Source organism: Pseudoalteromonas sp. MMG012 (genome assembly GCF_018100875.1).
GTDB lineage: Bacteria > Pseudomonadota > Gammaproteobacteria > Enterobacterales > Alteromonadaceae > Pseudoalteromonas > Pseudoalteromonas aurantia.
Window position 1 is genome coordinate 57,672 of record NZ_JAGJEF010000010.1, and the last position, 54,480, is coordinate 112,151.

52 protein-coding genes and 1 other RNA gene (1 of these 53 cut by a window edge) are annotated in these 54,480 nt (G+C 41.1%); 30 read left to right on the plus strand and 23 right to left on the minus strand.

The window, feature by feature from the left end; translation table 11 throughout:
- Positions 1 to 75: the 5' end (the start) of a YraN family protein gene (locus J8L97_RS05510; RefSeq protein ID WP_192506334.1), read on the minus strand. 291 nt of this gene lie to the left of the window's left edge; only the first 75 of its 366 coding nucleotides appear in the window; its start codon is at positions 73 to 75; its stop codon lies beyond the left edge, outside the window.
- 21 nt (positions 76 to 96) lie between these two features.
- Entirely contained in the window at positions 97 to 1,986 is a 1,890-nt protein-coding gene (locus tag J8L97_RS05515; protein WP_211048172.1) for a penicillin-binding protein activator, read from the minus strand.
- A 62-nt stretch (positions 1,987 to 2,048) separates the two neighbouring features.
- Here J8L97_RS05515 and rsmI point away from each other — a divergent pair, with 62 nt between their 5' ends.
- Both rsmI and rnpB read left to right on the plus strand, forming a co-directional pair.
- Positions 2,049 to 2,909, plus strand: coding sequence for a 16S rRNA (cytidine(1402)-2'-O)-methyltransferase (rsmI, locus tag J8L97_RS05520; RefSeq protein ID WP_192506336.1), 861 nt, complete (start codon positions 2,049 to 2,051; stop codon positions 2,907 to 2,909).
- 39 nt (positions 2,910 to 2,948) lie between these two features.
- Positions 2,949 to 3,301, plus strand: an RNA gene (gene rnpB / locus J8L97_RS05525) — RNase P RNA component class A.
- A 144-nt stretch (positions 3,302 to 3,445) separates the two neighbouring features.
- On the opposite strand, the gene J8L97_RS05530 is transcribed toward rnpB, so the two are convergent.
- The 7 genes from J8L97_RS05530 to J8L97_RS05560 form a co-directional block, all read right to left on the minus strand.
- The gene (locus J8L97_RS05530; RefSeq protein ID WP_211048173.1) at positions 3,446 to 5,272 is read right to left on the minus strand and encodes a DUF885 family protein; all 1,827 of its coding nucleotides are present in this window, start codon (positions 5,270 to 5,272) and stop codon (positions 3,446 to 3,448) included.
- An 81-nt stretch (positions 5,273 to 5,353) separates the two neighbouring features.
- A complete protein-coding gene (gene hemW, locus J8L97_RS05535) occupies positions 5,354 to 6,490 on the minus strand; it encodes a radical SAM family heme chaperone HemW (protein WP_211048174.1) in 1,137 nt (378 codons plus the stop codon).
- On the minus strand, positions 6,487 to 7,080 hold the full coding sequence (locus J8L97_RS05540) for an XTP/dITP diphosphatase (RefSeq protein WP_211048175.1): 594 nt from the start codon (positions 7,078 to 7,080) through the stop codon (positions 6,487 to 6,489). Before J8L97_RS05540 ends, hemW begins: the two co-directional genes overlap by 4 nt.
- Positions 7,081 to 7,086: 6 nt before the next feature.
- Positions 7,087 to 7,524 carry a DUF4426 domain-containing protein gene (locus J8L97_RS05545; protein WP_211048176.1) on the minus strand — a complete coding sequence of 146 codons (438 nt, stop codon included), beginning with the start codon at positions 7,522 to 7,524 and terminating at the stop codon, positions 7,087 to 7,089.
- 39 nt (positions 7,525 to 7,563) lie between these two features.
- Complete coding sequence (locus J8L97_RS05550; protein ID WP_192506340.1) at positions 7,564 to 8,097, minus strand: YggT family protein; 534 nt, start codon at positions 8,095 to 8,097, stop codon at positions 7,564 to 7,566.
- Positions 8,098 to 8,106: 9 nt separating this feature from the next.
- Positions 8,107 to 8,928, minus strand: a complete 822-nt coding sequence (gene proC, locus J8L97_RS05555) for a pyrroline-5-carboxylate reductase (RefSeq protein WP_211048177.1) — start codon at positions 8,926 to 8,928, stop codon at positions 8,107 to 8,109.
- 13 nt (positions 8,929 to 8,941) lie between these two features.
- The gene (locus J8L97_RS05560; protein ID WP_192506342.1) at positions 8,942 to 9,625 is read right to left on the minus strand and encodes a YggS family pyridoxal phosphate-dependent enzyme; all 684 of its coding nucleotides are present in this window, start codon (positions 9,623 to 9,625) and stop codon (positions 8,942 to 8,944) included.
- A 30-nt stretch (positions 9,626 to 9,655) separates the two neighbouring features.
- Here J8L97_RS05560 and J8L97_RS05565 point away from each other — a divergent pair, with 30 nt between their 5' ends.
- From J8L97_RS05565 to J8L97_RS23930, 4 genes are all read left to right on the plus strand, one after another.
- Positions 9,656 to 10,702, plus strand: a complete 1,047-nt coding sequence (locus J8L97_RS05565) for a type IV pilus twitching motility protein PilT (RefSeq protein WP_010362491.1) — start codon at positions 9,656 to 9,658, stop codon at positions 10,700 to 10,702.
- Positions 10,703 to 10,716: 14 nt separating this feature from the next.
- A complete protein-coding gene (locus tag J8L97_RS05570) occupies positions 10,717 to 11,835 on the plus strand; it encodes a PilT/PilU family type 4a pilus ATPase (protein WP_211048178.1) in 1,119 nt (372 codons plus the stop codon).
- Entirely contained in the window at positions 11,813 to 12,274 is a 462-nt protein-coding gene (locus tag J8L97_RS23925) for a hypothetical protein (protein ID WP_312037126.1), read from the plus strand. The genes J8L97_RS05570 and J8L97_RS23925 overlap by 23 nt, the downstream gene beginning before the upstream one ends.
- 63 nt (positions 12,275 to 12,337) lie before the next feature.
- Positions 12,338 to 12,697, plus strand: a complete 360-nt coding sequence (locus J8L97_RS23930) for a hypothetical protein (protein ID WP_312037127.1) — start codon at positions 12,338 to 12,340, stop codon at positions 12,695 to 12,697.
- Positions 12,698 to 12,726: 29 nt separating this feature from the next.
- On the opposite strand, the gene ruvX is transcribed toward J8L97_RS23930, so the two are convergent.
- The 6 genes from ruvX to J8L97_RS05605 form a co-directional block, all read right to left on the minus strand.
- Entirely contained in the window at positions 12,727 to 13,173 is a 447-nt protein-coding gene (ruvX, locus tag J8L97_RS05580) for a Holliday junction resolvase RuvX (protein ID WP_210995857.1), read from the minus strand.
- Between the two features lie 5 nt (positions 13,174 to 13,178).
- Positions 13,179 to 13,736, minus strand: a complete 558-nt coding sequence (locus J8L97_RS05585; RefSeq protein WP_192506346.1) for a YqgE/AlgH family protein — start codon at positions 13,734 to 13,736, stop codon at positions 13,179 to 13,181.
- Between the two features lie 20 nt (positions 13,737 to 13,756).
- Complete coding sequence (gshB, locus tag J8L97_RS05590; protein ID WP_211048179.1) at positions 13,757 to 14,713, minus strand: glutathione synthase; 957 nt, start codon at positions 14,711 to 14,713, stop codon at positions 13,757 to 13,759.
- 59 nt (positions 14,714 to 14,772) lie between these two features.
- Positions 14,773 to 15,507 (minus strand): 16S rRNA (uracil(1498)-N(3))-methyltransferase, encoded by a 735-nt coding sequence (gene rsmE / locus J8L97_RS05595; protein WP_192506348.1) that lies wholly within the window; start codon positions 15,505 to 15,507, stop codon positions 14,773 to 14,775.
- Between the two features lie 91 nt (positions 15,508 to 15,598).
- Positions 15,599 to 16,030, minus strand: a complete 432-nt coding sequence (locus J8L97_RS05600) for a hypothetical protein (protein ID WP_192506349.1) — start codon at positions 16,028 to 16,030, stop codon at positions 15,599 to 15,601.
- Between the two features lie 34 nt (positions 16,031 to 16,064).
- The gene (locus tag J8L97_RS05605) at positions 16,065 to 16,958 is read right to left on the minus strand and encodes a hypothetical protein (RefSeq protein ID WP_192506350.1); all 894 of its coding nucleotides are present in this window, start codon (positions 16,956 to 16,958) and stop codon (positions 16,065 to 16,067) included.
- Between the two features lie 80 nt (positions 16,959 to 17,038).
- Here J8L97_RS05605 and glnE point away from each other — a divergent pair, with 80 nt between their 5' ends.
- Together glnE and J8L97_RS05615 are read left to right on the plus strand one after the other, a co-directional pair.
- Positions 17,039 to 19,837 (plus strand): bifunctional [glutamate--ammonia ligase]-adenylyl-L-tyrosine phosphorylase/[glutamate--ammonia-ligase] adenylyltransferase, encoded by a 2,799-nt coding sequence (gene glnE / locus J8L97_RS05610; RefSeq protein WP_211048180.1) that lies wholly within the window; start codon positions 17,039 to 17,041, stop codon positions 19,835 to 19,837.
- 789 nt (positions 19,838 to 20,626) lie between these two features.
- On the plus strand, positions 20,627 to 21,079 hold the full coding sequence (locus J8L97_RS05615; RefSeq protein WP_211048181.1) for a hypothetical protein: 453 nt from the start codon (positions 20,627 to 20,629) through the stop codon (positions 21,077 to 21,079).
- A 53-nt stretch (positions 21,080 to 21,132) separates the two neighbouring features.
- Here the strand turns inward: J8L97_RS05615 and J8L97_RS05620 are convergent, their stop codons facing one another.
- From J8L97_RS05620 to tolC, 3 genes are all read right to left on the minus strand, one after another.
- On the minus strand, positions 21,133 to 21,738 hold the full coding sequence (locus J8L97_RS05620) for a TcpQ domain-containing protein (RefSeq protein WP_192506353.1): 606 nt from the start codon (positions 21,736 to 21,738) through the stop codon (positions 21,133 to 21,135).
- A 19-nt stretch (positions 21,739 to 21,757) separates the two neighbouring features.
- The gene (gene lpxL / locus J8L97_RS05625; protein ID WP_211048182.1) at positions 21,758 to 22,681 is read right to left on the minus strand and encodes an LpxL/LpxP family Kdo(2)-lipid IV(A) lauroyl/palmitoleoyl acyltransferase; all 924 of its coding nucleotides are present in this window, start codon (positions 22,679 to 22,681) and stop codon (positions 21,758 to 21,760) included.
- Between the two features lie 117 nt (positions 22,682 to 22,798).
- Positions 22,799 to 24,142 carry an outer membrane channel protein TolC gene (gene tolC / locus J8L97_RS05630; RefSeq protein WP_210995861.1) on the minus strand — a complete coding sequence of 448 codons (1,344 nt, stop codon included), beginning with the start codon at positions 24,140 to 24,142 and terminating at the stop codon, positions 22,799 to 22,801.
- Positions 24,143 to 24,353: 211 nt separating this feature from the next.
- Here tolC and J8L97_RS05635 point away from each other — a divergent pair, with 211 nt between their 5' ends.
- The 9 genes from J8L97_RS05635 to J8L97_RS05675 all read left to right on the plus strand — a co-directional run bounded on the left by J8L97_RS05635 (position 24,354) and on the right by J8L97_RS05675 (position 35,136).
- Entirely contained in the window at positions 24,354 to 24,980 is a 627-nt protein-coding gene (locus J8L97_RS05635) for an NUDIX domain-containing protein (protein ID WP_211048183.1), read from the plus strand.
- A 9-nt stretch (positions 24,981 to 24,989) separates the two neighbouring features.
- Entirely contained in the window at positions 24,990 to 25,445 is a 456-nt protein-coding gene (locus tag J8L97_RS05640; protein ID WP_192506357.1) for a DUF1249 domain-containing protein, read from the plus strand.
- Positions 25,432 to 26,205 carry a metallophosphoesterase gene (locus J8L97_RS05645; protein ID WP_211048184.1) on the plus strand — a complete coding sequence of 258 codons (774 nt, stop codon included), beginning with the start codon at positions 25,432 to 25,434 and terminating at the stop codon, positions 26,203 to 26,205. Before J8L97_RS05640 ends, J8L97_RS05645 begins: the two co-directional genes overlap by 14 nt.
- Complete coding sequence (locus J8L97_RS05650; RefSeq protein ID WP_211048185.1) at positions 26,190 to 26,756, plus strand: YqiA/YcfP family alpha/beta fold hydrolase; 567 nt, start codon at positions 26,190 to 26,192, stop codon at positions 26,754 to 26,756. Before J8L97_RS05645 ends, J8L97_RS05650 begins: the two co-directional genes overlap by 16 nt.
- Positions 26,757 to 26,788: 32 nt before the next feature.
- Complete coding sequence (parE, locus tag J8L97_RS05655) at positions 26,789 to 28,684, plus strand: DNA topoisomerase IV subunit B (protein WP_211048186.1); 1,896 nt, start codon at positions 26,789 to 26,791, stop codon at positions 28,682 to 28,684.
- A 9-nt stretch (positions 28,685 to 28,693) separates the two neighbouring features.
- Positions 28,694 to 29,800 (plus strand): sorbosone dehydrogenase family protein, encoded by a 1,107-nt coding sequence (locus tag J8L97_RS05660; protein ID WP_211048187.1) that lies wholly within the window; start codon positions 28,694 to 28,696, stop codon positions 29,798 to 29,800.
- A gap of 8 nt (positions 29,801 to 29,808) precedes the next feature.
- Positions 29,809 to 32,115, plus strand: coding sequence for a DNA topoisomerase IV subunit A (parC, locus tag J8L97_RS05665; protein WP_211048188.1), 2,307 nt, complete (start codon positions 29,809 to 29,811; stop codon positions 32,113 to 32,115).
- Positions 32,116 to 32,419: 304 nt separating this feature from the next.
- Positions 32,420 to 34,327: an FAD-dependent oxidoreductase gene (locus J8L97_RS05670; RefSeq protein WP_210995866.1), complete on the plus strand. Its 1,908-nt coding sequence runs from the start codon at positions 32,420 to 32,422 to the stop codon at positions 34,325 to 34,327.
- 248 nt (positions 34,328 to 34,575) lie between these two features.
- Positions 34,576 to 35,136, plus strand: coding sequence for a phosphoribosyltransferase (locus J8L97_RS05675; RefSeq protein ID WP_192506364.1), 561 nt, complete (start codon positions 34,576 to 34,578; stop codon positions 35,134 to 35,136).
- Between the two features lie 44 nt (positions 35,137 to 35,180).
- Here J8L97_RS05675 and J8L97_RS05680 read toward each other — a convergent pair whose 3' ends face one another.
- Positions 35,181 to 35,837: a Crp/Fnr family transcriptional regulator gene (locus J8L97_RS05680; protein WP_192506365.1), complete on the minus strand. Its 657-nt coding sequence runs from the start codon at positions 35,835 to 35,837 to the stop codon at positions 35,181 to 35,183.
- Between the two features lie 247 nt (positions 35,838 to 36,084).
- Here J8L97_RS05680 and J8L97_RS05685 point away from each other — a divergent pair, with 247 nt between their 5' ends.
- Positions 36,085 to 36,300: a YgjV family protein gene (locus tag J8L97_RS05685; RefSeq protein ID WP_192506366.1), complete on the plus strand. Its 216-nt coding sequence runs from the start codon at positions 36,085 to 36,087 to the stop codon at positions 36,298 to 36,300.
- Between the two features lie 290 nt (positions 36,301 to 36,590).
- On the opposite strand, the gene J8L97_RS05690 is transcribed toward J8L97_RS05685, so the two are convergent.
- A complete protein-coding gene (locus J8L97_RS05690) occupies positions 36,591 to 38,237 on the minus strand; it encodes an amidohydrolase (RefSeq protein WP_211048189.1) in 1,647 nt (548 codons plus the stop codon).
- 168 nt (positions 38,238 to 38,405) lie between these two features.
- Between J8L97_RS05690 and J8L97_RS05695 the strand changes: the two genes are divergently transcribed.
- The 3 genes from J8L97_RS05695 to J8L97_RS05705 all read left to right on the plus strand — a co-directional run bounded on the left by J8L97_RS05695 (position 38,406) and on the right by J8L97_RS05705 (position 40,742).
- The gene (locus J8L97_RS05695) at positions 38,406 to 38,720 is read left to right on the plus strand and encodes a hypothetical protein (RefSeq protein WP_211048190.1); all 315 of its coding nucleotides are present in this window, start codon (positions 38,406 to 38,408) and stop codon (positions 38,718 to 38,720) included.
- Positions 38,721 to 38,752: 32 nt separating this feature from the next.
- Complete coding sequence (locus tag J8L97_RS05700; protein WP_211048191.1) at positions 38,753 to 40,177, plus strand: hypothetical protein; 1,425 nt, start codon at positions 38,753 to 38,755, stop codon at positions 40,175 to 40,177.
- A gap of 64 nt (positions 40,178 to 40,241) precedes the next feature.
- Positions 40,242 to 40,742 (plus strand): DUF1543 domain-containing protein, encoded by a 501-nt coding sequence (locus tag J8L97_RS05705; RefSeq protein WP_211048192.1) that lies wholly within the window; start codon positions 40,242 to 40,244, stop codon positions 40,740 to 40,742.
- 1 nt (position 40,743) lies between these two features.
- Here J8L97_RS05705 and J8L97_RS05710 read toward each other — a convergent pair whose 3' ends face one another.
- Positions 40,744 to 40,923: a hypothetical protein gene (locus J8L97_RS05710; protein WP_409455149.1), complete on the minus strand. Its 180-nt coding sequence runs from the start codon at positions 40,921 to 40,923 to the stop codon at positions 40,744 to 40,746.
- A gap of 367 nt (positions 40,924 to 41,290) precedes the next feature.
- Here J8L97_RS05710 and proB point away from each other — a divergent pair, with 367 nt between their 5' ends.
- From proB to J8L97_RS05745, 7 genes are all read left to right on the plus strand, one after another.
- On the plus strand, positions 41,291 to 42,400 hold the full coding sequence (proB, locus tag J8L97_RS05715) for a glutamate 5-kinase (RefSeq protein ID WP_211048194.1): 1,110 nt from the start codon (positions 41,291 to 41,293) through the stop codon (positions 42,398 to 42,400).
- Positions 42,401 to 42,463: 63 nt separating this feature from the next.
- Complete coding sequence (locus J8L97_RS05720) at positions 42,464 to 43,441, plus strand: GGDEF domain-containing protein (protein ID WP_211048195.1); 978 nt, start codon at positions 42,464 to 42,466, stop codon at positions 43,439 to 43,441.
- A gap of 42 nt (positions 43,442 to 43,483) precedes the next feature.
- A complete protein-coding gene (locus J8L97_RS05725) occupies positions 43,484 to 43,849 on the plus strand; it encodes a glutathione S-transferase N-terminal domain-containing protein (protein ID WP_192506372.1) in 366 nt (121 codons plus the stop codon).
- A gap of 97 nt (positions 43,850 to 43,946) precedes the next feature.
- Complete coding sequence (gltX, locus tag J8L97_RS05730; protein ID WP_211048196.1) at positions 43,947 to 45,431, plus strand: glutamate--tRNA ligase; 1,485 nt, start codon at positions 43,947 to 43,949, stop codon at positions 45,429 to 45,431.
- A gap of 142 nt (positions 45,432 to 45,573) precedes the next feature.
- A complete protein-coding gene (locus J8L97_RS05735) occupies positions 45,574 to 46,266 on the plus strand; it encodes a DUF3581 family protein (protein WP_211048197.1) in 693 nt (230 codons plus the stop codon).
- A gap of 85 nt (positions 46,267 to 46,351) precedes the next feature.
- Entirely contained in the window at positions 46,352 to 47,584 is a 1,233-nt protein-coding gene (locus tag J8L97_RS05740) for a DEAD/DEAH box helicase (protein ID WP_192506375.1), read from the plus strand.
- Between the two features lie 101 nt (positions 47,585 to 47,685).
- A complete protein-coding gene (locus J8L97_RS05745; RefSeq protein ID WP_211048198.1) occupies positions 47,686 to 48,651 on the plus strand; it encodes a sensor domain-containing diguanylate cyclase in 966 nt (321 codons plus the stop codon).
- Positions 48,652 to 48,679: 28 nt separating this feature from the next.
- On the opposite strand, the gene J8L97_RS05750 is transcribed toward J8L97_RS05745, so the two are convergent.
- Positions 48,680 to 49,636 carry a methylenetetrahydrofolate reductase gene (locus J8L97_RS05750; protein WP_192506377.1) on the minus strand — a complete coding sequence of 319 codons (957 nt, stop codon included), beginning with the start codon at positions 49,634 to 49,636 and terminating at the stop codon, positions 48,680 to 48,682.
- A 258-nt stretch (positions 49,637 to 49,894) separates the two neighbouring features.
- Here J8L97_RS05750 and J8L97_RS05755 point away from each other — a divergent pair, with 258 nt between their 5' ends.
- On the plus strand, positions 49,895 to 52,765 hold the full coding sequence (locus J8L97_RS05755; RefSeq protein ID WP_211048199.1) for a pitrilysin family protein: 2,871 nt from the start codon (positions 49,895 to 49,897) through the stop codon (positions 52,763 to 52,765).
- Between the two features lie 261 nt (positions 52,766 to 53,026).
- On the opposite strand, the gene J8L97_RS05760 is transcribed toward J8L97_RS05755, so the two are convergent.
- On the minus strand, positions 53,027 to 53,407 hold the full coding sequence (locus J8L97_RS05760; RefSeq protein WP_211048200.1) for a diacylglycerol kinase: 381 nt from the start codon (positions 53,405 to 53,407) through the stop codon (positions 53,027 to 53,029).
- Positions 53,408 to 53,636: 229 nt separating this feature from the next.
- On the opposite strand from J8L97_RS05760, the gene cysE reads away from it, so the two are divergent.
- Complete coding sequence (gene cysE / locus J8L97_RS05765) at positions 53,637 to 54,458, plus strand: serine O-acetyltransferase (RefSeq protein WP_192506380.1); 822 nt, start codon at positions 53,637 to 53,639, stop codon at positions 54,456 to 54,458.
- Positions 54,459 to 54,480 lie beyond the last annotated feature (22 nt).

The window sequence follows — 54,480 nt, forward strand, 5'->3', positions numbered from 1 at the left end:
CTGTAAGTATGATTCGGCGAGACGTTCGTAATATGAACCTTTATCTCGTGAGTTGCTAAATAGTCCTTTTAGCATATGTCTTCCTTAACGGTATAATTATTTCTTCAAGATCCTATTTTCAGCTGCGGCACTTTGCATAAATAAAGGCAACGGTGCTTGCTCGTTTAAATTGATTGTGCGGATCTGTTGTTTGTAATACTGAGCCCATTTCAACCTTCTGTGAATAGTATTATCGGATTTAATACTCAATTGCCCAGTTAGACCAATAAACTCTTTACCTGGTATTTTTGCCAGTTGCTTTATTTCACCTATAAGTGCAACGGCATCAAATGCCATTGCAAATAAACGTTGTTCTATATCAGCTTGTTCCGGCCACAGTTGCATATATTGATTTCTCAGCGCGCGGTTATCTGTTGTATTGGGCAACATCCACGGCTGTTCCGTAAAGTATAAGCCTTCTAGATCGCTTTTATCGGTGGTATCGATACGTCGGCTATAGCTACGAGAGCTTGCATATAAAGGGATCTTAGGAGCGAATGTACTGACATTGACGTCTAAATAGGGTTTCAACAGACGTGTCTCTGAAGCGTTCCCAAGTATATAAATCACATCAATGTCTCTACGAGAACGTGTTTCACTTTCTATATCCGTTTTACGATATAAACTTTCAATTGTTTTTATGCGTTGTTTAGAGTTCTCTACTTCTAATAAGTTGGCGATAACTTTGGCCATGTTCTTACTGTCGGTATATAAGCCAACTTCAGGCGCTGCTTCACTGTACAACCGCCATTGCTCGCTAAAGTGTTCCACGAGTCTTTTTCCAGAGCTAGAGTCAGGCGCGAGTAACATGGGTTTTTGGTATTTCTTGGCCAAAAAGTGAACTAAAGCCTGCTCTACTTCATGCTCAGGATTTAGTGCAAAGTAGTAATGATTTGGGTTTTGTTGGCTCTGTGAACTTTTTGTATTGAGGTGAATTGTGGGCAATACATGCAGTGTGCTGCTATCACTGAGTTTTTCAATATTGTTTTTTAATAGTGGACCAATAACAAAGTCAGCCTGGTTTTGCGCTAACTGTGCTTCTATTTCTATATTCGTTTGCATTTCATCAATAAAAAAAATTTCGCTATCAGGCCAATTATCACTGGCGGCTAAAAAGCCATTTTTTAATGCGGCACCTAATCGCTCGCTTGGCCCTGACTGAGGTAAAAGTATTGCCAGCTTTTTAGTTTCATACGGTGACAATAATACCGCTTGTGTAACCTCTTTGGGCAGAATATAGCTAGCAGGGTGGTTGATAAAGCGGCGTTGCCAATTGTTCATCGCTTGGTGAAGTTCAACACCAGTACCGAGGTAAATCTGTTGGTACTTGGCTAACTTTGTCCAGCCTTGTTGCACAACAGAGCCAGTATCAAAGCGTTCTAACGCGTAGGAAGAAAGCTGTTGCAATGCCCGCCAAGTTTCGTCGTTTAAGCTCGCAAAGGTTAAGTTGTTTTGATATGCAATATCCGAAGCTTTGAAGTAATGAACCAATGCTTTTTTGGGCAATTGCTGAGAGGCATATATGCTGCCCATTAAATACTGATGCCAGCCTTGATGCTCGGGAAGTTTGAGTTGCTCTGAAAGGGTTCTTAAAATTGATAGTGCGTCAGTGTAATTCGCCATTTCTTTACGAGCGAGTGCGATGTACAGCTTATTTTGTACATGGTCGACACTGTTTTTACTTTCCAGCGCTAAACAGGCTTGTTCTAGTGTCTGCCAATCTTGTTCGATGATAGCGGCTTCTCGCGCACTATAGAGTAACTGAATTTTATGAATGCCTTGTTTGGAAATCGCTTTATTGAAAAGGCCAGATGCATTTAGTACATCAGGTATACGTTGTTGTTGATTATCTTCCGTAACTGTCACGTTTGTTGCTTTTTCGGTTGTGCTACAGGCGGATAAGCCTGACAATATACCAATTACAAGACTAATTACTTTCAGTCGCACTATGGACCCTTGATGAAGTTCTCTATTAAGGCCTATCTTACTGATTGAAACTGGAGAGCTCAATGATTAAAGCACACAACACAGATAAAATAGGCACCCTCTACGTGGTTGCAACGCCAATTGGTAACTTAGGCGACATCAGCGAACGCGCCTTAGCAACATTATCTGACGTTGACTTAATCGCGGCTGAAGATACACGCCATACAGGTAAATTACTTAGTCACTTTAATATTAAAGCAAAAACATTTGCGCTACATGATCACAATGAAAAACAAAAAGCACAGCAGGTGCTTGATTGGCTAAATGAAGGCTTGGATATTGCGTTAGTATCAGATGCAGGCACGCCTCTGATTAGTGACCCTGGTTATTCGGTTGTAAACTTATGTCGAGCACAAGGTGCGAATGTCACACCCGTGCCGGGAGCATGTGCGGCGATAACGGCAGTCAGTTGTTCAGGGCTACCGACAGACAGGTTTCAGTTCGTGGGATTCACACCTGCGAAAAGCCAAGCACGCCAGCAGTTTTTTATCGATGCTTACGAGAGCCACATTACCAGCATCATGTACGAAAGTACGCACCGGATCATGGCCAGTTTAGATGACTTGAAAGCGGCATTGGGTTCGCAGCAACAGGTGGTTTTTGCCAAAGAGCTGACGAAAACCTATGAAACATTTTTCAGTGGCACGGTCACAGACTTGATTGAGTTTTTAACCGAAGAGCCGGAAAAGCAACGGGGTGAATTAGTCCTGATGTTACCTGGTAAGCCAAAGCAGCAAGAAGAAATTCCAGCCGATGCAAAGCGGATGCTATCGCTACTAGAACCTGAAATGCCATTGAAAAAAGCATGTGGTGTGGTGGCTGAGTACTTTGGTTTAAAAAAGAATGCACTATATAAAGCGGCAATTGCAGAAAAAGAGCAGTAAAAGCGTGAGCTTTGCCTCGGTTTACCGTATAATCCGCCGCGAGTCAGCCGGATAATCGCTGCCTGTGACGAAAATGATCAGGGGGAGGAAAGTCCGGGCTCCACAGGGCAGGGTGCCAGCTAACGGCTGGGAGGCGAAAGCCTACGACAAGTGCAGCAGAGAGAAGACCGCCAACTTTCGAGTTGGTAAGGGTGAAAGGGTGCGGTAAGAGCGCACCGGGCCACTGGTAACAGTTGGTTGCAAGGTAAACTCCACCCGGAGCAAGACCAAATAGGGTTCCTTATGGCGTGGCCCACGTTGGAACCGGGTAGGTTGCTTGAGCCTAGGAGCGATCCTAGGCCTAGACGAATGATTATCTATTACAGAACCCGGCTTATAGGCTGACTCACTCATTAAGAAAAAAGCTCACACATTAGTGTGAGCTTTTTTTATGTCATTTTTAAGCGGACTAAATAATTTGTACTTTAAAAAATAAAAAGGCTCATTCTAATAATAAGCCTTTATTTAAACTATTTGTTCAATATGGATGAGTGTGCTTACGCTTTTTTACTCGCAACCCATTCATCAACGAACTTTTCTAATACGTTCAGTGGTAATGGACCACTCTTAAGAACAACATCATGAAATTGGCGGATATCAAACTTATCACCTAGTTCTTTCTTAGCCGCTTCACGAAGCTCTACTATCTTTAACATACCAATTTTATATGCCGTTGCTTGCGAAGGCATAACAACATGACGCTCTACCATTTTAACCGCATCAGATTTTGCATTCGGTGTATTGTTTACATAATAATCAATACCTTCTTGGCGAGTCCACTTCATCGCATGAATACCAGTATCAACAACAAGACGACATGCACGCCATAATTCCATTGCTAGACGACCAAAATCAGAATAAGGGTCTTCATATAATCCCATTTCTTTTGGTACTAACTCTGAATATAGTCCCCAACCTTCAGTGTACGCTGTATAGCGACCGAACTTACGGAACTTAGGGACACCCTCAAGTTCTTGTGCGATGGCAATTTGCATGTGGTGGCCAGGAATACCTTCATGGTAAGCCAATGCTTCCATTTGGTAAGTGGGCATTGCTTCCATGTCATACAGGTTTGCGTAATAAACACCTGGACGAGAGCCATCTGGCGCAGGTTGCTGATAGAAGGCTTTACCCGCTGCTTTTTCTCTAAATGCTTCAACACGTTTAACAGTCATGTCTGCTTTTGGTTTGATAATAAACAGTTCATCAAGACGAGACTTCATGTTATCTATCATCGCAGTTGCATCTTTAAGGTACTTCTCTTTACCTTCCTCGGTGTTCGGTAAGTAAAACTGCTTGTCAGTTTTCATGAACTCCATAAATGCTGCTAAGTCGCCTTTAAAGCCTACTTTTTCTTTTATTTCACGCATTTCGTCATGAATACGTGCAACCTCCGAAAGCCCTATAGTGTGGATTTCTTTGGCTGTTAAATCAGTGGTCGTAGTACGAGCTAGTGCGTTGTTAAAGAATTGCTCACCATTTGGAAATTTCCATGCACCATCACGGCTATCTGCTTTTTTCTCTAGCTTGGCTAAGTAGTTAATTAGTTTGCTGTAAGCAGGCTTAACCGCCACCTTTAATGCTTGAGTTGCGTCATCGATAAGTGCAGACTTTTCACTCTCCGTAATTTCTAGCTTGGCAACTTTACGTTTAAAGTCAGCTAGCAGAGTTGAATCATCACCTTTTTCAAAAGGTGCACCAACAATGATGTTTTTACTTGATTCAATGACGTGTGGGAACACAAACTTTGGCGCAATAATGCCTTTATTCATTCGAGTCTCTAAACCATCAATCAATTGGTCAAAAACCACTGGAACACCATTTAATCGAGCAATGTAATCTTTTGCTTCTTTTACATTACCAATTTGGTGCTGATTGATTAAAAATGCCGGTATCATCGAATGTGTACCAAACATCTGGTTTACTGGGTAGTTATGATGACGCCATTTAAAATCGGCAATGTCGTTTTCTAAACTTTGTTGCATTAAGTCGTAACTAACCTGAGTCGCTTCATCGAGTTTGTTACGGTCAATACTGTTAAGTGTGACTAGATTCTTTTTCGTGATCGCAAGTTCTTTAAGCGTATTTTCTTCAGTATCATCATCCCACTTATCGTAGTCTTGTTTGATCCCCATATATGTTTGGTATATGGGGCTGCGCATTACACTGCTTGTGAATACTTCTTCGAAAAACGCGTTGGCTTTGGTGATTTCACTCTGTTCAACTTGAACTTGTGGTGCAGGAGCAGGTTTATCAGCTGTTTGCTGACAACCACCTAATAAAGCTACGCTAATTGCAGCAGCAATAAAGGTCAGTTTACGCATCATTATACCCTTTTTTATTTATGTGCCATATGGCGGTAATTTGTCATTTAGTATTGGTTCATTGGCGGGTAAGTCGCCAACCTAGACAAATAATTCTAGCAGGTCATTTAAATATCTGTGGCCCTTATTTGTAACCAACCATGACAAACCGTTATCTGAAAGCAGTCCTTGGGCCAATGCTTGCTCTATCGGAGCATGTACATCAGCGAATGAAAGCCCAGTAAAATCAATAAATGCTTGTTTATCACAAGGGGCTTGCAATCGAAAGCAATTCATAAAAAATTCAAATGCTCGATCGGATTTATCGACTTGCCAACTCTTATATACGTAGGGTTTAGATAAGTCCATATACCCGCGAGGGTGTTTTACTTTTTCAGTTCGTAAAATATGATTTTTTTCAGGCTGTGTAATTTTGCCATGAGCACCACAACCAATACCAAGATAATCGCCGAACTGCCAATAATTGAGGTTATGGCGACACTGAAACTGGGGTTTAGCATATCCCGATATTTCGTAGTGCTGATACCCTGCCTCAGCTAACATAGCTTGGCCTTGCTCTTGTATATCCCAAAGAATTTCATCTTCAGGAAGGGTTGGGGGTTTTGAGGCAAATTGGGTGTTGGGCTCAATGGTTAATTGATACCAAGATATATGAGGTGGCTCAAGCTCTATTACACGCTTTAAATCGCTGAGTGCGTCATCAATGTTTTGCCCTGGTAGGCCATGCATCAAGTCCATATTAAATGCTCGGAGGCCGGCAGATTGAGCTTCATAAGCTGCGTTAATGGCTTCTTGTTCCCCATGGATCCTACCAAGCGCTTTTAGTTTATCTGTTTGTAAGCTTTGTACGCCAATAGAGATACGATTAATGCCTGCGTCGGCATACCGCTTAAAACGGTCTGTTTCTACCGTTCCAGGGTTCGCCTCTAAAGTAATTTCAATACCATCCTCAAACCCAATTAAGCGCTCCACTTCAGAAAGTAGTCGGACATAGGCGTCTGCTGACAATAAACTCGGTGTGCCGCCACCAATAAATATACTGTGGAGCTTTCTACCTTGCACGAGTGACAAATCCGCTTTTAGGTCGTCAATAAGGTGTTGGACATACTCTTTTTCGGGAATGGTGCCTTTTTTACTATGGCTGTTGAAGTCGCAATAAGGACACTTTTGCACGCACCAAGGTACGTGCACATATAAACTTAACGGAGGTAACTTCACATAATCGCCTTAAACTGCGCAAGTAGCATCTGCAATGCTTGACCACGATGGCTAATTGCATTTTTTTGCTCCTTCGTTAATTGCGCTGATGTACATCCTTCACTTGGTACATAAAATACGGGATCGTATCCAAACCCTTCACGGCCTTGTTGTGTTAGGGTAATTTCCCCTTCCCAACAGGCTTGGCAGATGATTGGCGTTGGGTCGTGTTCGTGGCGCATGTAAACCAGTACACACCAAAAACGTGCGGTTCTTTGCTCTATATTGGTTAATTCTAACAGTAATTTATCGATATTGTCTTGATCGCTTGCATCGGGTCCTGCAAAGCGTGCTGAGTAAACGCCAGGCGCGCCTTTTAGCGCATCGACTTCAATGCCTGAGTCATCGGCTATTGCCGGTAGACCAGTTATTTTTGCAGCATGACGCGCTTTAATTATGGCATTCTCTACGAAAGTGGTCCCTGTTTCGGCAATTTCACCGACGTTAAATTGACTTTGGGGTAACACGTCAATATGGAGTGAGGCGAGCATTGCAGCGAGTTCTTTTACTTTGCCTTGATTACCCGTTGCGAGAACAACTTGTTGACTCATATTTAATTAATCCACATAAAATTTTTGTTGGAAGCTTAATACTTGATGGTTATTCCCTTGCGAAATATTGACTTTAAAGCGATAAACCTCTTCATTTCGAAAATCGACTTGGGCAAGGTAGTATATAGCATCGCCGTCTACTACCTCCTTAAATTCCAAGGTTTGTTTACTGCCAAGCAAGTTGCGAGTTTCGCCTGTTAAATTTGCTTTTAACGCGGGGTTGCCCTGTTTCTTTGCTAATACTGAAATATTAATTATGCCTTTGTAATTACTGCGTTCAAGGCCATAGGCTTTGGCAATATTGGGCTGAATAAACGTTGATGGAAATGCGATGTAATGCACTTGCCATGGGCCTAAGTTTTTAAATTGCCCCCCTTGTGTTGAATTTGCATAACAAGATAAGCTAAAAGCTAAGGTAACGAGTAATAGAAATAATTTTTTCACTGGTCTTCCTGAAGGGCACTAATCAGTGCCCAAATTAAATTAGCGCAACAAATCGGTTACTAAAATTTGTAAAAACTGCATACCAATAATAAGAACTAGAATCGATAAGTCTAAGCCACCTAGCGGGGGAATGACTTTACGGATAGGGCGCAACATAGGTTCTGTAAGTTGTTCAAAAACAGCGGCAGTTGGATTATAACCTTGTGAAACCCAACTCAAAACAGCACGAATTATCAGGATCCAAAATACTAAGCTGAAAGCTTCTTTAAACACTGTCATAACGCCCGATATGGCCGCGCCTATGCCATTCCAACCGCCATAAAATAGCACCATTAATAGGGATACTTTGGCAAAGCCAATTAAAAAAGCTAAGACTAAAGATGCTAAATCTAACCCGCCAGCGCCAGGAATTATCTTACGCAGGGGATTAACCGCAAACGAGGTTGCTTTTACAACGGTTTGACTTAATGGATTATAAAAATCAGCCTTCGCTAGTTGTAGCCAAAACCTTAACAAAACCACCATGAGAAAAAGATCAAAAATGATCCCGATTAAAAATTGCATTGCGTTCATAGTAAACCCTTATAATTCTTGTTCCATTTGTTGAGCACGTGTGATGCATGAGTCCATAGCATCAGCAACAGTTGTATGTAAGTTACATGATTTTAAGTGTTCAACTGCAGCATGAGTGGTTCCCCCTTTTGATGTGACATTCGCACGCAACTGGGAAATACTTATCTCTGGCTGAGACACCGCCATTTGTGCAGCCCCAAGAGCTGTTTGTTGCACAAGAGTACGCGCTTGCTCAGCACTGAACCCCAATGCTCGCGCTTTTTCTTCTATCGCTTCCATAAACAGGAAAAAATAAGCGGGAGAAGATCCCGTCACCGCAATAATATCATTTATTTGTGATTCTGTTTCTACCCAGGTTGCAATACCGGTACTTGAAAATACTTGCTCTATAAATGTGTGCTCATCACTGGTGAGTCCTTGGGCGAATAACCCAGATACGCCTAAGCCGAGTAAACTTGGTGTATTTGGCATACAGCGAACCATTTTAACCGGCTGGCCGAGCATTTCTTGCAATCTAGCAACGGTGATACCAGCAGCAACGGATACAAATAGTTTAGTGCTTAAATCGATGTCTGCAGTTTGCAGCGTTTCGCAAAGCTGCGCCATCATCTGAGGTTTGACTGACAATACAATGACGTCAGCATCTTGTAGTGCTGCTATATTGTCTGTTGTTGTTTTTACCTTAAAATCTGCAGCGACTTTGGCTAGCTTCTCTTCATTACGGTTGGTCGCGATAATACTTTGCGGTGCAAAGCCGCTCTGAATCATGCCGCCAATTATCGCGTAGCTCATGTTACCAGTACCGATAAATACAATTGTTTTGTTGGACATTGCCTTGCTTACCTTATTGTCTTTTTCCAAATATGTCAGTGCCAATGCGTACCATGGTGGTGCCAGCAGTGATTGCCGATTCCAAGTCGCCACTCATACCCATTGATAAAGTATCTACTTGAGGATATTGGTCCTTTAGTCTATCAAAGCAAGCACGCATTTGCTGAAAATATTCTAATTGTTTGGCTTTATCTGGGGTATTTTTGGTAATCGTCATTAATCCGCGTAAGTTTAACTGCCTGCTGTTATCGATAAGCGCTGCTAAGGGCTCTATTTCGTTGATAGTACAGCCGGATTTATTGTCATCATGACTGATATTCACTTGGATCAGAATGTTAAGCGGCATTAGGTTATTGGGTCGTTGCTCATTGAGTCGCTTTGCAAGTTTCTCTCGGTCAACACTTTGCACCCAACTAAAATTCTCTGCCACTAAGCGAGATTTATTTGATTGAATCGGACCGATAAAGTGCCACTCAATGTCACGATGATGCTTCAATGCATGAACTTTTTCTACGGCTTCTTGCACGTATGATTCGCCAAACTGACGATGACCTGCAAAATACGCATTTTCGATCATTTCTAAGGGTTTGGTCTTAGATACTGCTAATATTGTCACAGGGTGATCAAGTTGACAGTTTTGCTGGGCTATTTCGACCCGAGAATAGGCGGACGTTAGTCGTTCTGCTATTGTAACCATATTAATTATCAGCTCGTTGTGGAGTCATACATGGATATTACGGAATTATTGGCCTTTAGTGTTCAACATAAAGCCTCGGATTTACATTTATCATCAGGCGTTTCGCCAATGATAAGAGTTGATGGCGATGTTCGCCGAGTCAACATTCCTACCTTAGAGGCCAAAGATGTTAACTCGTTAGTTTATGATATTATGAATGATAATCAACGCAAAGACTATGAGCAAAATCTTGAAGTTGACTTTTCTTTTGAGGTTCCTAATTTAGCACGTTTTCGTGTGAATGCGTTTAACACCAGTCGTGGTCCTGCAGCGGTATTTCGTACCATCCCAGCAAAAGTGCTAACACTTGATGAGTTAGGCGCGCCTGATATTTTTAGAGATATAGCTGAAAATCCAAGGGGGTTAGTATTGGTTACAGGACCTACAGGGTCAGGTAAATCTACGACGTTGGCCGCCATGGTTGATTACATAAATGCGAATAAACACCATCATATTTTAACGATTGAAGATCCAATCGAATTTGTTCACCAAAATCAATTGAGTTTGATCAATCAACGAGAAGTTCATAGAGATACGCACAGTTTCAATGCGGCACTGCGCAGCGCTTTACGCGAGGATCCGGATGTGATCTTAGTGGGTGAGTTGAGAGATTTAGAAACGATTCGTTTAGCCATGACTGCAGCTGAAACTGGCCACTTGGTTTTTGGTACACTCCACACCACTTCAGCGCCAAAAACCATTGACCGTATCGTCGATGTATTTCCTGGTGAAGAAAAGGATATGGTGCGATCTATGCTGTCTGAATCATTACAAGCGGTGATATCACAAACTTTGGTTAAAAAAGTGGGAGGAGGGCGTGTAGCCGCTCATGAGATCATGTTAGGTATTCCTGCAATTCGTAACTTGATCCGTGAGGACAAAATTGCGCAGATGTATTCGGCGATTCAAACCGGCGCAGTTCATGGTATGCAAACAATGGATCAATGCTTAACGAATTTGATTAATCGGGGCCTGATCACGCAACAAGATGCGCAGCAAAAAGCACAAGATAAAAAACAATTTGGAACAGGATATTAAGAGGTTAATCCATAATGTTAAGTAACTATTTGCAAATGATGGTAGAGCAACAAGCCTCTGATTTATTTGTTTCCAGCGGTTTGGCTGTGAGTGCTAAAGTAGACGGAGAACTCAGGGCATTTGATGATCAATTACTAGATGCAGAAACATCACTTTCGCTAGTAGAATCAGCAATGAGCGAGAAACAAAAAGTACAATTTCATACTGAAAAAGAATGCAACTTTGCAATTGCAACTGAACAGGGGCGCTTTCGTGTTTCTGCATTTTGGCAACGAGATTGTGCGGGCATGGTATTACGGCGTATTGTCACACAAATTCCAGATGTAAATGACTTAGGCTTACCTTCAACACTGACCGATGTGATCATGGCAAAGCGAGGATTATTACTGTTTGTTGGTGGAACTGGCACAGGTAAATCAACGTCATTAGCGGCATTAATTGGGTATCGAAATCGTAATCAGCGTGGACATATTCTAACCATTGAAGATCCAATTGAGTTTGTTCATGAACACGCTAAAAGCATTATAACGCAAAGAGAAGTTGGTCTAGATACTGAAAGCTTTGAGGCGGCGCTAAAAAGCTCTTTGCGCCAAGCTCCAGACGTTATTTTGATAGGGGAAATTCGCTCACAGGAAACCATGGAGTATGCGTTAAGCTTTGCTGAAACAGGGCATTTATGTGTCGCTACCTTGCATGCGAATAATGCAAACCAAGCAATAGATCGAATCATGCACTTGGTTCCAAAAGAGAAACACGACAAATTAAAGTATGATTTAGCCCTGAATTTACGTGCGATTGTGGCGCAGCAACTGGTACCTTCGTCAAAAGGAGATGGGCGAGAAGCAGCTATTGAAGTGTTACTTAATTCGCCTTTGGTGGCTGAATTGATCAAAAAGGGGGATATTGGGGGTATTAAAGAAGCAATGAGTAAATCGCGTGACATTGGTATGCAAACCTTTGATCAGGCTTTGTTTGAGCTGTACAAGCAGCAACGCGTTAATTACGCTGATGCGCTTCATCATGCGGATTCACCGAATGATTTACGTTTGATGATTAAGTTACAAAATAATGAACAGCAAGGCGCAGGATTTTTGCAAGGTGTGACAGTAGATGGCTTGGATACAAAAAGCTAGCTATACGTTTATACTCGTCCTATTGTCACTATTTCCTAATGCATATGGTAATAGTGATAAGCATGTGCAAATGTATATTCGAGACGATGTATATAATGACTACGTGCGTTTTTTAGATGGTCGTTCCCCTTTAGAAATTACCGACTTTCGAGGGGGGTATATTCGCCGAGATGTGGTTGACATGATTTTGGTTCAACAGGCACTACTACTCGGTGGTTTCAATAAATCATTTATATACCAGACCGGCAATGTAAATTTCAGAAATACTTCTTTGCTACGTCAAGGTAAATTATTACTGAGTTTTGATAGTTATTGGTTGGCGGATGCACAGGCCGAAAAAAAAGATGTGTTTATAAGCGATGCGGTCATTGAAGAAGGGGAGTATTTTGCAGGGATTTATTATGCGCCCAATAATGCATCAGTAGAGAAAATAGAATAAATTAACGATCTAAAAGACCTGTCGGCTGTCAGTACACCACGTTGGCGCACGGATTGGCAAACATTGAGCTTATTACCACTTCAGCGCTTAGCTGTCGAGCATGAGTGGGTAGCACAGGCGCATATGGTCAGCAGAAAATGGGTAGACTTCATGCTGATGCCGTTGATGCCGAGTAAGGGCAATGAATATAAGTTAGAGGATATCCATTTAATTGCACATAAAAAATGGATTGTCCTGTTACTAGGAAGCCGTCACTTTGTGGTCTCTCGCCATCATGTTGACGGAGAGCGGGCATTTAAGGCATTACAAATAGGACTTGCACTTTTAAGGCAGCAAGGAGCAATAAAAAAAGCCTACTTACAGGCAGGCTTTACTCTTGATCTGACGAAATTTAAAATTTTAAACGCCTCAGAAGTTCAATGAGTGAGGCGCGTTTACGGTTACCGCTTTATTTACTGCCATACACTTTCAAAGTAACTCTCTAAAATAATAACAGCAGACATACCATCGACATTACCTTTACCAAGGTTTTTATAACCACCTTGTTCAAATAATCGGGCTTTGGCATCTGCGGTGGTTAATCGCTCATCTTGAGTTTCGACGGCAATTTTGAAATGATTGTTTAAGCGATTCCCAAATTTTTTCGCTGCAAACGTCACATGTTGGTTGGTACCGTCCATATTGAGAGGTAGACCTACGACTAATAAATCAGGTCTCCATTGTTCTATATGTTTGGCAATGTCATCCCAATTAGGGATCCCATCACGCGCTTTTACAGCGCCAATACTGCTAGCAGTCCCCGTTACTTCTTGTCCAATAGCAATGCCAATACTGGTCGTGCCAAAGTCAAAACCCATAATTGTACGCTGACCTTGCGGTGTTGATTCTTTTTTTGTCATGTTTATTAAGCATGCCCGGCTTGCGAACTGAGTTGCGCAATATCAATACCAAGCATTTGAACTGCTTTTTCCCATCTTTTTTCTGGTGGTGTGTTAAAAATAATGCCCGATTCGGCTTCAATCACTAACCAAGAGTTTTCGAGTAATTCAAGCTCCAGCTGCCCCCTTTCCCAACCTGCATAGCCTAAAGTAATTAAAAAAGAATCAGGACAGTTATGTGATGTGAGAGAGGCAAGTACATCTTTCGATGTGGTGATCATGATATCTGAACTAAGCTCTTGGCTAGACGCGTATCCAGGGGTGGGTGTATGCAACACAAAACCTCTGTCAGTATGGACGGGCCCGCCAGCAAACACTTGTTGATCTGCTGCTGAATTAGATTTGTCATTATCAATTTCAATTTTATCAAGCAACTCGCCAACGGTAACATCAATAGGGTGATTGACGACTAAGCCCATCGCCCCCTCTTCATTGTGTTCACAAATATAAGTGACGGTTTGTTTGAAAAAAGGGTCTTGTAAGTTTGGCATTGCGATTAAAAAATGATTTTCTAATGATTGCATAAGCTGACCCTCTAAATATTTTAATGAGTATGGTTTAGTTTTCGTTCAATCGCATCAAAAAGCTTGTCCATAATTGATATATCGTATGCAGCTTCAATTTCTTTAACACAGGTAGGTGCTGTGACGTTAATTTCTGTCAACTTGTCGCCGATAATATCTAACCCTACAAAAATAAGCCCTTTTTCTTTAAGGATTGGTGCAACAGCCTCGGCAATTTTTTTATCATCATCGCTAATAGGGCGAGCTTCTCCACGGCCTCCTGCGGCTAAATTACCACGAGTCTCACCGCCTTGTGGGATACGAGCTAGGCAATATGGCATGACTTCGCCATCAACCACGAGGACGCGTTTATCACCTTGTTTGATGGCTGGAATATATTGTTGAGCCATGGCAAAGCGGCTACCATGCTCCGTTAATGTTTCACAAATAACGCCAATGTTCGGATCGTCATGCTTAACTCTAAAAATAGACGCCCCACCCATACCGTCAAGTGGTTTTAGAATGATATCTTGATGTTTGTCTAAAAACGTTCTAATTTGCGCGTGTGATCGCGTCACAAGCGTATCCGGCGTGTGCTCGCTAAACCAAGCTGTGAATAGCTTTTCATTAGCATCGCGCAGACTTTGTGGTTTATTGACAATTAATGTACCCGTTTCTTCAGCACGTTCGAGCATGTAAGTAGCGTATATATATTCAGTATCAAATGGCGGATCTTTACGCATAAGAATAACGTCTAAATCACTGAGTGAAATATCTTGTTTCTCTTCTAGTTGGTACCAGTTTTTTGCGTCATCAAATACAGTGGCTTTAGCTGCGGTAGCCATAGCATTACCTTGATATAAATAAAGATCATCCATTTCCATATAAAAGAGCTCGTAACCACGAGATTGCGCCGCCATCATCATGGCAAAACCAGTGTCTTTTTTAATGTTGAAACCACTAATTGGATCCGAGATGATCCCTAATTTTTTTGCCATGTTGATACCTATATTAGCTTAGAATTATTTTATTCTGATATGGGGGTCGTTAGTCAGAATTAAAGAGCTAAATCACCAAATTGTAATTGCAGTGCACTGAGCACAGTAAGTGCCGCAGTTTCAGTGCGTAGTACTCTTGGTCCTAAACGTACATCAATAAACCCTTGTTCAGACGTAGTTGTCATTTCTTGATCAGTGAACCCGCCTTCTGGACCGACAATAAAGCGGATCCCAGAGCGGGGTTCTGGCAATGTTTTTATACTGTGTTGTGCTCTTGGGTGTAAGGTTAATTTAAGAGCATCGCATGGTTGAGATAACCAGTCATTGATATCAACAGGTGGATGGATGGTGGTAATGGTGTTTCGACCTGATTGTTCCGCAGCGGCAATGGCTATTTTTTGCCATTGAAGGTGTTTTTTTTGTAATCGTTCACCAGACAACTTGACCCCACAACGGGAAGTAAACAAAGGGGTAATTTCTGTTATACCCAGTTCCACCGCTTTTTGAATGGTAAAATCCATTTTATCACCGCGGGAGATCCCTTGGCCCAAGTGAATTTTTACTGGCGACTCACAGTCACGATCATTGAACTCAATTGGCGTCACAATCACTTTCTTTTTACTAATTTCTGTTATTTCAGATAAATATTCACCACCAAGGTTATTAAACAAAGACACATGCTCACCAACTTGCATACGCAGCACTCTCGCGATATGACCTGCTGCGTCATCATCAAGTGAAATAGGGGTGTTTAATTCAAAATTAGAGGGTTGAAAGATGTGTGGAACGCGCATAGTAGTCCTGTAATAACGGGGGAATAGAGCAATACTAAGCGTTAGTGACGCGATCGTCTAGTTATTCTCTGTTAGGAATAAGCGGCATTGGTTAAGTAATGTCTTCACTCTCGCTAAATTGACAAGATAAGTGATTATTGTGGCTATTTGATGATATTAACTGGTATTGATATCCATCAGTAAGCTGTTCAACTAAATATCGTTTAGGATGCAACGAATCTAGGATAAAAAGTTGTGCTTCATTGGCAAGCTTATAATCTAAAGATGAAATGAGCACACCTTGGATTTTATGGTGGTCATGTAAATAGGTCGCCAGTTCAGAGACGCTAATTTCGTTGGCAAAGTCGCAATAGCAATAATCGCTTATCAAGTTATCAAACATCATCTTAACTAAGTGGCGAGTATTATCGCCTGCAACAATGAGGTTCTCAGCTTGGTCGTTTGCTTTGAGATGCTCTGCAAGCTCTCGGCTAAATTCTGAATTACTATCTACCAACAAAAAATTGTCGAGGTTAATGGGCATAAATCCACCTTGTGAAGTCTTATCCAATTGCAGACTACACAGAAAACATATTTATAAGTAAATAGCCTATTGCGGCGAAAACAGCAAACTCTAAACAAGCAACACCGATATTATCTTGGTGGTCAACTTCAAGTCCAATGTCAACTTTTGGCAACGAAAGTTGGAGCAAAATCGTGCTTGCTACATAAAGTAGCACCCACATTGCACCACAGTGTAAAACGACGGAAAAGAGGTTTTCAACCACAGTAGCGCCATGGTAAGGCGCACTGTGTAGACCTGCATATATGGCTAATGCGAGCCCAATAGTTTTGCCAGCGTAGCGTATTCCAATGGAAGTATTTGCTAAATTAAAGTTTTGTTGTAAAGATGCCCCTTGGTTAACTTTCGCAAATCGACTTTCGCGTAACTTACTGTCTAAAGCAAAAATACCTTGCAGTAAAATAAAACCAAGTGTGACCACCAGTAAATCACTGATGCCACGCGGGTGCACCCAGTGATATAACGCCAAAACCAAAATACAATTAGCGATCAGCATGCCTGAGTCTACTAAAGCGGCACAAATATTCTGCTTTAAAATGGCTTGTTCTTCGTTGAACTTATATAAAATCCATTTCCGGTGGATATATTGACCCGCAGAAATGTACGCCAAAATAAGTATCAACAATACCGCAGCCCGCAGAGGTTGCTTTTGCGCAGCGGCCATACTGATATCATCAAATAGATAGGCAATACTAATGCAGATAACTGCAATTTGGCAGGCGTAATTAATACCTAACGCAAAATTGTCTCTTTTTGCCACTTCTTCATGCAGTATTTGCTTTGCTTTATATTGAATGATTAAACGCAGTGCAGTAACCACCAAGCAAATAATTAAAAAACTACTAATAATCGCAAAAAAATTGATATTGGCGAGAGACAAATAACTCATGGGCAGTGTACTTTTGGCTACGAATATTATTACTATAACGACTCCCAACTTATTGAGCCACCAAGCAATGGAGTTTTTTCATGTCGGATATTGAATTGCCACCTATTTTACAGTCATTAGCTTTAGCGCGTTGGCATGGTTTATATCCAGAGCATACAGTGGTAAAGCCTTTGGCCAATTTGTTGGCATTGAGCGATTTTGCATTTCGAGTGCTGCAAAAGCAGCCTGAATTAGCTTGGTGGTTATTAGATACCGCGCAAATGAATACACGCGAAGTCCTTGAGCCTTTACCTGCGGATTTACTCAGCGTCACTGAGTCGGAGTGTTTTCAACTGCTAAGACAATATCGACAGAGGTATTGGTTAAAAGTTATGTGGCTAGATTTGGTCAAAGAGAACGATATATCAGACAGCATTGCGTACATTTCAAATTTATCTGAATGCTTGATTGATGCCGCGAATCGTTGGGCATTTGCACATACTGTAAAACAGTGTGGTACTCCACTGGATGAGGCGGGGCAGGCACTTCCTATGTTAGTTCTCGGTATGGGAAAGCTCGGGGGGGCGGAGCTTAATTTTTCTTCTGATATTGATTTGATTTTCACTTATCCAAAAAATGTCTCTACAACTGGTGGGCGAAAACCTTTTGAAGCTCAAGTGTTTTATACCAAGGTGGCGCAAAAGCTGATTGCGGCATTAAACCAAGTTACTGTTGATGGGCAAGTTTTTCGAGTGGATATGCGATTGCGTCCTTTTGGGGAAAGTGGACCTTTGGTAATGAGTTTTGCTGCCATGGAAGACTATTACCAAGATCAAGGGCGTGAGTGGGAGCGATATGCAATGCTTAAAGCGCGACTGCTTGGCCATCACAGCAAATATAATGAAGAGTTTAAGCAACTATTAAGACCGTTTGTGTATCGTCGTTATATCGACTTTTCTGTGATCGAGTCATTAAGGAAAATGAAGTATATGATTGCACAAGAGGTGAGACGTAAAGGGCTTATCAATAATATTAAATTGGGTGCTGGGGGGATTCGTGAGGTGGAGTTTATTATTCAAGCCTTGCAAATGGTCAGAGGTGGGCGTGATGTTACATTGCAAACCCCATCACTACTTATTGCGCTTGAAGAATTAAAAAAGCTGGATGTGCTACCTCCTGATACCGCGCAATTATTGATTGATAGTTATTTGTTTTTAAGAAGAGTTGAGCAATATTTACAAGCATTTGATGATCAGCAAACGCAAACATTACCTGAGAATAACGTTGATATTGCACGCTTAAATACCTTATTAAAAACGGCAGACTTTGATGCAAGCTTGGCTGCTATTAGTCATAGAATGACTTCCGTGAGAGAAGAGTTTGCGCAAGTTATTGGTGAGGAACCACAAGAACAAAATCCCTGTGAGGAAGTGTATGGTTTTGCTTGGCTGGAAAGCGATTTTTCAGGCTTTTCGCAACAACTAATAGACACCCAAGCGCAAAAGTGGAAGTTGAGACTGGATGATTTTAAAGTGAGTTTGCTTAAGCGTCAAATGGGCGCGCGAGGCCGCGATATACTCGATAAATTGATGCCTCACTTGCTGGAGCAATTAATCACACAACACGTTTCTTTTGAGGTATTTAGTGATGTACTGAAGGTGGTGATCACTGTCGTCTCGCGAACAACTTATTTAGAGCTGCTTTACGAAAACCAAGGGGCTTTAAAGCAATTAGTAAAGTTGTGTGCCCACAGCCGCTGGATTGCTGAGCATATTGCAAAATATCCTATCTTATTGGATGAGTTACTTGACCCTGCGGCGCTTTATAAGCCGTTACCATTATCAGCTTATAAAGATGAGATTAGGCATCAGTTTTTACGTATCGAGCCTGAAGATTTAGAGTTACAAATGGAGGCGCTACGTCAATTTAAGCAGACCCAGCAACTACGAATTGCTGCGGCAGATGCGACTGGCGTGATTAGTGTAACGAAAGTGAGTGATCATCTTACTGCGCTGGCTGAGTCGATAATAACACAAGCCGTTGAGTTGGCATGGCAGCAAATGAAAGTACGCTATGGTATACCCTGTGGTGCATCGGAGGGAGAAAAAGGATTCGCAGTAATCGCCTACGGTAAAGCGGGCGGGTACGAGCTGGGATATGATTCAGATTTAGATTTAGTATTTGTACATAACCGAGATGGAGACAGTCATACGGATGGTATAAAGTCCATTTCAGCACGGCAATTTTACTTAAAATTGGCACAGCGATTAATGCATTTATTTAATACTAAAACAGCATCAGGTATTTTGTATGAGTTAGACACACGTCTTCGCCCAGAAGGGAATTCAGGGTTACTGGCTATCAACTTAGAGAGTTATTTTAATTACCAACAAACGCAGGCGTGGACGTGGGAGCATCAGGCGCTTGTACGCGCAAGAATGGTACTCGCAGAGGCAAGCATGCTACAGCGCTTTAATGAAATAAGAAATAGTATTTTGAGGCAACGTCGTGATAAGGAAAAATTACAACAAGATGTGTCGCAAATGCGAGAGAAAATGCGTCGGCATTTGTCTCAAGATTCAGAGTCTCAATTTGACTTAAAGCAAGGTCATGGAGGTATGACTGATATTGAGTTTGTTGCGCAATACTTAGTGCTAAATTATGCTCATCAGTCACCTGAACTAACACGTTACACTGATAATATTCGTATTTTTGAATGTGCAGAACGAGGCGGTATTCTCTGCCAAGAGGAAAAGCAGCTATTAATAGATGCGTATTGTTTATATCGAGACAGTTATCATCAGCAAAGTTTAGACCAGCAAGGACGATGTATTGAAATGAATAATACCTTCAAGCTGCTTGCAAATGGTGTGCGCGGCATATTTGAAAAGTGGTTATAAAATAAGATGCAAGGTATTGTCATTGATCGTTGAAACTGTACTAAAAGCTTATCCGGGTTCTTATATCGTCATAGCATAGGAGTTTTTACAGCACCTATGTTACCTTTCTTGCAGTGATTGGAAGTTCAAACACACTTGGCTGAAAGCGCAGTTGGGTATTCACTATGGATACCTCTTAAGCTGAGTTGCCCAATGATAAAAAACAACAGTCCCTAGATGTCCTGTCGCATTGTACCTTTACCACAGTATACCGCCCATACTAAATCCAGCCTGTTACTCTTCACATATTGGTGAATGATACTCTTGAATATCTATTGTTTTTATAACAATAAAAAGTCAAACGTGTTTGGCTGAGAATTGAGATATTTCGTATAAATCAGCTTGTAGAAGGTGATTTTTTTTGTTGATTTTATAATAAATTATTTAAAAAACAGCAGTTTACCCTTTTTTGTTATGAATAATTTATAAGTATTCATAAGTTGTTTGATTCTCCCTCTATCCCTTAAAGTTTACTTAAGCCCAGACGGATATGGTCATGGACGAATTAACGAATTTTAAAGGAATATAAATAAAGCATGTGGCGAAACAGTAACGGTGTCAGTAAACATACTGATACTTTACAACATACAGTGACCGTGGTGAGTTCATGTAAATAATGATGAGTTGAAAAAGGTACATATCACTCAAACTTTTGTTTATAGAGAACGGGCATAGGTGCAAACCACTTCATTTTATGTGGTAAATGGTTCAAATTAATTTCATAAAAATAAAATAATTAAGGGAAATACAATGATAAAAAAAGCAGCGTTAGTATTAGGGGTTGCGTTGGGTATTATGAGTACAGCGGCAGAGGCCCGAGGGTACTGGGAATATAAAACTGTTTGTGATTACGAAACAGTGTACAAAGATGTAGACTTTACATCTTGTAGTTACGGGGGCTGGGAGAGTCAGAAGTACTTTAGAAGTTCTAGCATTCTCAATGGTCATGTTTCTTGTAGTAGTGGTATAAATAGCTCTCAGTGGGTCGATAAAGAGACATGTAATTGGGAATATCAAGGTGTTTATCCAAACCAAAAGTATGTGAGAGTATGTAAAATGACCCCAACATTTACATCAGTATGGCTTAATTTAGAATCTCAATCACATCAGACTCGTCAAGATGCAGTGCGTCAAAAAGTACCGGGTTCTTGTCGTGAAGAGCGCGTGTGGATCCCACTTTGTTCCAACTGTCAGATCCCTTAAATGCTGGTTGAAATGGTACTCAGCCCATAAGTTAGTTTATGGGCATTTTAAGATTAATTGGTGAGTTTACGGCAGTTCTCTCTCACAAATTGAGAGGGTTTTTTAGTGATCACTGCAGCTCGTTGACGGTGGCAAAAAAAAGTATACACTTCGTATTCAAAGTCATCATTAATGGCTCGTCCAACCTGATAGAGTGTTGATACAAAGTTTGTATCGACTCTAAAATTCTGCTTTACTACATAGTCACGTTCGAGATACCAAAATAATTCAATGTCTTCTTTTTTTGCATAGGCAGCAAGTGCACCTTTGAGTGTGTTTCCCATCTCAAATCGACGTGGTGCAACTTCGCCAGTCCAACGTTGGTTTGAAGGCTTTACGACTAAACCACGCTGAGCCAGTGCGTCATCAAGTGGAAAAGTAGGCTTACCAATTTCGATCACAAACTGCTCTCGTTCAGTATCTCGCTCATTAACCCGATTCTTAAAGCTCTCATAAAATTGTGATAACCCTTGAGCAGCGGCATTGGTGGATTGCCTCATGTCCATTTTTGGTAGTGCACCGTATAAAAAATAATATGCAGCCCAAATCAAGATAATGGCAAGCGATAGGTGCTTTACCCAAAAAAGAACGGATGAAAGTGTTTTATTTTTTTTTGCCATGATTTCAAATGCTCAACATTTAGTAATATGATGGTGCGTCTTTGTCAGCGCGCGTTTTAAAACGTCGGTGTAACCACATGTATTGTTCTGGGGCATGCATAATAGCTTCTTCCATTCGAGTGTTAACCCTGATGATATCGTTATTAGCGTTATCACTTGGAAAGTGCTCAAGCGCTGGGAGAATGGTTAAATGATATTTTCCTTTTGCATCCCTAGTGCCACTTAAGCTGAGCGTTTCACAATGTTTACTGCTAGCAAAAAGCAAGGTTCCTGTGGTGTTTGCTGCATCAGCAACCTTAAAAAAAGGGGCAAATTCGCAGCGGTTGCGTCCATAGTCTTGATCAGGTAAGTAATAACAGAGCTTTTTGTTTTTCAAAGCTTGTAGCAGGCCCTTTACATCTCGCTTGCCAATTAAAAACTCATTTGACCGTAATCGCCCTTTGGTCATAAAGAACTCCATGAGCGCGTTATTATGAGGGCGATAAAATCCAACACCTCGTTGTTTTACACCTAAGATGCGCCCAAGCATTTCAAGGTGAAGCATATGAGGCACAAGTAATAACACCCCTTTTCCGCTGTGCTGTACTGCTTCAATGTGTTCTATACCAGATATAGAGCCAATGACGCGATTTATACGCCACTGTGGCCACCACCAAGCCATACCTGTTTCCAAAGTAGCCAATCCGGTATTTTCCATGTTGGTACGGACCATGGCTGCTTGCTGAGCAGCAGACAAATTAGGAAAGCATAACTTTACATTCACTTCAGCGATATGACGACGCTTTTTAAGAAATCGATGTACTAGTCGGCCTAACCCTTTACCAAGTAAAAATTGCGTTGATTGTGGCAACCAAGAAATGACATACATAAAACATACGCCTAACCATGTTAACCAATATCTAGGCGCAAAGAATGCCAATTTTAAAGCGGGGTTTTTGACCACAAGTATGTTCTCTTGCTGATATGATGAGGGTAGTTTATCTATATGTGCCGGAAAATACAAAAGCCGGCTAGGCCGGCTTAATAAATATACGATTTATGTATTAGAAACTATTGCAAATTAACCTTGCTTCAAACCTTTGTTAATTGCTTCTAAATCTGTACGAGAAAGCGTTCCGGCAGCTTGCTTTAGTTTCAGTGATGAAAGTACATATTGATAACGTAAATTAGCCAGATTCTTTTTCGCGTTATATAAATTCTGCGTGCTCACTAAAACATCAACAATAGTACGAGTTCCCACTTCAAAGCCAGCTTCTGTTGCCTGTAATGCACTTTCGGCTGAAACGACGGCTTGCTCTAGCGCGCGATATGTTGCCACGTTAGACATCACTTGGTTGTATGATGTGATCACAGAACGGGTAACTTCTCTCATGCTGGCTTCTAGATCTTCACTTGCGCCAACATACAGCGCTCGAGCTTGATCAGTTGCAGCTTGAGTACGACCACCAGAGTAAATAGGTACATTAAATGTTACACCAACCGTGGTTTGATCTTCACGAGGTTTATGTAATGCGCCATTGCTGTCAGCCAGAGAGTCACCGTAACTCGCATTGAGTGAGAGTGTCGGGTAGTGTCCTGCTTGAGCTTGTTTAATTTGATCTTCAGCTATTTCCAAACTTGCTTTAGATATCGCAAGAGATAGGTTTTTATCTTTTGCTATATTAACAAAGTCAGTTGCTTTTCTACTCGGAGATACAGTTGAAAATGTGTCGGTATTGAGGGAATCAAGTTTACTGTGGTATTTACCCGTAATGGTACGCAGTGATTCTCGGGCAGTTTCAACATCATTTTTTGCGACAATTTCATTTGCGACAGCTCTGTCAAACTGTGCTTGTGCCTCGTGCACGTCGGTAATTGCTGTTAAACCAACTTCATAGCGTTGCTTTGTTTGCTCTAATTGACGCTCAATAGCCCGCTTTTCGGCTTGTACAAACTCCAAATTATCGAGTGCACTTAAAACATCAAAATAACCTTGTGCTATGCGGACAACTAAATCTTGTTGAGCCAGTTCGTATTGGGTACTCGCTTGCATAGCTTGTTTTTCAGCGATGCTTAGAGATTCCCAGATGGACATATCAAAAATTGTTTGTTGTAGTGATAGAGTTCTGCTAAAAGTATCAGTAAAGCCACTACCTAGAGTATATCCGCTCAGATCATTTTGCTGACCGTACCCATCAGAGTCGACTTGCTGATATCCAGCTTCAAAACCTAGTTGTGGTAACAAAGCACCTAATGCACTGTCTTGTGCAAACTTTTGTGCATCAGCTTGTGCTTTAGCTTTAAGTACGATTGGATCATTTGCAGTCGCAATGTCGTATACTTGCAATAAATCTTCTGCGTACGTTAGGTTGCTGGTTAATGCACAAGATAAACCAACAAAAAGAGATAGTAAGCTTTTTTTCATTTTCGCTCAGTCCTTAGACAATTTTTTATACTGGAAGCATGTTACCCTGTTTTTTTTAGAAACGATAAACTTAATACGTAAATCAAAGCCAACAAGTGTAACAGAATATATAAGGCTCAAATTGGTTTACTAAGCCTCGCACGATAGTTTTAGCATATTGGGCCTTATGGTTAATTTTTAAACCCCAAATTTGAATTAAACAGGAAATAAAATGAACACTATTAATGAATTTGATAACCAGCATGTAGAAGTGGAGTCAATCCATAGTGTTTATGAAGGTTTTTTTAAAATTCAGGCGTATTATTTTAAACATGCCTTATTTGTTGGTGGAGTTTCAAAGACTGTTCGGCGCGAGATTTTAGAGCGAGGACATGCGGTTGCGGTTCTGCCTTATGATCCAAAAACTGACACTGTGCTTTTAATTGAGCAAATACGTATTGGCGCAATGGCCACGAAGTCTTCACCTTGGTTATTGGAATGCATTGCCGGTATGGCTGAGGGGTCAACAGATTACAAACATGTTGCGCGTAAGGAAGCCCAAGAGGAAGCGGGGTTAACTTTAGACAAGTTGCACTTTATGACTTCTTATTTATCAAGCCCAGGGGGCACGACAGAACGGATTTATTTATATCTAGCTGAAACGGATTTATCACAAGCTGGTGGTATCTATGGATTAGAAAGTGAAGGGGAAGACATTAAAACTCATGTACTTCCTTATGACGATGCACTTGCCAGATTAAATACTGGCGAAATTGATAACGCTGCAACAGTGATTAGTCTACAATGGTTAGCATTAAATAGGGCGAAAGTCTTAAGTGAAGTAGCTGTAAAAAGTTGAGGTTTGACTTTGAGTGAAGTAGCAACTAGGCAAGGATATATTCAATCCTTACCTAAATACATTACATTATGTGAGCGTAATTACTTGCGTGTTTTGAAAGTACTACCACCGGAGGAGCCCGGTGCTCAACGTACGATTGAACTTGCAAATGCGCACTATGACATAGTTGTGGACGGGTGCGCCAAATACACCACAGACATTACTATTCGACAAACGGTTAGTATCAGTGACTTCTTGCCTGAGTTTCAGTTATCAGTGCGTTTGTATCATGATGCGAAGGTTGCTGAAGTTATTCATCATGATTTTCATCAACGTATTAAACCATCATATGGTTACCCTAACCCGAGCATGCATCAAAAAGATGAGAAGTATCAACTGAATGCTTTTTTGGCTGATTGGTTGATGGCTTGTTTGGAAAGTGGCAGAGTGCCATTAAACTGGGATGTAAACAATGGCATGGTTTAGGCACCCGTATCACTTTGATAAATCGAGTATAAAGTTGGCACATATCACAGATAGTCATTTGTTCTGTGATGAAATGGGGACGTATTTTACGGTTAATACTGCCGATAATTTTAAGCGTACGTTGTCGTATATGGCCACATGCCACCTTGATGCCGTGATTTTTGGTGGTGATTTGACCCAAGATCATAGTGTTGAATCTTACCAATTGTTTGCAGAGCTAGTGCGAGTCTCTGAATTAGATTGCCCCGTATTCTGGCTGCCAGGCAATCATGATGAATTAACTGAGTTAGAGCAAATTAGCCTTGGTCAAATTCATTCAAATAAACACCTCAGGTTAAATGGTGCGGATATTTTTTTAATTAACTCAAAAGGTGAGACACCGGCTGGATGGTGTGAACAGCAGCATCTATTTGAGTTGCATCAGATGTTATTGTGCAGTTCAGAACAAGTTTTAGCATTTAGTCATCATCACCCCGTGCCTATTAATGGCTATTTAGATAAGCATATTTTGGAAAATGGTCCAGCGTTACTTAATTGTCTCGTCAATAGTAATAAAGCGGTAAGACTTGTGCATGGACATGTTCATAATGATTACCAAAGCACCTATCGAACAATGCATGTTATGGCAACCCCAGCGACTTCAATACAGTTTACCAAAGGCACATCTCAGTGGCAGCAGCAAGACCGTGGTCCTGCGTTACGTATTATTAATTTTGGTATCAATGGGTTTGATTCTGAGGTGATATGGCTCGACGAGTAATCTACATTCATGGCTTTAATAGTTCAGAATTATCATTTAAAGCCCTGCAATTCGGTGAGTGGTTTGCGTCGCAAGGGTATTCGTGTGAGTATTTAACACCTAGGTTGAGCTTTGACCCACGTATAGCCATATCACAGCTAGTTGCATTAATTGAACCAGATACGGTACTAATAGGCAGTTCTTTAGGCGGATATTATGCGATATATTTATCACAATTGTATGGTTTAAAAGCAGTTGTGATTAATCCAGCGGTTAAACCTTTTGATTTATTAGCGGATTATTTAGGAGCACAGTATAATCCCTACCAAAAGGTACATTATGAATTAACGTTAGACCATGTAGAGGCTTTAAAGCAACTACATTACGCAACGTTAGTGCACCCTCAGTTGGTGATGTTGTTGCAGCAAATGGGAGATGAAGTATTACCTTATCAGCAAGCTGTGCGGTATTTTATGGCATGTGAACAACGTATCGAGTTTGCTGGAGATCATAGCTTTATGGCTTTTCAGCGCTATTTTTACACCATAGTCAATTTTTTAGAAATCACATAAAACTGAACGAATTTAATAAAAAGAATCCATTTATGAGCGAGCAAAACTATAACGCAGAAGCGATTGAGGTTTTAAATGGTTTAGAGCCAGTTAAACGCCGACCTGGGATGTATACGGATACTACTCGACCAAACCATTTGGGACAGGAGGTTATCGATAACAGTGTTGATGAAGCTCTTGCGGGTCATGCGACAAAAATAGATGTTATTTTACATGAAGATAACTCTTTAGAAGTGTGTGACGATGGTCGTGGTATGCCGGTTGATATTCATTCAGAAGAAGGTTTACCTGGGGTTGAGTTAATTTTAACCAAATTGCATGCTGGTGGTAAATTTTCAAATAAAAACTACCAGTTTTCAGGCGGTCTGCATGGCGTGGGTATTTCCGTTGTGAATGCTTTATCGACGCGTGTACAAATTACCGTAAAAAGAGAAGGTCAAGTACATGAAATGGCATTCGAAAGTGGTGACAAAGTACAAGATTTAGAAGTGACAGGTACTGTCGGGAAACGTAATACGGGTACCTCGGTGCACTTTTGGCCCGACGCCAGTTATTTCGATTCAGCAAATTTCTCGTTATCCAAGCTTAATCATATCCTCAAAGCAAAAGCGGTATTGTGTCCAGGTTTAAAAATTCGTTTTATTAATAAACAAACCAAAGAGACACAAGAGTGGCACTATGAAGCAGGCCTAGAAGATTACTTAAAAGACAGTGCCGCAGGCTTTGAAGTTTTACCGAAAAGCCCTTTTATAGGGAATTTTAGTGGTTCAACAGAAGGGGTCGAATGGGCATTGCATTGGTTACCTGAGGGGGGGGAGTCGATCACAGAGAGTTATGTGAACTTGATCCCTACAGCTCAAGGTGGCACACATGTCAATGGTTTGCGTCAAGGGTTACTTGAAGCAATGCGCGAGTTTTGTGAGTTTCGAAACTTGTTGCCAAGAGGGGTTAAATTAACACCTGATGATATTTGGGATAGGTGTAGCTATGTGTTGTCTGCAAAAATGCAAGATCCACAATTTGCGGGGCAAACAAAAGAAAAACTGTCGTCACGTTCTTGCGCCACATTTATTTCGGGTATTGTGAAAGACGCGTTTAGCTTATGGCTAAATGAGCATACTGATACGGCCGAATTACTTGCTGAATTGTGTATTAGCAACGCGCAAAAACGTATGCGTGCCGCGAAAAAGGTGGTTCGTAAAAAAGTTACGTCAGGGCCTGCCCTACCAGGCAAGTTGACAGATTGTTCAGGGACAGAAACAGAGCGTTCAGAATTATTTTTAGTGGAAGGTGACTCTGCTGGTGGCTCAGCAAAGCAAGCCAGAGATCGTGAATTTCAAGCGATAATGCCACTTCGAGGTAAAATTTTAAATACATGGGAAGTGGAGTCAGGCCAAATATTGGCATCTCAAGAAGTACACGATATTTCGGTTGCCTTGGGCATAGACCCGGACTCAGATGATTTATCTGGTCTGCGATATGGCAAAATATGTATTCTCGCGGATGCTGACTCTGATGGATTGCACATCGCGACTTTGTTATGTGCATTGTTTGTACGTCATTTTCAAAACCTAGTTAATAAAGGGCATGTATACGTTGCTATGCCGCCATTATTTCGAATTGATGTCGGTAAAGATGTATTTTATGCATTAGATGAAGATGAGAAAAAAGGCGTATTAGCGCGGATTGAGGCAGAGAAAAAACGTGGCAAAGTGAATGTTCAGCGATTTAAAGGATTAGGTGAAATGAACCCGCTTCAACTACGAGAAACCACCATGGATCCTAATACCCGTCGTTTGGTGCAATTGACACTGGATGAACCAGAGCACACGATGGAAATGATGGATATGTTGTTGGCTAAAAAGCGCTCAGGGGATCGTAAAGTTTGGTTAGAAAATCATGGCGATAAAGCCGAGTTTGACGCTTAAGGTGGTTATATGAAACACATATTGATACTGCTAAGCTGTCTTTTAGCACCTTTAAGTTCTGCACAAATATTAGATAATTTGTCACTGCCGAGTGGTTATGAAATTAGTTACTTCGCACAAGGTGTTGATAACGCTAGGCAAATGGCTGTGTCAGCTAATGGTATCGTGTATGTCGGCTCGAGAAAAGCAGGCAAAGTGCATGCATTAATTGATGATAACAAAGATGGCATAGCAGATCGTAAAATTGTTTTAGCTGAAAAGCTAAATATGCCATCTGGATTGGCAATGAAAAATGGCAATTTATTTGTTGCTGAGGTTAGTCGAGTTATTCGCTTCTCTGATATTGATCTGCAATTAAAGCGCCAAGCGAAGTCGTTTGATTATGATGTGGTGTTTGACGATTTGCCAGACAAACGGCACCATGGCTGGAAGTTTATTCGTTTTGCCAATAACGGTGAATTGCTTATTCCGGTTGGTGTGGCGTGTAATATTTGTGAGGAAAACCCCAAATTTGGTCGAATTTTTTCTCTGAATTTAACCACCAAGAAACTGACCACGGTTGCCCAAGGTGTTCGAAATTCAGTGGGCTTTGATACAAATCCAAAAACGGGCAATTTGTGGTTTAGCGACAATGGCCGAGACATGATGGGAGATGATATACCCCCCGATGAAATCAATCGAGTGAGTAAGCCACAAGAGCATTTTGGTTTTCCATTCGTTCATGGTGGCAGTGTACTTGATCCTGAGTATGCAAAAAACAAAACTTTAATGGATTTTCAGCACTTTAGCGCGCCAAAACTTGCATTGCAAGCACATGTAGCGCCGTTAGGGTTGCACTTTTATCGCGGTACACACTTTCCTGAAGAGCGGCATAACACTTTACTTGTTGCAGAACATGGTTCGTGGAATCGTAGCAAAAAAGTTGGCTATCGTGTGATGATGGCGACAATTAAAGGCGGTGAAGTCACCGCTTATGAGCCGCTGGTAAGTGGTTTTTTATCTAAAGAGCAAACCTTAGGTCGTCCGGTTGCATTTGCTGAATTGGCAGATGGTACTTTGTTGGTATCGGATGATTATGCGAATGCGATTTACCGTATTCGCTATAACAATAAATAGGGTGTTACATGACTGATCCTCAAGCCTTGTCGTTACAAGGCATTGAACAACAGACTATGGGGCGTTTTACTGAAGACGCTTACCTTAACTACTCCATGTACGTGATCATGGACCGCGCATTGCCACATATTGGCGATGGATTGAAACCTGTACAGCGACGTATAATTTATGCAATGAGCGAGCTTGGCCTTTCGGCGTCGGCGAAATATAAAAAGTCTGCGCGTACGGTTGGTGACGTATTGGGTAAGTATCATCCTCACGGGGATAGTGCATGTTATGAAGCCATGGTTTTAATGGCGCAACCTTTTTCTTATCGTTACCCGCTCGTAGATGGGCAAGGTAACTGGGGGGCTGCTGACGATCCTAAGTCATTTGCGGCAATGCGTTACACCGAAGCTAAACTCTCTAAATTTGCAGAAGTTTTATTAAAAGAGCTTGGGCAGGGGACTGTTGATTGGACACCAAACTTTGACGGTACAATGGATGAGCCTAAGGTACTACCAGCACGGTTACCGCATATTTTGTTAAATGGGGTGACGGGTATCGCGGTTGGTATGGCAACAGATATTCCACCGCATAATGTAAAAGAACTCGCAGCTGCAAGTTGTTTATTGTTAGATAAACCTAAAACGACGTTAGATGAATTATTAGATGTGGTACACGCGCCCGATTACCCAACAGATGCAGAAATTATTACACCGAAAGCCGATATCAAAAAGATTTATACAACGGGCCGTGGCTCGATAAAAATGCGTGCAGTGTACACTGAAGAGCAAGGTGAAATCGTCATTACTGCATTACCTCACCAATGTTCGGGTGGTAAAGTTTTAGAGCAAATAGCAGCGCAAATGACGGCGAAAAAACTGCCTATGGTGGCTGATTTACGTGATGAATCTGATCATGAAAATCCAACACGCATCGTCATTGTACCCCGTTCAAACAGGATCAAATTTGAACCCTTAATGGCACACTTGTTTGCGACTACGGATCTTGAGAAAAGTTATCGTGTTAACTTGAATATGATTGGGCTTGATGGTCGCCCACAGGTCAAGGACTTACGTCAGATTTTATCTGAGTGGTTGATTTTCCGTCGTGATACGGTAAGGCGTCGTTTACAGCACCGATTAGATAAGGTTTTAGCTCGACTACATATTTTAGAAGGCTTAATGACCGCATTTTTGAATATCGATGAAGTAATTGAAATCATTCGTACCGAGGAAAAACCAAAAGTAGAACTGATGTCGCGATTTGCGTTATCGGATCGTCAAGCTGAGGCTATACTCGATCTTAAATTACGTCATTTGGCCAAGCTAGAAGAAGTAAAGATTCGTGGTGAGCAAGATGAGTTATCTATAGAGCGAGAAAAACTTGAATTGACGCTAGGCTCTGAACGCCGTATGTCAACTTTAATGAAAAAGGAAATCCAAGAGGCTGCTGAATTGTATGGAGATGAGCGTCGTTCTCCAGTCATCGAACGTGGGGAATCTAAAGCGCTCAGTGAAAAGGATTTAATTCCATCAGAAGCCGTGACAGTGGTTTTATCTGAAAAAGGGTGGGCACGAGTTGCCAAAGGTCATGATATTGATGCGCAAGGGCTAAGTTACCGTTCTGGTGATGCGTATAAAGGCGCTGCGAAAGGAAAAAGCAATCAACCAGCCGTTTTTTTAGATACATCAGGTCGCGCATTTGCGACAGATGCTCACAGTTTACCCTCTGCGCGTAGCCAAGGTGAGCCGATGACAGGTCGTTTTAATCTGGCATCAGGATGTAATTTTGAACATGTTCTCATGGGCGAAGAAAATACCTTGCTCTTGATGGCAACGGATGGTGGTTATGGCTTTATTACTGAATTTAGTGATTTGATCAGTAAAAATAAAAACGGCAAAGCCCTTGTGAGTGTGCCAAAAGGTGCTGAGTTAATTGCCCCAATTGAAGTGCATGATGTTGCTTCCGATATGTGTATGGCCATTTCAAATGAAGGTCGAATGTTGTTGTTCCCACTACGTGACTTACCTAAGCTGGCCAAAGGTAAAGGAAATAAGATCATTTCAATACCAAGTGCAAAAGTACAGGCCCGAGAAGAGTTTGTGAAGGTTTTAGCATGTGTACCTGAAGGTTGTGCAGTCACTTTACATGCAGGAAAGCGCAAATTGACATTGAAGCCGAGTGATTTAGAGCATTATTACGGTGAACGTGGAAGACGTGGAAATAAGTTACCTCGAGGGTTGCAGCGAGTGGATGAATTTGAAATAGAAATCCCTAGCTTAGAAAATAAGGGAGGTTTAGAGGAAGAAAATGATGGGACAGCCTCATAGTACTTAATTTATTTGACTATAAAAACGGCCCATAGTGATGGGCCGTTTTTAGTTAAATAACCTAAACTTTGGGCAATGGATACGCAAAAATAATTGCTTGTGAGTTCAGCGCGGCAATATCCAGAAGAAACCGCACTGAAACATTTTACTCAGGGCAAGTAGACTGTAATTCTCTGTAATACGCATTGTCGGCATTGTGAACTATCTTGTAAGACGACTTGATTCGTTTTTATAGCTAGGATGCACGATGTTACAACCGCAGCATTGGTGCATCTCGCCACATTGTTTTTAAAGGAGCAAACCAATGGCAGAACATCAATCTAGAGCACAATTTCATCAAAACAACCCCCAAGCTAAAGCGCACGCTGCGTTAGATGACGCTACTAACCTGCAATTAAAATTAACGCCTGGCCCTGTAAAACTCTCGGCACATAAGTATCAAGGCAAAACTGCTGTGATAATAGGCGCTGGGGTATCGGGGCTAACGACGGCATATGAGTTATTAGCGCAAAAAACAGGGATGAATGTGGTGGTGCTCGAAGCACAAAATCGCACCGGTGGACGCTGTTTAAGTTTACGTACTGGCGATACGTTGACAGAAGATGTAAATAGCGACTTGTTTAATTCCACCCCAGGTCAAACACAAATGGTCCATTTTGAACAACCAAAAGGCGACAGCCGCCCGTATTTAAATGCAGGTCCAGGCCGTATTCCATCAGGCCATAAACGTCTACTTTCGTATTTGAAAGAGTTTGGCGTCGATGTTGAAGTGTATGTAATGAATAGTGAATCAAATTTAGTACAGATGAAAGATAGTTTTGCAGGTTTGCCATTGGTATATAGGCGCTTAGATCATAATACACGCGGCTGGTTGGCCCAGATGGTTTATGAAAATGCTCATAGTTTAATTAAAGCGACAGAATGTGGTGTTGCCGCCGAAAAAGTGGATGAACGTGCTGGGCAGCTACAAGATCTGATGATTTCGTTTGGGGAGTTGGTGCCATCTGGTGAGTATAAAGGCAAGTATCAAGTAACGGCAGGAGAGAATGGCATGGAAAATGGGCGTTCTCGAGCCGGTTATACAGTATTGCCGGGCGTCGAGGCCGGTCGAACCGCAGAGCCGTTAAGTTTTGACTCGCTGCTTGAATCAAATTTTTGGGCAGAAACTAAATTTTATCAACCTGCTGACTTTTTATGGCAAAACACGCTATTTCAGCCTGTTGGAGGTATGGATCAAGTGCAACATGCTTTTGCACGAGAAGTGAGCCGTTTAGGGGGCAATATTCAGTTAAATAGTCCTGTAAAATGTATTCAATGGGATGAGAGCCGGCAACAGTTTGATATATCAGTAAGTAAAATGGGCACTGAAGCGGTTGAGCACATTTATGCTGATTATTGTTTTAGCAACATGGCCATGCCATTTTTGAGCAAGATTCTGGATGACGACTTACAAAGTTTAGATACTGAGACTGGATTAGATAAAAGTTTCAAACAGGCATTGCATGCGGTTTATCAATCACAATTTAATGTGCCAACCCAAGGGTACACTGCGAAGTTTTTGGCCTGCACAACCAAAGTAGGGTGGCAAGCAGATAGGTCGCTATGGCAAGGTTCGAGTGTTGAAGTTCGTCACGATAATATTAGTAATGAAGATATATTGACGGTACCCGACTCTGAAGTCGGTGTGGTCCCTATTTTTGGCGGGATTTCATGGACAAATGATGAAATAACACAAATTTGGTATCCATCAACTGCCTATCATGATCAAAAAGGGGTGTTGACTGGTGCTTACAACTTTTCAAAGGTTGCATTTGATTGGGGTTGTTTGTCGGTTCAAGAGCGCTTGGACAAAGCAAAGGCTGGTGCGACACTATTCGGAGATGCCTTTGGGCATGGCTTGGAGCACGGTGTAGCCATTGCGTGGCAAAATATGCCATATATTAAAGGGGGCTGGGCACAATGGCATGTGGTGGGTGAACAGGCTGTTACACACTTCAATGCATTGACGCAAGGGAGTGGAATTAATTCAGCTGCAGGTAAAAGTGCACCAAACTTCTTCGTTATTGGTGATCAGCTGTCATCACTGCCTGGTTGGCAAGAGGGGGCAATTGCGGCTGCATTGAATGCCGTGAGTCGTATGGAACGCCCTGATTTGGCTATTCCTCATCTATCATATTTACCAGATACACGTTTAATGGTTGAAGGCATCTAACGAATATCTTTTGATTAATCAAGACTTCGGTGTTCAATGAAGTCTTGATATTTCCCCCATTATTTTTCTATATTCTTGATATAGTTCAACCGATTATCAGAAGCTAAAGCATTTTTTATTTATCTGCGCTAAAATTACCGGTTATAACTTATGCCAGTTTTCTCAGCGAAGTGATGTGTTAACTTCAATGTTGTAAAACTAGCTTATCTAAATTGGCGATTAATTCGCATAGTTCCACGGGGTTTGGTATGTCAGATAAGTGCTATATTACCGCACAACAATTGTTAGAAGATTCTTTTCGTGTTGCAGCACAAGTGTATGAAGATGGGTTTCGCCCAGATTTCATCATTGGTATTTGGCGTGGCGGCGCTCCAATTGGTATTGCTGTGCAAGAGTATTATGATTATAAAGGCATTGAAACAGATCATATCGCTGTGCGTACATCGTCATATTATGGAATAGGTAAGCAGTCAAAAGAAATCAAAGTGCATGGCTTACACTATATAATAGAAAATGCGGATGCCGGAGATTCATTGCTGATTGTTGACGATGTATTTGATTCAGGTCGCAGTATATTTGCGTTAAAAGAGAAGCTCAGCGAGCTGATGCGCTTAAACTTACCAAGAGATATCCGAGTTGCGTGCCCGTACTATAAGCCGAAAAATACCAAAGTGCCCATGAAGCCAGACTATTACATTCATGAGTCAGATGAATGGCTGGTGTTCCCGCATGAATTATCTGGATTAACCCCAGATGAGATTATTGCGGGTAAATCTGATTTAGCTAAAATTCAGGACCTTTTTAAATAAAGTATGACAAATGTGTACAAAACATGCCGTTTTGTACACTGAACTTAAATTTGGGAGAAGCTGTCAACGAACTCTTCAAGTAAAGTGATATCTACAGGCTTTAAGCCATCACTGGTACGTACTATTAATCCTTTTTCAACCAGTTCAGACACCACGCGTCGATAAGCTCGCTCCGTTGTCGCAAAACGTTCGGCTTCAGCATTGACCGTTGGGTAAGCTCGCAGCATGGTTGGATGGTTGTTTTCGGCACGCAATAAACAGTCATTAGCAATGTTATAGCTGAGTGGGAGCAGCAATTTATCTAGGTTGATTTTTTGGTTTTCGGTGAATTTTGCGGCAATAGACTGTGCTGTGTATAAGCTCAACTGGGGTTGATCTAACAATAGCTGGCGCCAATGCTTTAACTCAATCAGGTTGTACTTCACCTCGCTAAGGCAAGTGACTGTATAAATACAAGGGTGTTGATTGAGTGCTTCAATTTCACCAATGAGGGTGTTATTACAATCTAATTGTCCGAGTAGGAGACGACGACCGTTACCCACATCATAGCTGAATGATACAGTACCACTGCGTACTAAGATTAACTTGCTTAGTGGCTCATCTTGATGAATTAATACGTCTTTTTTACTATGTAAAAATCCGTTACCCGCGAACTTTAATAATTGTTCTACAAGATCGGTGGAAAAATGATATTGAAACATCTAGATGGCTCTTCGGACAATTGTCCTATTTATTGGTGATAAATAACGATAGCATGAAGTCCTTGATTTCTCGCTAACTCACACCAGCGGTTTGCTAAAATGCAAATGCCCCCGTTCCCGTGTTAGAGCTTACTTAGTCCTAATTCTATAAGGGGTTTGTGAGTTAGTTTTTTTATTCTAGGCTTAATCACACCAGCAATAATTTTGTACAGCTGACTATGCTAACTCAACTAATGGGAGAGAACAAATGACTTGGGAATATTTAGGCTATATTGCCTCAGTTTTTTTGGTAATTTCACTGATGATGAGCAATGTCGTTAAATTACGGTGGTTTAATTTAACAGGGTGTATATGTTTTGCTATCTATGGAGTCATGATAGAAGCTTGGCCTGTGGCGTTTACTAACGCACTATTAGCGCTTGTAAACAGTTACCATTTAATAAAACTGCACCGTACTGATTAGGGGTTGTTGATCTTTGCTGTTCTATTTTTGTTCGCTTTGAGCGTGCTTTTATCGAGGCGCTTAATGTGTGGCTTAGTGATCTAAGCGAATATTAAGCAACAAAGAGAAAAGGGCGCTCAAAAGAACCAGTAGGCAGCGCTTGATTGGCTTTTCTACTATGTTATCGGCTGACTCACATGGAGTAACCATGCTACGCAACCTCTGCCTTGTATAAAATCCAATCAAACTGCTGCAAAAATGAACCTGATAGATCAACAACCCCTAGTACCGTGCAGTTAATAATATAGCAACTAACCTTGGTATTTTAACTTCCCAGCGATCCAAGTTTGTTCAACTTGAATATCATCTATTTCATGCTGGTCAATATTCATAAAGTCTTTATCAATTAAAATGAAATCTGCCCATTTTCCTTGTTCTAAACTACCGGTTTTATATTCTCTAAATTCACTATAAGCCGCATCAAGTGTAAAAGCGCGCAAGGCCTGTGCTCTGGTTACTGCCTCATTGACTCGCCAGCCACCTTTAGGTTTTTGCGCCCGAGACATTCTTGTTATAGCCGCATATAAGCCATGGAAGGGGTTGGCTAGCTCAACGGGGAAGTCTGATCCAAATGCTACTTTACTGCCTTGTTTGATAAATGTTTGCCACGCATACGCCCCTTGCAGCTGTGCATCGCTTAAACGCAATTGCGCCATATTCATATCCGATGTGGCATGAACGGGCTGCATAGATGGAATAATGGCCAACGATTTAAAGCGTGGTATATCTTGCGGGTGAACAACTTGGGCGTGCTCAATGCGGTTTCTAAGCAGCTTTCCCCCAACTGATTTGAAGGTGTTTTCATACGCATCTAGTACAATACGGTTTGCTCTATCACCAATTGCATGGGTGTGAGCACTGAACCCATGTTTGAAGCTCTGTATAAGTAAAGCTTCTAATTTTGGTTGAGTTTCGAGCATTAAACCTTGATAGTTTTTACGGTCATGGTAATCCTTGATAAGTGCTGCACCTCGACTACCCAAAGCGCCATCCGCATATATTTTAACACTACGAATAGACAAAAAGTCTTGCGTGTCTTTTATAACGCCGTGTTTTAACATGCTTTCTAACTTGTCATCATTTGCGCCAAGCATTGCATAAATACGCAGAGGCAGTTTTTTTTGTTTCGCATAGTCTTGGTATAACAACCATGTATTGTAGTCGATACCGGCGTCATGAGTTGAAGTGATCCCTAAGCTGAGCAAATGTTTACCAGCCACTTCTAAGGCGCGCTTTCTTTGCGTAGGCAAAGTCGCGGGAATGTGCTGATTAACCAAGTTCTCTGCTTTATCGATAAATACCCCCGTTGGTAACCCGTCGGCACCTCTGATTATCTCGCCACCTTTTGGTGCTTGGGTATGAGCTTCTATTTTAGCCAGTTTCATCGCTTGTGAATTGGCCCAAGTTGCATGCCCGTCAACTCGGGTTAACACCACAGGTCTGTTTGATATATATTTATCTAGCTGCGCAGCGGTAGGAAACTTGCCACTAGGCCATAAAGTTTGATCCCAGCCGCGACCAATGAGCCAACCTTCTGGGTTTCTATTGGCATAGCTTACGAGCTTTTCTCCGACTTCTTTAATCGAGCGACTTCCCCTAATATCTAATCGAAGTAAGTTGTTACCAAGCCCTATAATATGACCATGGGCATCGATTAATCCAGGCAGAAGGGTTTTGCCGTGGCCATCAATTCGGGTCGCTTGAGGGAATTGTTTTAACGTAAGATCATTGCCTGTTTTAACGACTTTCCCATCTTTAAATACCAGTACGCTAAATTGTGCGAGGGCACCCGCATTGGTTGGCGTATAGCCTTGTATGTTGTGAATAAGGGTTGTTTGCGCAAATGCAAAGGATGAAGCGCCAAGTATGCTTATGCTGAGAAATAAACTTTTTATCATTCACTTGCCTATGAGTGATTTATTATTTTATCCACCTTAACGTAATTTTTCTTATGGCTCAATTGATTGCATTCTTGCAAGTTTTTAAACGTCGCTGATCACTTGCATAAATCGACCAATATGTAGTAGATATAGGAACCGGTAATACAATAAATAAGGACAGTTAAAATGGAAAAATATAAAAAGTATGCCCGTACAAGTTTAGCGTTGGCAATTATGTCAATTATAACGCCCAGTGTTTCAGCAAATCATCTGTTGCAAAATGAGCAAGGTTATGAAGAGATTGTTCCTGAATTACGTGCTTTTTCAGAATTAGCACAACAAGTTAGGTATTTCTATCCGAGTAACGCTGTCGCAAATTCTGACTGGGATAGTTTTTTACGTGATAGCTTCAAAGTCTTGCGTGACACGCCAAGCGAGCAGCGAGTAGATAAAGGGATAGAGTTGATCCAAGCAATTGCACCTTATGTTCAGCGAATGTGATATACCTTCCGAGCGTTGAGAATGATGAGAGTGTGAATGTTTGGATTCAAAGTGGGGCGAGTACTAATCATATTTATTTTAGAGATTTAACAACCGGTACTTTTCAAGAGCTTACTCAATTCCCTTATTTCACACAGCAAACATACTTTGCTTCAACCTACCAAGGTCGAGATATTTATATCCCTTTATATTTACCCATTGATAGCGCGTTATTAGGGACGGCATATCAAGCAGGAAATCCTTATAACTTAGTAACGAATATGACGGGTACTGAAACATGTATGGCTGCAGTGAGCTCTATGTGGGCAGAAATTCAACATTTTTGGCCGTACTTTGGGCATGTTGATGTAAATTGGTCACAAACTCATTTACCTCTGTTTAATGCATGTATTGGTGCTAGAAATGAGTTTGAGTATAAAGTGAATGAGCAGTTTTCTTTATTAGGCGACAATCATGTATGGATAAATTATCCCGAAGAAATAGTGCCTTTTAAACACTATAAGTTACCATTTACCTTGTCTTACATTGATGAAAAGGCGTTGGTGGTTAATCGGACTGATTTCCTATCCTTACAAGTTGAGCTAGGTGATGAACTGATCAGTATAGACGGTCAAACAATTGACTATTGGTTAGATTATTACAAAGGCCGTACATTAAAAGCGGGACTGACAGAAAAAGAGCAATCGCTGAATCTACTCACTCGGTACACAGATTCACGTTTAGTGAATATGGTGTTTAGAAAATCATCTGGTGAAGAGTACGGTGTAACCAGTGCGACCGTTCACTATAAAGTGACGGGTCCATATAAAGGACAAGGTGTCGTACCGCATTACAGTGAGTTGGTAAGATATCATGAGAATGGTGTTGCACAGTTAATGGCATACAATGTGACGGTAAATAATTTACCTGATGTGAAGCGCCTTCTTGAAAAGGCTTCGGCCATTGTGATTGACTTCCGCCATTATCCAACAAGTTTTCAAGGTTGGAAGCAGCTATTCGCTTGGTTACTCTCTACCGAGGCAAAATCGGGGACTCTTGATTTTAGATATCAAATGATGCCAGATCAGACCGAGAAGTTTGATTATACTTTTCGCCAGACAATTACTCCTGAAGGTGCAGGTGTCAATATCCCTTTGGTCGCGTTATCATCACGTTCAAGTATCAGTCAGAATGAGCATGCACTGATGTTTTTACAAGATGCCAATATACCAATTTTAGGTGTGCCTACAGCCGGAATTAATGGTGATATTGTTTATTCTCATAAGTTTGGTGGGTATCAACAAGGTGGTATTTCATATATTTATACGGGAATGTCGGCAAGGCAAACAAATGGCGAAGCATTAATTGGTGTCGGTGTTTTACCTGATATGTACGCACCACGAACGGCCAAATCTATCGAAAATCAAGAGGACAATCAGCTTATTCAAGGTATTAGTTACTTGAAAAAGCAGCTATAACGCAGTCATGTATTATCGACAAAATGCAGTGTAAAATCACACTGCATTTTTTTGGAGGCGTAGTATGAAGTTGTTTATGGTGTATTTAGGAGGGCGAGTTACCGGGTGCCATATTGAAATGCATGATGTACGGTTTGTTATCGGTGAAAACATTGAACAATGTTACCCGAAACTGAAAGCGCAATGGGTTGGGGATAAAAATGCGGTGCATATTGATAGCTATACTGAAATTACGCACATCAATGGCTATGAAGTGAATTTGGTAACCGAGCATACCTCGCAGTCTGAAAAGCTATACTTTGTTAATATGGGAGGGTATCACCCCACGGATCTTGCTGAGCAGCATGATTTTGCTTTATTTATTGCGAGGAGTGTTCAAGAGGCAAAAAGTCAAGCTTATGCACAATTATTAGTGGGAGCAAGTCACCTCCATAAAGATAACTTACATGATGTGGACGATTGTTTTGCAATAGATTTATTAGATGAAAAATATTTCATTAAATTAACACCCAGCGGTAAAAATAAGCCGTTGACGCCAGATTGGTTTGGGTATCATATTTTGTAATTTACGGGTCTTTTTGCTCAGCTTTAATTGCCATTTTTATTGCAATAATAACAATAGAAAACAGGATGAAAGGGAGTGCTGCTAAGCTATATTCAGCGATAGAACTGTCCTGATAGCTTGGTTGCAGAATAAAATGACCGCCAATGCAAAGTAAAATAGCGACGAACAATAATGGGAGCATAATTAGCTCCTTACGTTTTGAGTGTTTCTTCATTAAAAAACCTCCGAGACTTGGGGCGTACTATGACGTATCTTTTTGTTACAAGGCTTGATATGGATCATTTGATAAATCATTTTCACCGACTCGCAAGCATAAAATATTTTAGTATAAAATATAACTAAATAAATCACTGTTCTAGAAACAAATATACCATTTTAGCGAGGTTAGCGCGACTATATTGGTGATTGTATACAATCTGCGTGTAATCGCACGAAAAATGGTGGTTTTATGCAATTATTAACAACTGCTCAAAAGTAACATGAGCAAAATTTACTTGTACAGTTTTTCCTCTTTGTTATAAATGATGGCTTGTTGAGCAGGAGGAAGCATGAAAAGTGAAATAGTTGTAATTAAATTGGGCACAAGTGTACTGACGGCAGGTGAGAAAACCTTAAATAAGCCGCGTATGGTCGAACTTGTGCGGCAGTGTGTACAACTTAAACGCCAAGGCTATCAGGTGATCCTTGTATCGAGCGGGGCGGTAGCGGCGGGTCGTGCTCAGTTACCAAAACCTTGTGGCAGCTCATTAAAAGAGAAACAAATGTTAGCTGCCATCGGGCAAGGCCAGCTAATTTACACTTGGCAAACGCTCTTTTCTTTATACAACATACCTGTAGCACAAATGTTACTTACTCGGGCGGACGTAGAGCATAGAGCACGCTATTTAACAGCTCGAGATACCTTAAATGAATTATTACATCATAATGTCGTGCCAATCATTAATGAAAATGATGCGGTTTCTACGCGGGAAATAACGGTGGGCGATAACGACAATTTGTCGGCGATGGTAGCGATACTGGCCAATGCAAATAAATTAATGTTACTAACCGATCAAGTGGGGCTGTTTACCGCAGACCCGAGAAATGATCCAGATGCAAAGTTAATTGCAGAAGTGCGCAAAGTGGACGATAAGTTGCGCGCTTTGGCTGGAGGTGGAGGGAGCAATCAAGGCACTGGTGGTATGGCGACGAAACTTCAAGCTGCGGATATTGCACAAAGAGCTGGGATTGAAACAGTGATAGCGAAAGGTAGCGAAGTCGATATTATTACTAAAGTAATGAATAATGATGCACCAAGCACGACTTTTGTGCGTTTCGATGCGCCGGTCGAAGGCAGAAAGAAATGGCTCTTATCGGCACCAAAGTCAAGCGGTGCATTGATTATTGACTTAGGTGCATGCGAGGCTTTAATTGACAGTGGAGCGAGTTTGTTAGCTAAAGGGATCATTTCGACACAAGGTGAGTTTAAGCGAGGTGATTTGGTGATGGTTAAGAATCAGCATGGTCACGTCATTGCAAAAGGGCTGTGCAGCTTTTCAGACAGCGAGTTGAGTATCATTAAGGGGTGTCACAGCTCAGAAATAGAGGATGAGCTGGGCTGTAAATCATCACATGTAGTGCTTCATAGGGACGATATGGTGCTACTTGAATGCGTATAGTTACTGCATAAAATGTATAGGGTAGACTAAGCTATAATCTCAAGGGTATTTGAGAGGCTTAAAATGACGATAGCGACTCAGTGTGGCCATGAGTTAACCGCTCGCTTATTGGATCAAAAAAGCGAATGTGCACTTGATGCGTGTTTTGACAAAATTCTTGAGCACCTTACTCAAGGTAATCACGCTTACGCATTACTTTTTTGTAAGCAATTTACACCACAAAAAATACCAAGTATAGTTTTTACTTATTTAGAAGAAACGCTTACTGAGGTTGATATTGAATCTCAGGTAAAGCGGTTAGAGAAGCTAAAACCCAGTGTAGAAGTACATTATTACCATAGGAAATGTATTTTTCCGGCTAAATTCGAAAATAATATACTGGGCTTTTTGGTTATTGAACTGATAGAAGATGAATTAATCTCTCCCCTCGAGTCTTTAATAGCGCACTTACTTAATGTATTTGTAAAACAATTGTCTACGCTGCATTATGCGTGTATTGACCCCCTGTCTCAGTTATTGAATAGACAGACTTTTGAAGAAAAGGTTTTAAGTGTTGTCGCTCGTGATAACCATGCTGCGATGCGTCAAGGTTATGCTGAACGTCGTTGGTACTTAGCGATGCTTGATATTGATAACTTTAAAGGCGTGAATGATACATTTGGTCATGTTATTGGCGATGAAGTTATTTTGCTGGTGGCGCAATTATTAAAAAGTAGTTTTAGAGCTGAAGATTATGTATTTCGTTATGGTGGGGAAGAATTCGCTGTCTTGTTTCCGAGCCAATGTCCTACCACTGCATTTAACGGGTTAGAGCGGATTCGGATGTTGATTGAAGCAGCTCGTTTCCCACAAGTGGGTTCGATTACGGTCAGTGGCGGTTTTGTTGCTTTGGTTAATATTGGACAAACATCAGAGGCAGTCCACCAAGCTGATCAAGCGTTATATTATTCCAAACAACATGGTCGTAATAAAATGACCTTTTTTGATGATTTAAACATAGTGCCCTTAGAACCAATCCATAGCGATATTGAATTGTTTTAGCTTGTGATATGATTGCCCTATAATTTAGACATGGGAATAAACATGAAATTTGTACGTTGGTTACTCGGGCGCATAATCTTATTACTTGATTTTATTTTTACACCTAGCAGTAAAAAGCGCCCATCAGAACAGCAATTGGCACTGGATACGCAAACTGCACAGTTTAAACTGTATGAGTTTAAAGCGTGCCCGTTTTGCGTAAAAGTGCGTCGAGCGATTAAACGAGAAGGGCTAAAAATAGAAACTCGTGATGCCAAAGGTAATGCACAATATCGCCAAGAATTAGCAGAGCAAGGCGGCAAAGTTAAAGTGCCTTGTCTACGTATTGAACAAGATAACAAAGTAACTTGGTTATATGAATCAAGTGATATTGTCAGCTATCTACAAAAGCTCGATAACGCTGCATAATTTGCCGTTCAATGAACAATGAGAAAATTTGAGAATATGGGTTGATATGCTAGCATATCAACCCATATTTTATCGTCTGATATTTAAGAGAATCCACATGACTATCCGTACTCGTGTAGCCCCGTCACCGACAGGTGATCCGCATTTAGGCACCGCTTATATTGCACTGTTTAATTACTGTTTTGCTAAACAGCAAGGTGGTGAGTTTGTATTACGTATTGAAGACACAGACCAGGTGCGAAGCACTTCAGAGTCAGAACTCGCAATTATGGATAGCTTACGTTGGTTGGGCCTTGAGTGGGATCATGGTCCTGATGTTGGTGGTGAGTTAGGCCCTTACCGTCAGTCAGAACGTAGTGACATATATAAAAAATATGCACACCAGCTAGTTGAAGCGGGGAAAGCTTTCTATTGTTTTGCAACAGCTGAAGAGTTAGACCAAATGCGAGAAGAGCAAATGGCTGAGGGCTTACGTCCAAAATACGATGGACGTGGTTTACTCTTAAGCGAAGAGCAAATTAAAGCAAACCTAGAAGCCGGTGTACCTTACGTTATTCGTATGAAGATCCCAGCTGAAGGCACGTTTAAGTTTAATGACTACTTGCGCGATGAAATAGAGATCCCGTGGGAAAATGTCGACATGCAAGTGCTATTAAAAGCGGATGGTTTCCCAACTTATTTCTTGGCGAACGTGGTCGATGACCATCATATGCAGATCAGTCATATTTTCCGTGGTGAAGAATGGATTAACTCCGCTCCTAAATTGCTAAAGCTTTATGAAGACTTTGGTTGGGAAGCGCCGATATTAGGCCACCTACCACTACTACGTAACCCAGATAAATCGAAGCTTTCCAAACGAAAGAACCCAACCTCTATCAATTATTATAAAGAGATGGGCTTTTTACCTGAGGCTGTACTGAACTATCTTGGTCGAATGGGGTGGTCTATGCCTGATGAGCGTGAAAAGTTCACGCTAGCAGAAATGATAGAGCACTTTGATATGAAGCGAGTCTCATTGGGCGGTCCGGTATTTGATGTCGATAAGCTAAGCTGGCTAAATGGTCTTTGGATCCGTGAAAATTTGACTGACGAACAGCTTATCCAGCGCTTTGTTGACTGGAAGTTTAATAGTCAAACACTCGCGCGTATTTTGCCTGAAGCAAAAGCACGTATAAATACGCTATCAGACCTGGTTGATTTAGCGGGTCACTTCGTTGGCGGTATTCCTGAGTATGACCCTGCATTATTGACCGCAGGTAAAGCAGAGGAAGAGACTGTACGTCAAGCTCTACAATTTTTTATCTGGGAACTAGAAGGGTTACGTAGCTGGGAAAAAAGTGAAATCTTTGCCATTGCTAAATCAGTATCAACTTTCCATGAACTCAAAATTAAAGAGTTTTTAGAACCAATTTTTGTTGCTGTGACGGGGAAAGCGTCGTCTACGTCGGTGTTAGATGCAATGGAAATCTTAGGTTCCGATCTATCCCGCGCACGTTTGCGTGTGGCGCTTGCACATATTGGTGTCTCGAAAAAGCAAGCTAAAAAGCTAGAAAAAGCTTATAGGGATTACCCCAACTCATAATCTAATTCTTTGAATTACATCTATAAAAAGCCACATTTACCGTTTGTGGCTTTTTTTATGTTTAAATTTCAACAGATTCGACCTCTTTTTGTAAATATTCTGATAACATAGCGCGGTTTTATAGCTGATAAAGAAAGAATATATGTTAAGTCGTTTTTACCAAGAACAAGGCGAGCACGTGGTGATCACCCGTGAGCAAGGTAGTCAATTTGCAAAACAAATCGCAGATGATTTTAATCCACTTCATGATGTTGATGCTAAAAAGTTTTGCGTACCTGGTGATTTACTCTTTGCGTTAGTATTGCAGCGTTATGGTATCAGCGACAATATGCACTTTTCATTTTTAGGTATGGTTGATGAAACATCTCAATTGAATTTTCCGCAAGGAAATGAAGAATTTGATATCACCTCAAATGACAAAGTCATGATGTCAGTTAAACGTGATGGGGATGCTAATCTTTGTCCGAGTCTTATTGAGAGTTTAACGAAAAAGTATGTCGAGTTTTCTGGAACAGCCTTTCCGCATGTAATTATCCCGCTCATGGCACAGCAAAATGTCATGATCAATCCTGCTCGACCCATGGTGATTTACGAATCAATGGCGATTCATTTGGATGATACAAATTTAGAAGCGATTGAACTGGAGTCTGATACGCCTGAGTTTAGCTATGAAGGCAAGCGCGGTAAGATTATTTTGCGCTTCAAGCTACTTAATGGTGGAAAGCAAGTAGGCCGAGGTGAAAAGCATATGTTGGTATCTGGGATTAGGGCATACTGTCAAGAGACTGTTGATGACTTAATTGCCTATTACAACAATAGAAAAGCAACATTGTAACTAAGCGAAAGCAATGTTAGATGCGCGCATCTATGGCGCGCATTTGTTATACTTCGGCCACTTTATTTGTCTGTGAGTAGCCACCATGTCATTTCAATCTCTGCAATTAGCCCCTGAACTTAATCAGGCGTTAAACACGCTTAATTTTTCCACTCCGACGCCGATACAACAACAAAGTATTCCTGAGATTTTAGCTGGACGAGATCTTTTGGCGACGGCTCAGACTGGCACGGGGAAAACGGCCGCTTTTATATTGCCAATTTTACATCAATTATTGCAAGTACCTGAGCATAGTGGACAAGTTCGTGCTTTGGTACTTGCACCTACCCGAGAGTTAGCACAGCAAGTTGCGAATAATACTCAAGCGTATGCCCAACATACGGGCATAAAAGTTGCGTGTATTTATGGGGGGGCGAATATCAGCCCTCAAGAAAAAGCGCTAAGGGCAGGAGTTGATATTGTGGTGGCCACACCAGGGCGTCTCCTTGATCACTTATTAAAAGGGACATTGAAGTTAGCATGTGTTTCTCACTTAGTATTTGATGAAGCTGATCGCATGCTCGATATGGGATTTATTGGTGAAATAAAACGTATCATGCGCCATTTATCAGGAGATAGGCAAACTTTACTTTTCTCAGCGACGTTAGATGATCAAGTACAAAAGCTGGCGGCTCAATGGCTGACAAAGCCGCAACGAGTTGGAGTTGACCCTGATAATAGCGCAGCGGAAAAAGTAGAGCAGTTGTTTTATGCTGTGGATGATGATCGCAAGCGAGAATTGATGTCGCATTTGATAGGGAAAAATAACTGGCAACAAGTGCTTATTTTTACCAGAACGAAAAATATGGCTGATGAATATGCGAAAGAACTCAATAAAGATGGGTTAGCTACATTGGCAATTCATGGTGATAAATCGCAAGGTGCACGAGACAAAGCACTCGCGCAGTTTAAATCAGGAAAAACACGTGTGTTGGTTGCAACGGATGTTGCGGCTCGTGGTATTGATATCATTGATTTAAATTATGTTATTAATGCGCAATTACCATTTGTAGCCGAAGATTATATTCATCGTATAGGGCGCACGGGCCGTGCGGGGAAAGCAGGTACCGCTTTGTCTTTAGTGAGTATTGATGAACAATGGCTATTAGAAGAGTTGGAAGTACTACTTGGCGAGCGTTTAACGCCGCAATGGTTGCAAGGCTATGAACCTGATTTAACAAAAGAGCCTAAAGATAATCGAAAGAACTCAGCCAAATCACGAAAGCAAAGGGATAAAAAGCATATTTTAGGAAAGAGCGCGCACCGCCGTCGCCGATAATTATTGTGATAATGTTATTTTTGGTGCGACAGTATATGGGTTTTATTGTTATGCTTAACAGGTGCTAGAGTAAATCGTATAGGCAGTTAAGAGGTTGTCGAATGACCACAGATCCTGAGCTATTACAGCAAACAAAATCTCAAGAAACATTGGCAAAATGGCAAAAAACCATTGATTTAATGGCCAGAGTTTTTAATGCACCGGCTGGTTTTATTGTACAGGCACAGGAAGCGGGTTTTTCGGTACTGGTTGCAAATAAAAACAGCGACAACCCTTATTCTGTTGGTGGGTTAATCCCCCTTGAAACCAATATTTTTTGTAAAAAAGTGGTGGCGGAAAATGCGGCACTGTACGAACGTAATGCGAGTATTAACCCAGAGTGGGACTCTAACCCAGAAGTGAGCGAGGATGGTTTTGAGTCATACTTAGGGGTTCCTATTCATTGGCCTGACGGTAGCGCCTTCGGTACGCTGTGTGTGATGGACTTTAAAATCACATCATATGATATCAGTATGGTTGAGTTAATTGAGCATCTGCGAGATATGCTCGAAGATGATCTTATATTGATGCACCGCTTTAGTAAAATGCGCACGATTGCGATGCTAGATCCACTGACCAATATTTATAATCGTCGTGCAGTTGTTACTTTGGCTGAACATAAACGTGATATTGCGCTAAAAATGGCGTTGTATTTTTATTGTATTTTTATTGACTTAGATGATTTTAAAGCAGTAAATGATCAATACGGACATACCACAGGCGATAAAGTACTGAGTAGTATTGCACAAGCGATAACAAGCGTCAGTCGAGATGATGATCTTGCTGGAAGGCTAGGTGGTGATGAGTTTTTGATGTTTGTGCAAGGACCAAATGGTGAATGGATTTCTGAATTAATGAAACGGCTAGAAGAACAGTTTGAATTACTATTGACGCGTAATGCATTGCCCAAAGTAACGTTTAGTTATGGTAGTGCCGTAACCGATGAAAAGTTCATTGATTTAGAGCAATTAATTGCCCAAGCTGATAAGTCGATGTATCAAGCAAAAACGGCACGGCGTAAGGTCTAATAACAGCTCTATATTTGAATTTTTATGATTATGCAATTTGCTTTTCAGCTAAGTTTAATTCCATGGTCGCTTTGAGTAATCGGTATAAGTTTATAGATGCATCGATTTCTTCTTTACGGTTAGTTAAACTTTCAATATTTAACCCTAGCGGAATATCTAAGTGTGCACAGCTTTGCAAGATTAAATCGAGATTTTCTCGGCAAATACGTATGGATTCACTCAAAGGACTTGCTGAGTCTAACATGCGCCATTTTGTCGCCTCTGGCACAGAGATCCCTAACCACTCCATAAACTCTAGCGTTTTTTGTCCACCACAGGGAGTGAATGTTAAAATAATACGTTGTGGTGTGATCCCTTGCTGCTTACATGTACGGACATAGCTGGTGATTAAGTCGATTGTGGCTTGAGCATTATATACGGCTTGAGATATGAAAAATTTACACCCTTGAGCCGTTTTCTCGATTAATCGCTGTTGCTCATTTTTTTTATTTGCATGGCGTTCAGCGATGGTTACACCACCTAAGAAGAATGACTCTTGATGCTCTGAAAGTGCTTTATAAGCATCCGGTAAGCTTAACTTGATGTTGCCAGTAGAGGATGGACTGCCAACAAGTACGAGGTTATTGAGATCAAATTTATCTTTGCTGTTGGTTAACCAGTTTTTAAATTCGGATGCATCACGCTGTGCAACACTTTTATATGTGATCACATCAAGATGAGAAAGTGTTTTAATTAATTGACTATATTCACATGGATCTACGGTATTTTTAAATGGGAATGGTCTAGGCGCTTGAGTACGGCTGCTTTCATCTTGAATATCGTAGATGACAACCCCATCATATTCGATTTCGTGTAATCGACCGAGTAATTTACTGGCGATGGTTTCCAATTGCGCTCTATCAGTCCCAATTTTTGGTGGCGTTGTACCTATTAAGTATACGCCTTGTTTAGGGTCTTGTATTTTCTCTTGCAGTGATAAAGCCATAATCCTCATTCCAGCCTAGGTCATTTTGATAGTGTAAATATAGCAGCCATTTAGACGTCTAGATAGATTTATTTGTTGAAACTTATTCAATAAACATGAATTATTTTCATGAACTAAGCCATGCTGCTGTAATTTATCGACATATTTTTTTACATTTATCTGTCGAGTTCCGGTAAAAGTCGGGAGAATTTACGGCATAATTGCTCTGTTGAGTTAGCTAATAGCGCTAATTATAAAAATTGAGAGCAAGGAACACATATGAAATTTAAATTATTGGCAACGAGTTTGGCGGTAACACTCGCACTAACGGGGTGTATAAGTAATAACAATAAGCAAAATGTCGTTACAACAGAAAGTGCAGCGGTAAGTAACAAAGTATTTTCGCAAGAATATGTCATTGAAGAATTAGATAATGGCTTGCGGGTGATGATTGTGAAAACGGATTATCCAGACGTTGTTTCATTGCAGATCCCCGTATCAGTGGGATCTCGTGATGAAGTAGAAGCGGGTAAAACCGGTTTTGCCCATTTCTTTGAGCATATGATGTTTAAAGGATCTGAAAAATATCCGCAAGATGTGTATTCAGATATATTGAAAAATTCGGGTGTAGACAATCGAGCATATACAACCAATGATTATACGAACTATTATCTCAGCTTTTCAAAGGAGCACTTGAATAAAGTACTTGAAATTGAAGCAGATATTTTCCAAAATTTATCCTATACAGAAGAGCAATTTCGCACTGAAGCATTGACTGTAAAAGGTGAGTACTTAAAGAATAATGCAAATCCGGTTCGCAAGTTATTGTCGGCAGTACGTAAAGAAGCCTTTGATACACATACCTATAAGCACACGACTATGGGGTTTTTCGAAGACATTGAAGCGATGCCTGATCAAATGGCCTACGGACAGACATTCTTTGAGCGCTTTTATAAACCTGAATATGTGTCAATGATCATTGTGGGCGACGTTGACCCACAAGAAACAATGAATGCAGTGAAGCAACATTGGGGGAACTGGAAAAAAGGTGACTTCAAGGCTGAAGTACCGGTTGAACCAAAGCAAACTGAAGCAAAATACGTGCATGAGCAGTTCGAAGGTATGCCTGGACACTGGTTATTGGTTTCTTATAAAGGCGCGCCATGGTTACCTGAAAAGAAAGACCGAGCGGCATTGGATTTGATCTCTGAGCTGTATTTTGGTGAGAACTCAGCACTTTATCAAGAGCTTGTGGTTGATAAACAAATCGCCAGTCAAATGTTTCCGTATAACCCTGAGACTAAAGATCCAGGATTATTGCATGTGTTTGTTAAAGTTGAGAAAGAGCAAGACTTAGCACGAGTTAGAGATGCCGTTAATCGTACGTACGCCGAAGCGCGCACTGAGCTTGTGGACGAAGATAAACTAGCCGCACTAAAATCAAACCGTAAATATAGCTTTATTAATGGCCTTGATTCATCGCAGGCCATTGCTTCAACGCTTGCCAGATATATGCATTTTAAGCGAGACCCTGAAGTGATCAATCAACTTTACTCATCAGCAGATTCGGTCACCTCGACAGATATTAGGGCCGTTGCGAATAAGTATTTTGTAGACACTAACCGTACAACGGTGACAATGTCAGATTTAGATGAAGTATCAGGCTTCGAAGAAGAGAAACCACTTTCAGTGCTTGTCAATCAAGCTAAACAGCCAGTAGAGCAGCACTTCAAGGTGTTGGATAAAACCAATAGCTCTCCGCTTGTTGATGTGAATTTACTGTTTTATACCGGTGCTGCTGCGGATCCTGCCGGTAAAAAAGGTGTTGCAGCACTAACGGCTGCCATGATCGCCAATGGAGGTTCACAAACTAAATCTTACAAAGAAATTCAAGCTGCGTTATATCCAATCGCTGGTAGCTTTGGGTATCAAATTGATAAAGAAATGATTTCATTGCATGGTCGTGTTCATAAAGACAATGCGCAGCAATGGTATGATTTAATTAGCGCACAGTTGTTAGAGCCTGGTTTTCGAGAGGATGATTTTAAACGTCTAAAGAAAGAGCTTATCGATGGGATTAAATCTGGGTTAAAATCATCTAATGATGAAGAGCTTGGTAAAGAAGTGCTTTATCACAAACTGTATCAAGGTCATCCATATGAAAGTTACAACTTCGGTGATTTGTCAGATTTAGAGGCATTAACACTTGCAGATGTGAAAGCGTTCTATCAGAGAGAGTTTACCCAAGCAAAACTCAATGTTGGGGTTACTGGTGCGCTTTCAAATACAGTTAAAGCACAGATGTTACAAGATTTAGCTAAATTACCTAAAGGGGAAGAAGCGCGTCTAATGGTGCCAGATGCGCCAGTATTAAGCGGCCGTCATGCAACAATTGTAGAAAAAAGTGCAAAGTCAACGGCGGTGTCTTTTGGCTTTCCAATAGATACAATTCGTAGCTCTAAAGATTGGACTGCTCTGTGGTTAGTCCGCTCATACTTTGGTGAGCACCGTAGTTCAAACAGTTTCTTGTATAAGCGTATTCGCCAAACCCGTGGCATGAACTATGGGGATTACTCTTATATTGAGTATTTCCCACGCGGCATGTTCCAGACAAAACCTGATGCGAACTTAGGGCGTTCGGAGCAAATATTTCAAATCTGGTTACGTCCATTACGCTCAAATAATGATGCACACTTCGCAACACGCGTTGCACAATTTGAGTTAGATAAACTGATTGCCAATGGTATGAGTGACAAAGATTTTAATGCGACGCGTAACTTTTTGAGTAATTTTGTACCGCAACTTGTTGCGAGCCAAAGTCGCCAATTAGGGTATGCCCTAGACGGGGAGTATTATAATACAGGGAACTTCGTTGAATATGTGCGCAAGCAATTGGCCACTTTAACAGTAGATGACGTAAACCGGGTGATTAAAGAGACACTACAAACAGAGAATATGCATTACGTATTCATCACTGGTGATGGTAAAGACATGCAACAACGTTTGGCGTCTGAGCAAGTATCTCCTATGAAGTATAATTCAGATAAACCTGATACTTTAATTAATGAAGATAAGCACATTGAGAGTTATCAGTTATCAATTCCAGCAGCAAATATTGATGTGCAAGATGTGAAACGACTCTTTGAGTAAACGACTTTATCATTATTGAAGTAAGTAATAAGGCCGCGAGTATATCGCGGCTTTTCTGATTAATAACTAACCTCAGCTCTGGATAAGCGAATTTGCCCAATAAAGCTATTTTTTCACTCTCGGCGTTGCTTTCATTTGTAATAGCCCGCTATTACTGCATAAAAGCGCCTTGATATTGAACTAAATATCATCATTTGAATGTACGTAAGTTTGTTTTAAAACATTTTCTATGCCAAAACCCTTATCCATACCTGAGCTTAACTAGATAAAATAATCAACGGCAGCGCTTCCCCAGATGAGCGCAACAATCACTAAAGTAAGTGTAACTGCGGCAGACCCCATATCTTTTGCCTTGCCCGATAATACGTGGTGGGACTTACTGACTCTGTAAGTGAGGGCTTCGATTGCCGAATTCAGTAATTCAACAATCAACACCAATAGCAACACACTAATGAGTAATGCCCAATGTGTGATACTTTTAGCCACAAAAAATGAGCAGGGGAATAATATCAGTATTAAATAAAGCTCTTGTCTGAATGCGGCTTCTTCTTTATATGCAGCAATGAACCCCTCTATCGAACAACGAGTGGCATTGATGATTCTCACAACGCCAGTTCCATTGGGTTTGCTTGTTTGTGCCATGAGTTGCCCTATGTTAAATATAAACTAACCTAACATGTTGAACTTAATATAAAGGTGCGCATATTTATACCATTCATTTGTGACTTCATCATGACCAAAGCGCTGATATGATTGCTCTACAAAGAGCAGTTTGTTATAACTAATATCGAGAAGGTTTTGAATAGCAGTAACATATCCTATGTTTAGCCGTTAGAATCAGCGAATACTACCTCCATATTTAGGTTTCCTTATGCGTCATGAAATTTGGCAACAACTTCAAAAAGAGGCTAAAGAATTAGTCAATGTAGAGCCTTTGCTCGCCAGCCATGTTTACTCTAGTGTGCTTAATCATGAATGTTTGGGCTCTGCATTAAGTTTTATTGTGGCTAATAAACTTGCAGATGCGGTGGTGTCTGCATTTACCATTAGAGAGTTATTTGACCAAGCCTTTGTTGATTGTGACAAAATGTTGACTCATGTGGCACATGATATAAAAGCTGTTAAAGATCGAGACCCCGCTGCCGATAGTTACTTAACAGTAATTTTGAATCTGAAAGGTTTTCATGCGATACAAGCACATCGACTTGCCCACTGCTTATGGCGACAAAACAGAAAAGAGCTGGCTAGGTTTGTTCAAAGCCGTACCTCCGAAGTATTTGGTGTTGACATCCATCCTGCTTGTAAAGTCGGTCATGGCATTATGTTTGATCATGCGACTGGTATAGTCATAGGGGAAACTGCCATCATAGAAGATAACGTTTCTATTTTGCAGTCAGTCACTTTAGGTGGTACAGGTAATGAACAAGGCGATCGACATCCAAAAATACGTGCCGGTGTATTAATTGGAGCGGGAGCAAAAGTGCTTGGTAACATTGAAGTAGGGGAAGGAGCTCGAATTGGTGCGGGTTCAGTGGTACTAAACCCCGTCGAACCACATACAACGGTTGTGGGGATCCCTGCGAAAGTGGTGGGCAAACCGAGTTGTCCATGTCCAGCAGAAAGCATGAATCAAAATTTCTTAGAAGATCAACCTCAGTCAGTGAACGACTCTTATACGAGTGCGATGCTGTAACTTATTTTACCGCTAAATTGTA

What these genes read in the sequence shown, in the direction of transcription:
- J8L97_RS05540 (WP_211048175.1), bottom strand. Translation starts at nt 7,080, where the DNA reads ATGAGTCAACAAGTTGTTCTCGCAACGGGTAATCAAGGCAAAGTAAAA.
- J8L97_RS23925 (WP_312037126.1), top strand. Translation starts at nt 11,813, where the DNA reads ATGGCTTGGATACAAAAAGCTAGCTATACGTTTATACTCGTCCTATTG.
- J8L97_RS05675 (WP_192506364.1), top strand. Translation starts at nt 34,576, where the DNA reads ATGTCAGATAAGTGCTATATTACCGCACAACAATTGTTAGAAGATTCT.
- J8L97_RS05695 (WP_211048190.1), top strand. Translation starts at nt 38,406, where the DNA reads ATGGAAAAATATAAAAAGTATGCCCGTACAAGTTTAGCGTTGGCAATT.
- J8L97_RS05615 (WP_211048181.1), top strand. Translation starts at nt 20,627, where the DNA reads ATGATAAAAAAAGCAGCGTTAGTATTAGGGGTTGCGTTGGGTATTATG.
- parC (WP_211048188.1), top strand. Translation starts at nt 29,809, where the DNA reads ATGACTGATCCTCAAGCCTTGTCGTTACAAGGCATTGAACAACAGACT.
- J8L97_RS05645 (WP_211048184.1), top strand. Translation starts at nt 25,432, where the DNA reads ATGGCATGGTTTAGGCACCCGTATCACTTTGATAAATCGAGTATAAAG.
- gltX (WP_211048196.1), top strand. Translation starts at nt 43,947, where the DNA reads ATGACTATCCGTACTCGTGTAGCCCCGTCACCGACAGGTGATCCGCAT.
- J8L97_RS05530 (WP_211048173.1), bottom strand. Translation starts at nt 5,272, where the DNA reads ATGCGTAAACTGACCTTTATTGCTGCTGCAATTAGCGTAGCTTTATTA.
- J8L97_RS05725 (WP_192506372.1), top strand. Translation starts at nt 43,484, where the DNA reads ATGAAATTTGTACGTTGGTTACTCGGGCGCATAATCTTATTACTTGAT.
- J8L97_RS05650 (WP_211048185.1), top strand. Translation starts at nt 26,190, where the DNA reads ATGGCTCGACGAGTAATCTACATTCATGGCTTTAATAGTTCAGAATTA.
- proB (WP_211048194.1), top strand. Translation starts at nt 41,291, where the DNA reads ATGAAAAGTGAAATAGTTGTAATTAAATTGGGCACAAGTGTACTGACG.
- J8L97_RS05735 (WP_211048197.1), top strand. Translation starts at nt 45,574, where the DNA reads ATGTTAAGTCGTTTTTACCAAGAACAAGGCGAGCACGTGGTGATCACC.
- J8L97_RS05720 (WP_211048195.1), top strand. Translation starts at nt 42,464, where the DNA reads ATGACGATAGCGACTCAGTGTGGCCATGAGTTAACCGCTCGCTTATTG.
- cysE (WP_192506380.1), top strand. Translation starts at nt 53,637, where the DNA reads ATGCGTCATGAAATTTGGCAACAACTTCAAAAAGAGGCTAAAGAATTA.
- J8L97_RS05560 (WP_192506342.1), bottom strand. Translation starts at nt 9,625, where the DNA reads ATGGTTACAATAGCAGAACGACTAACGTCCGCCTATTCTCGGGTCGAA.
- J8L97_RS05605 (WP_192506350.1), bottom strand. Translation starts at nt 16,958, where the DNA reads ATGAGTTATTTGTCTCTCGCCAATATCAATTTTTTTGCGATTATTAGT.
- J8L97_RS05585 (WP_192506346.1), bottom strand. Translation starts at nt 13,736, where the DNA reads ATGCAATCATTAGAAAATCATTTTTTAATCGCAATGCCAAACTTACAA.
- J8L97_RS05550 (WP_192506340.1), bottom strand. Translation starts at nt 8,097, where the DNA reads ATGAACGCAATGCAATTTTTAATCGGGATCATTTTTGATCTTTTTCTC.
- rsmI (WP_192506336.1), top strand. Translation starts at nt 2,049, where the DNA reads ATGATTAAAGCACACAACACAGATAAAATAGGCACCCTCTACGTGGTT.
- gshB (WP_211048179.1), bottom strand. Translation starts at nt 14,713, where the DNA reads ATGGCAAAAAAATTAGGGATCATCTCGGATCCAATTAGTGGTTTCAAC.
- J8L97_RS05755 (WP_211048199.1), top strand. Translation starts at nt 49,895, where the DNA reads ATGAAATTTAAATTATTGGCAACGAGTTTGGCGGTAACACTCGCACTA.
- ruvX (WP_210995857.1), bottom strand. Translation starts at nt 13,173, where the DNA reads ATGACAAAAAAAGAATCAACACCGCAAGGTCAGCGTACAATTATGGGT.
- J8L97_RS05745 (WP_211048198.1), top strand. Translation starts at nt 47,686, where the DNA reads ATGACCACAGATCCTGAGCTATTACAGCAAACAAAATCTCAAGAAACA.
- glnE (WP_211048180.1), top strand. Translation starts at nt 17,039, where the DNA reads ATGTCGGATATTGAATTGCCACCTATTTTACAGTCATTAGCTTTAGCG.
- rsmE (WP_192506348.1), bottom strand. Translation starts at nt 15,507, where the DNA reads ATGCGCGTTCCACACATCTTTCAACCCTCTAATTTTGAATTAAACACC.
- J8L97_RS05670 (WP_210995866.1), top strand. Translation starts at nt 32,420, where the DNA reads ATGGCAGAACATCAATCTAGAGCACAATTTCATCAAAACAACCCCCAA.
- J8L97_RS05600 (WP_192506349.1), bottom strand. Translation starts at nt 16,030, where the DNA reads ATGCCCATTAACCTCGACAATTTTTTGTTGGTAGATAGTAATTCAGAA.
- J8L97_RS05660 (WP_211048187.1), top strand. Translation starts at nt 28,694, where the DNA reads ATGAAACACATATTGATACTGCTAAGCTGTCTTTTAGCACCTTTAAGT.
- proC (WP_211048177.1), bottom strand. Translation starts at nt 8,928, where the DNA reads ATGTCCAACAAAACAATTGTATTTATCGGTACTGGTAACATGAGCTAC.
- J8L97_RS05685 (WP_192506366.1), top strand. Translation starts at nt 36,085, where the DNA reads ATGACTTGGGAATATTTAGGCTATATTGCCTCAGTTTTTTTGGTAATT.
- J8L97_RS05690 (WP_211048189.1), bottom strand. Translation starts at nt 38,237, where the DNA reads ATGATAAAAAGTTTATTTCTCAGCATAAGCATACTTGGCGCTTCATCC.
- J8L97_RS05565 (WP_010362491.1), top strand. Translation starts at nt 9,656, where the DNA reads ATGGATATTACGGAATTATTGGCCTTTAGTGTTCAACATAAAGCCTCG.
- J8L97_RS05620 (WP_192506353.1), bottom strand. Translation starts at nt 21,738, where the DNA reads ATGGCAAAAAAAAATAAAACACTTTCATCCGTTCTTTTTTGGGTAAAG.
- parE (WP_211048186.1), top strand. Translation starts at nt 26,789, where the DNA reads ATGAGCGAGCAAAACTATAACGCAGAAGCGATTGAGGTTTTAAATGGT.
- J8L97_RS05635 (WP_211048183.1), top strand. Translation starts at nt 24,354, where the DNA reads ATGAACACTATTAATGAATTTGATAACCAGCATGTAGAAGTGGAGTCA.
- J8L97_RS05680 (WP_192506365.1), bottom strand. Translation starts at nt 35,837, where the DNA reads ATGTTTCAATATCATTTTTCCACCGATCTTGTAGAACAATTATTAAAG.
- J8L97_RS05710 (WP_409455149.1), bottom strand. Translation starts at nt 40,923, where the DNA reads ATGCTCCCATTATTGTTCGTCGCTATTTTACTTTGCATTGGCGGTCAT.
- J8L97_RS05750 (WP_192506377.1), bottom strand. Translation starts at nt 49,636, where the DNA reads ATGGCTTTATCACTGCAAGAGAAAATACAAGACCCTAAACAAGGCGTA.
- J8L97_RS05705 (WP_211048192.1), top strand. Translation starts at nt 40,242, where the DNA reads ATGAAGTTGTTTATGGTGTATTTAGGAGGGCGAGTTACCGGGTGCCAT.
- J8L97_RS05760 (WP_211048200.1), bottom strand. Translation starts at nt 53,407, where the DNA reads ATGGCACAAACAAGCAAACCCAATGGAACTGGCGTTGTGAGAATCATC.
- J8L97_RS05570 (WP_211048178.1), top strand. Translation starts at nt 10,717, where the DNA reads ATGTTAAGTAACTATTTGCAAATGATGGTAGAGCAACAAGCCTCTGAT.
- tolC (WP_210995861.1), bottom strand. Translation starts at nt 24,142, where the DNA reads ATGAAAAAAAGCTTACTATCTCTTTTTGTTGGTTTATCTTGTGCATTA.
- J8L97_RS05740 (WP_192506375.1), top strand. Translation starts at nt 46,352, where the DNA reads ATGTCATTTCAATCTCTGCAATTAGCCCCTGAACTTAATCAGGCGTTA.